Source organism: Rhodococcus sp. RS1C4 (assembly GCF_002258225.1).
In the GTDB taxonomy this organism is placed as follows: Bacteria; Actinomycetota; Actinomycetes; order Mycobacteriales; family Mycobacteriaceae; genus Rhodococcoides; species Rhodococcoides fascians_E.
In genome coordinates this window covers 1-54,613 of sequence record NZ_NOXZ01000033.1, presented here as the reverse complement: position 1 = coordinate 54,613, position 54,613 = coordinate 1, and the positions used below count along the sequence as shown (strand labels likewise).

General features: G+C 65.0%; 54 protein-coding genes. 29 read left to right on the top strand and 25 right to left on the bottom strand.

Features of this window, described 5'->3' with window-relative positions; all coding sequences use genetic code 11:
• Positions 1 to 80: 80 nt before the first annotated feature.
• Complete coding sequence (locus CH289_RS17290) at positions 81 to 1,364, top strand: YibE/F family protein (protein WP_033189133.1); 1,284 nt, start codon at positions 81 to 83, stop codon at positions 1,362 to 1,364.
• Between the two features lie 3 nt (positions 1,365 to 1,367).
• Here CH289_RS17290 and ald read toward each other — a convergent pair whose 3' ends face one another.
• Positions 1,368 to 2,450: an alanine dehydrogenase gene (ald, locus tag CH289_RS17285; RefSeq protein ID WP_037139384.1), complete on the bottom strand. Its 1,083-nt coding sequence runs from the start codon at positions 2,448 to 2,450 to the stop codon at positions 1,368 to 1,370.
• 100 nt (positions 2,451 to 2,550) lie between these two features.
• On the opposite strand from ald, the gene CH289_RS17280 reads away from it, so the two are divergent.
• Complete coding sequence (locus CH289_RS17280; RefSeq protein ID WP_027498627.1) at positions 2,551 to 3,072, top strand: Lrp/AsnC family transcriptional regulator; 522 nt, start codon at positions 2,551 to 2,553, stop codon at positions 3,070 to 3,072.
• Between the two features lies 1 nt (position 3,073).
• Here CH289_RS17280 and CH289_RS17275 read toward each other — a convergent pair whose 3' ends face one another.
• Positions 3,074 to 4,846 carry an Hsp70 family protein gene (locus CH289_RS17275; protein ID WP_094728223.1) on the bottom strand — a complete coding sequence of 591 codons (1,773 nt, stop codon included), beginning with the start codon at positions 4,844 to 4,846 and terminating at the stop codon, positions 3,074 to 3,076.
• Positions 4,847 to 4,955: 109 nt separating this feature from the next.
• Positions 4,956 to 6,398, bottom strand: a complete 1,443-nt coding sequence (locus tag CH289_RS17270) for an Hsp70 family protein (protein WP_094728222.1) — start codon at positions 6,396 to 6,398, stop codon at positions 4,956 to 4,958.
• A 324-nt stretch (positions 6,399 to 6,722) separates the two neighbouring features.
• On the opposite strand from CH289_RS17270, the gene CH289_RS28770 reads away from it, so the two are divergent.
• The 12 genes from CH289_RS28770 (at position 6,723) to CH289_RS17210 (ending at position 21,231) form a co-directional block, all read left to right on the top strand.
• Positions 6,723 to 6,980 carry an acyl carrier protein gene (locus tag CH289_RS28770; RefSeq protein ID WP_020110747.1) on the top strand — a complete coding sequence of 86 codons (258 nt, stop codon included), beginning with the start codon at positions 6,723 to 6,725 and terminating at the stop codon, positions 6,978 to 6,980.
• A gap of 6 nt (positions 6,981 to 6,986) precedes the next feature.
• Positions 6,987 to 8,138, top strand: coding sequence for an acyl-CoA dehydrogenase family protein (locus CH289_RS17260; RefSeq protein WP_020110746.1), 1,152 nt, complete (start codon positions 6,987 to 6,989; stop codon positions 8,136 to 8,138).
• Positions 8,139 to 9,068 (top strand): amino acid--[acyl-carrier-protein] ligase, encoded by a 930-nt coding sequence (locus CH289_RS17255; protein ID WP_094728220.1) that lies wholly within the window; start codon positions 8,139 to 8,141, stop codon positions 9,066 to 9,068.
• Between the two features lie 73 nt (positions 9,069 to 9,141).
• Entirely contained in the window at positions 9,142 to 10,938 is a 1,797-nt protein-coding gene (locus CH289_RS17250; protein WP_094728219.1) for an alpha/beta hydrolase family protein, read from the top strand.
• Positions 10,935 to 12,608: a lipopolysaccharide biosynthesis protein gene (locus CH289_RS17245; RefSeq protein WP_094728218.1), complete on the top strand. Its 1,674-nt coding sequence runs from the start codon at positions 10,935 to 10,937 to the stop codon at positions 12,606 to 12,608. Before CH289_RS17250 ends, CH289_RS17245 begins: the two co-directional genes overlap by 4 nt.
• Positions 12,605 to 13,876, top strand: a complete 1,272-nt coding sequence (locus CH289_RS17240) for a hypothetical protein (RefSeq protein ID WP_094728217.1) — start codon at positions 12,605 to 12,607, stop codon at positions 13,874 to 13,876. The genes CH289_RS17245 and CH289_RS17240 overlap by 4 nt, the downstream gene beginning before the upstream one ends.
• Positions 13,873 to 14,673 carry a DUF998 domain-containing protein gene (locus CH289_RS17235; protein ID WP_052060150.1) on the top strand — a complete coding sequence of 267 codons (801 nt, stop codon included), beginning with the start codon at positions 13,873 to 13,875 and terminating at the stop codon, positions 14,671 to 14,673. The genes CH289_RS17240 and CH289_RS17235 overlap by 4 nt, the downstream gene beginning before the upstream one ends.
• Positions 14,670 to 15,605 carry a glycoside hydrolase family 16 protein gene (locus CH289_RS17230; protein ID WP_143545093.1) on the top strand — a complete coding sequence of 312 codons (936 nt, stop codon included), beginning with the start codon at positions 14,670 to 14,672 and terminating at the stop codon, positions 15,603 to 15,605. The genes CH289_RS17235 and CH289_RS17230 overlap by 4 nt, the downstream gene beginning before the upstream one ends.
• A 55-nt stretch (positions 15,606 to 15,660) precedes the next feature.
• A complete protein-coding gene (locus tag CH289_RS17225; protein ID WP_020110739.1) occupies positions 15,661 to 16,959 on the top strand; it encodes a glycosyltransferase family 2 protein in 1,299 nt (432 codons plus the stop codon).
• Complete coding sequence (locus CH289_RS17220) at positions 16,940 to 19,135, top strand: hypothetical protein (protein WP_020110738.1); 2,196 nt, start codon at positions 16,940 to 16,942, stop codon at positions 19,133 to 19,135. The genes CH289_RS17225 and CH289_RS17220 overlap by 20 nt, the downstream gene beginning before the upstream one ends.
• A 225-nt stretch (positions 19,136 to 19,360) precedes the next feature.
• Positions 19,361 to 20,212 carry a glycosyltransferase family 2 protein gene (locus tag CH289_RS17215; protein ID WP_037139406.1) on the top strand — a complete coding sequence of 284 codons (852 nt, stop codon included), beginning with the start codon at positions 19,361 to 19,363 and terminating at the stop codon, positions 20,210 to 20,212.
• Positions 20,209 to 21,231 carry a glycosyltransferase family 2 protein gene (locus CH289_RS17210; RefSeq protein WP_052060148.1) on the top strand — a complete coding sequence of 341 codons (1,023 nt, stop codon included), beginning with the start codon at positions 20,209 to 20,211 and terminating at the stop codon, positions 21,229 to 21,231. The genes CH289_RS17215 and CH289_RS17210 overlap by 4 nt, the downstream gene beginning before the upstream one ends.
• Here CH289_RS17210 and CH289_RS17205 read toward each other — a convergent pair.
• Positions 21,224 to 23,644: a glycosyl hydrolase 2 galactose-binding domain-containing protein gene (locus CH289_RS17205; protein ID WP_256977276.1), complete on the bottom strand. Its 2,421-nt coding sequence runs from the start codon at positions 23,642 to 23,644 to the stop codon at positions 21,224 to 21,226. The two genes, CH289_RS17210 and CH289_RS17205, sit on opposite strands and share 8 nt — an antisense overlap.
• A gap of 29 nt (positions 23,645 to 23,673) precedes the next feature.
• Entirely contained in the window at positions 23,674 to 24,714 is a 1,041-nt protein-coding gene (locus CH289_RS17200) for a DUF1839 family protein (RefSeq protein ID WP_230595498.1), read from the bottom strand.
• A gap of 446 nt (positions 24,715 to 25,160) precedes the next feature.
• Between CH289_RS17200 and CH289_RS17195 the strand changes: the two genes are divergently transcribed.
• Positions 25,161 to 26,081, top strand: a complete 921-nt coding sequence (locus tag CH289_RS17195) for an endonuclease/exonuclease/phosphatase family protein (protein ID WP_230593848.1) — start codon at positions 25,161 to 25,163, stop codon at positions 26,079 to 26,081.
• Here CH289_RS17195 and CH289_RS17190 read toward each other — a convergent pair.
• Positions 26,039 to 27,511, bottom strand: coding sequence for an Hsp70 family protein (locus CH289_RS17190; protein ID WP_256977274.1), 1,473 nt, complete (start codon positions 27,509 to 27,511; stop codon positions 26,039 to 26,041). The genes CH289_RS17195 and CH289_RS17190 overlap by 43 nt on opposite strands.
• A 151-nt stretch (positions 27,512 to 27,662) precedes the next feature.
• Between CH289_RS17190 and CH289_RS17185 the strand changes: the two genes are divergently transcribed.
• From CH289_RS17185 to CH289_RS17175, 3 genes are all read left to right on the top strand, one after another.
• Complete coding sequence (locus CH289_RS17185) at positions 27,663 to 28,166, top strand: arsenate reductase/protein-tyrosine-phosphatase family protein (protein WP_080733846.1); 504 nt, start codon at positions 27,663 to 27,665, stop codon at positions 28,164 to 28,166.
• Positions 28,167 to 28,274: 108 nt separating this feature from the next.
• Positions 28,275 to 28,640 carry a hypothetical protein gene (locus CH289_RS28510; RefSeq protein WP_020110730.1) on the top strand — a complete coding sequence of 122 codons (366 nt, stop codon included), beginning with the start codon at positions 28,275 to 28,277 and terminating at the stop codon, positions 28,638 to 28,640.
• Positions 28,641 to 28,739: 99 nt separating this feature from the next.
• Positions 28,740 to 29,273 carry a hypothetical protein gene (locus CH289_RS17175; RefSeq protein ID WP_019663871.1) on the top strand — a complete coding sequence of 178 codons (534 nt, stop codon included), beginning with the start codon at positions 28,740 to 28,742 and terminating at the stop codon, positions 29,271 to 29,273.
• Positions 29,274 to 29,286: 13 nt separating this feature from the next.
• Here CH289_RS17175 and CH289_RS17170 read toward each other — a convergent pair whose 3' ends face one another.
• From CH289_RS17170 to CH289_RS17160, 3 genes are all read right to left on the bottom strand, one after another.
• Positions 29,287 to 30,231: a protein kinase family protein gene (locus CH289_RS17170; RefSeq protein WP_020110729.1), complete on the bottom strand. Its 945-nt coding sequence runs from the start codon at positions 30,229 to 30,231 to the stop codon at positions 29,287 to 29,289.
• Between the two features lie 140 nt (positions 30,232 to 30,371).
• Positions 30,372 to 30,755 (bottom strand): ATP-binding protein, encoded by a 384-nt coding sequence (locus CH289_RS17165; protein ID WP_020110728.1) that lies wholly within the window; start codon positions 30,753 to 30,755, stop codon positions 30,372 to 30,374.
• A 102-nt stretch (positions 30,756 to 30,857) separates the two neighbouring features.
• On the bottom strand, positions 30,858 to 31,238 hold the full coding sequence (locus tag CH289_RS17160) for an STAS domain-containing protein (RefSeq protein ID WP_230593845.1): 381 nt from the start codon (positions 31,236 to 31,238) through the stop codon (positions 30,858 to 30,860).
• A gap of 84 nt (positions 31,239 to 31,322) precedes the next feature.
• Between CH289_RS17160 and CH289_RS17155 the strand changes: the two genes are divergently transcribed.
• Positions 31,323 to 31,694 carry a fluoride efflux transporter FluC gene (locus tag CH289_RS17155; RefSeq protein WP_244165114.1) on the top strand — a complete coding sequence of 124 codons (372 nt, stop codon included), beginning with the start codon at positions 31,323 to 31,325 and terminating at the stop codon, positions 31,692 to 31,694.
• A complete protein-coding gene (locus tag CH289_RS17150; RefSeq protein WP_033189119.1) occupies positions 31,691 to 32,053 on the top strand; it encodes a CrcB family protein in 363 nt (120 codons plus the stop codon). Before CH289_RS17155 ends, CH289_RS17150 begins: the two co-directional genes overlap by 4 nt.
• Here CH289_RS17150 and CH289_RS17145 read toward each other — a convergent pair.
• The 5 genes from CH289_RS17145 to CH289_RS17125 all read right to left on the bottom strand — a co-directional run bounded on the left by CH289_RS17145 (position 32,038) and on the right by CH289_RS17125 (position 37,186).
• Positions 32,038 to 32,607: a YdcF family protein gene (locus CH289_RS17145; RefSeq protein ID WP_037184581.1), complete on the bottom strand. Its 570-nt coding sequence runs from the start codon at positions 32,605 to 32,607 to the stop codon at positions 32,038 to 32,040. The two genes, CH289_RS17150 and CH289_RS17145, sit on opposite strands and share 16 nt — an antisense overlap.
• A gap of 139 nt (positions 32,608 to 32,746) precedes the next feature.
• Entirely contained in the window at positions 32,747 to 32,947 is a 201-nt protein-coding gene (locus CH289_RS17140; RefSeq protein WP_019663878.1) for a hypothetical protein, read from the bottom strand.
• Positions 32,948 to 33,146: 199 nt separating this feature from the next.
• Positions 33,147 to 34,505, bottom strand: coding sequence for an LLM class flavin-dependent oxidoreductase (locus tag CH289_RS17135; RefSeq protein WP_020110724.1), 1,359 nt, complete (start codon positions 34,503 to 34,505; stop codon positions 33,147 to 33,149).
• Between the two features lie 13 nt (positions 34,506 to 34,518).
• Positions 34,519 to 35,748, bottom strand: a complete 1,230-nt coding sequence (locus tag CH289_RS17130; protein WP_033189116.1) for an acyl-CoA dehydrogenase family protein — start codon at positions 35,746 to 35,748, stop codon at positions 34,519 to 34,521.
• Between the two features lie 76 nt (positions 35,749 to 35,824).
• Entirely contained in the window at positions 35,825 to 37,186 is a 1,362-nt protein-coding gene (locus tag CH289_RS17125) for an MFS transporter (RefSeq protein WP_033189115.1), read from the bottom strand.
• A 41-nt stretch (positions 37,187 to 37,227) separates the two neighbouring features.
• Between CH289_RS17125 and CH289_RS17120 the strand changes: the two genes are divergently transcribed.
• The gene (locus tag CH289_RS17120) at positions 37,228 to 37,806 is read left to right on the top strand and encodes an AMIN-like domain-containing (lipo)protein (protein WP_230620961.1); all 579 of its coding nucleotides are present in this window, start codon (positions 37,228 to 37,230) and stop codon (positions 37,804 to 37,806) included.
• Here CH289_RS17120 and CH289_RS17115 read toward each other — a convergent pair.
• On the bottom strand, positions 37,790 to 38,113 hold the full coding sequence (locus CH289_RS17115; RefSeq protein WP_019663884.1) for a hypothetical protein: 324 nt from the start codon (positions 38,111 to 38,113) through the stop codon (positions 37,790 to 37,792). The genes CH289_RS17120 and CH289_RS17115 overlap by 17 nt on opposite strands.
• A 77-nt stretch (positions 38,114 to 38,190) precedes the next feature.
• Here CH289_RS17115 and CH289_RS17110 point away from each other — a divergent pair, with 77 nt between their 5' ends.
• From CH289_RS17110 to CH289_RS17100, 3 genes are all read left to right on the top strand, one after another.
• A complete protein-coding gene (locus CH289_RS17110; RefSeq protein ID WP_033189113.1) occupies positions 38,191 to 38,814 on the top strand; it encodes a DUF5701 family protein in 624 nt (207 codons plus the stop codon).
• 114 nt (positions 38,815 to 38,928) lie between these two features.
• Positions 38,929 to 39,465, top strand: a complete 537-nt coding sequence (locus CH289_RS17105; protein ID WP_033189112.1) for a hypothetical protein — start codon at positions 38,929 to 38,931, stop codon at positions 39,463 to 39,465.
• A gap of 88 nt (positions 39,466 to 39,553) precedes the next feature.
• Positions 39,554 to 40,843 carry a hypothetical protein gene (locus CH289_RS17100; RefSeq protein WP_143545092.1) on the top strand — a complete coding sequence of 430 codons (1,290 nt, stop codon included), beginning with the start codon at positions 39,554 to 39,556 and terminating at the stop codon, positions 40,841 to 40,843.
• A 56-nt stretch (positions 40,844 to 40,899) separates the two neighbouring features.
• Here the strand turns inward: CH289_RS17100 and CH289_RS17095 are convergent, their stop codons facing one another.
• Both CH289_RS17095 and CH289_RS17090 read right to left on the bottom strand, forming a co-directional pair.
• Entirely contained in the window at positions 40,900 to 42,234 is a 1,335-nt protein-coding gene (locus CH289_RS17095; RefSeq protein ID WP_094728213.1) for a hypothetical protein, read from the bottom strand.
• Positions 42,235 to 42,334: 100 nt separating this feature from the next.
• Positions 42,335 to 42,685: a VOC family protein gene (locus CH289_RS17090; RefSeq protein ID WP_033189109.1), complete on the bottom strand. Its 351-nt coding sequence runs from the start codon at positions 42,683 to 42,685 to the stop codon at positions 42,335 to 42,337.
• Between the two features lie 91 nt (positions 42,686 to 42,776).
• On the opposite strand from CH289_RS17090, the gene CH289_RS17085 reads away from it, so the two are divergent.
• Positions 42,777 to 43,889, top strand: a complete 1,113-nt coding sequence (locus CH289_RS17085) for a glycosyltransferase (RefSeq protein ID WP_094728212.1) — start codon at positions 42,777 to 42,779, stop codon at positions 43,887 to 43,889.
• Here the strand turns inward: CH289_RS17085 and CH289_RS17080 are convergent.
• From CH289_RS17080 to CH289_RS17065, 4 genes are read right to left on the bottom strand one after another with little or no spacing between them, the layout of a single operon-like run.
• On the bottom strand, positions 43,882 to 44,856 hold the full coding sequence (locus CH289_RS17080; protein ID WP_037139450.1) for a glycine betaine ABC transporter substrate-binding protein: 975 nt from the start codon (positions 44,854 to 44,856) through the stop codon (positions 43,882 to 43,884). The genes CH289_RS17085 and CH289_RS17080 overlap by 8 nt on opposite strands.
• The gene (locus CH289_RS17075; protein WP_026347574.1) at positions 44,853 to 45,590 is read right to left on the bottom strand and encodes an ABC transporter permease; all 738 of its coding nucleotides are present in this window, start codon (positions 45,588 to 45,590) and stop codon (positions 44,853 to 44,855) included. Before CH289_RS17075 ends, CH289_RS17080 begins: the two co-directional genes overlap by 4 nt.
• The gene (locus CH289_RS17070; RefSeq protein ID WP_019663895.1) at positions 45,587 to 46,786 is read right to left on the bottom strand and encodes an ATP-binding cassette domain-containing protein; all 1,200 of its coding nucleotides are present in this window, start codon (positions 46,784 to 46,786) and stop codon (positions 45,587 to 45,589) included. Before CH289_RS17070 ends, CH289_RS17075 begins: the two co-directional genes overlap by 4 nt.
• Positions 46,783 to 47,427 carry an ABC transporter permease gene (locus CH289_RS17065; protein ID WP_019663896.1) on the bottom strand — a complete coding sequence of 215 codons (645 nt, stop codon included), beginning with the start codon at positions 47,425 to 47,427 and terminating at the stop codon, positions 46,783 to 46,785. Before CH289_RS17065 ends, CH289_RS17070 begins: the two co-directional genes overlap by 4 nt.
• Before the next feature lie 457 nt (positions 47,428 to 47,884).
• On the opposite strand from CH289_RS17065, the gene CH289_RS28345 reads away from it, so the two are divergent.
• The 4 genes from CH289_RS28345 to CH289_RS17045 all read left to right on the top strand — a co-directional run bounded on the left by CH289_RS28345 (position 47,885) and on the right by CH289_RS17045 (position 50,990).
• Complete coding sequence (locus CH289_RS28345) at positions 47,885 to 48,511, top strand: hypothetical protein (RefSeq protein ID WP_179276822.1); 627 nt, start codon at positions 47,885 to 47,887, stop codon at positions 48,509 to 48,511.
• A 22-nt stretch (positions 48,512 to 48,533) separates the two neighbouring features.
• Positions 48,534 to 49,226 (top strand): SGNH/GDSL hydrolase family protein, encoded by a 693-nt coding sequence (locus CH289_RS17055; protein WP_094728210.1) that lies wholly within the window; start codon positions 48,534 to 48,536, stop codon positions 49,224 to 49,226.
• A 37-nt stretch (positions 49,227 to 49,263) separates the two neighbouring features.
• Positions 49,264 to 49,704 (top strand): hypothetical protein, encoded by a 441-nt coding sequence (locus CH289_RS17050; protein WP_020110710.1) that lies wholly within the window; start codon positions 49,264 to 49,266, stop codon positions 49,702 to 49,704.
• 71 nt (positions 49,705 to 49,775) lie between these two features.
• Entirely contained in the window at positions 49,776 to 50,990 is a 1,215-nt protein-coding gene (locus CH289_RS17045; protein WP_094728209.1) for an acyl-CoA dehydrogenase family protein, read from the top strand.
• A gap of 54 nt (positions 50,991 to 51,044) precedes the next feature.
• Here CH289_RS17045 and CH289_RS17040 read toward each other — a convergent pair whose 3' ends face one another.
• From CH289_RS17040 to CH289_RS28340, 4 genes are all read right to left on the bottom strand, one after another.
• Positions 51,045 to 52,127 carry a peptidase C39 family protein gene (locus CH289_RS17040; protein ID WP_094708815.1) on the bottom strand — a complete coding sequence of 361 codons (1,083 nt, stop codon included), beginning with the start codon at positions 52,125 to 52,127 and terminating at the stop codon, positions 51,045 to 51,047.
• A complete protein-coding gene (locus CH289_RS17035) occupies positions 52,124 to 52,744 on the bottom strand; it encodes an RraA family protein (protein WP_020110707.1) in 621 nt (206 codons plus the stop codon). Before CH289_RS17035 ends, CH289_RS17040 begins: the two co-directional genes overlap by 4 nt.
• Entirely contained in the window at positions 52,741 to 54,084 is a 1,344-nt protein-coding gene (locus tag CH289_RS17030) for a M20/M25/M40 family metallo-hydrolase (protein ID WP_094728208.1), read from the bottom strand. Before CH289_RS17030 ends, CH289_RS17035 begins: the two co-directional genes overlap by 4 nt.
• Positions 54,081 to 54,613 (bottom strand): type 2 periplasmic-binding domain-containing protein (locus CH289_RS28340; RefSeq protein WP_218828463.1); only part of this gene is annotated, 533 nt, incomplete at its 5' end. The genes CH289_RS17030 and CH289_RS28340, both read right to left, overlap by 4 nt.

Sequence of the window (54,613 nt, the reverse complement as noted above, 5' to 3'; positions counted from 1 at the left end):
AACGAATCCACGGTGCAAGGCTAGTGGGTGACGACGCGTCGCGCTGGGTCCGACGCGTCGTCACCCACTAGCCTTGCACCGTGGATTCACACGGGCATGGACACGGTCACGGTCACAGCAACGAGCCGGCTCCACTCGGACCCGTCGCCGCCCGGATCGTGATCGGCCTACTGCTGGCCATCGGTCTCGCTGTCGTTGCCGGAGCCGTGCTGCTCTGGCCGAGCAAACAGAGCGTCGAGATCCCGCTTCCGTTCCAGACCTCGGGCGGCGGGGCCGTGAACACCGAAGCCGGGACGGTCGTGTCCCAGGACATCGGCGCCTGCGGCAGCGGTTCCGCCGGACGCGTCTTCACCGGTAATCCGACGCCACCGATCGGCGCCGGATACGAATGCCAGCGCAGCATCGTGACCATCGATTCCGGGCCGAACGCGGGGACACGAACTCTCATCGAGATCGTGCCCGGTCCAGGCCAACCCGACATCCGTACCGGTGAGAGCGTGCGACTGGTCCGGCAGACCGATCCGAACGGAACGACGCAGTATTCGTTCAACGATTTCGCTCGCGGATTGCCGCTGTCGATCATCGTCGCCGTCTTCGCGGTCGTCATCTGCGTCGTGGCCAGGTGGCGCGGCTTCCGTGCGTTGATCGGTTTGATCATCGCCTTCGCCGTTCTCGTCGGCTTCATGTTGCCTGCGTTGCTCGACGGCGCCCCGGCGATACCCGTTGCGTTGGTGGCGGGGTCGATCATCCTGTACGCGGTGCTGTATCTGGCGCACGGAGTGAACCTACGCACGAGCTCCGCCTTGCTCGGGACATTGACCTCGATGGCGCTCGCTGCGGTGTTGTCCTACGTCGCGATCCGAATGACTCATCTGACGGGTCTGTCGGAAGAACAGAACACCGACGTCCAGGCCTACATCCAGCAGGTGAGCATCACCGGGCTGCTGCTCGCCGGCTTCATCATCGGATCGCTCGGCGTGCTGAACGACGTCACCATCACGCAGGCCTCGGCTGCGTTCGAGATCGCGTCCGCCGACGCCACCGCCACCCGACGGCAGATCTTCTCGTCGGCGATGCGCGTCGGCCGCGACCACATCGCGAGCACGGTGTACACCCTCGTGCTCGCGTACGCGGGTGGAGCGCTGCCGTTGCTGTTGTTGTTCAGCGTGGCGGGCAGGTCCATCCAGGACGTGCTGACGGGTGACGCCGTGGCGATCGAGATCGTGCGATCGTCGGTCGGAGGCGTCGCCCTTGCTCTGTCCGTTCCGTTGACAACGGGCATAGCCGCACTGCTCGCACGACCGGGCGGAGTTGCCGGACCGAAGCGGGCGGCACCGAAGAAGTCCGGTCGCCATTCACGCTGAGTGTCAGACGAACGCCGCGGCGACGGTCTCGGACAGCAGTTCGCCTGCGTGCGTGCTCAGCCCGGCCTTCAATCCGGAGTCCTGGGCGACTGCGGCTTCCCATCCCCTGTCCGCCAGTGAGATCACGTACGGCAGAGTCGCGTTCGTCAACGCGTAGGTGGAGGTGCGCGGCACGGCGCCCGGCATGTTCGCGACGCAGTAGAACACCGATTCGTGAACGCGGTACGTCGGATCGGCATGCGTCGTGGGACGCGAGTCCGCGAAGCAGCCGCCCTGATCGATTGCGATGTCGACGAGAACCGAGCCCGGCTTCATGCGCTGAACCAGACTGTTGGAGACGAGCTTCGGAGCCTTCGCGCCGGGAACCAGCACTGCGCCGATCACCATGTCCGCATCGAGAACTGCGTGTTCGAGCTCGAGCGCGTTGGACACCACCGTCTTGACGGCGCCCTTGTACTGGTCGTCGATTGCCCTGAGCGCCTTGACGTTCAGATCCATCACAGTGACGTCGGCGTGCATGCCGTGAGCGATGGCCACCGCGTTACGGCCGGACACACCGGCTCCGATCACGACAACGTTGGCGGGGCGCACTCCGGGGACTCCGCCCATCAGAACTCCGCGCCCACCTCCGCTGGCCATCATGTGGTAGGCCCCGGCCTGCGGCGCGAGTCGACCGGCGACCTCGCTCATCGGCGCGAGCAAGGGCAGCGTGCCGTCCGGAGCGGTGACCGTCTCGTAGGCGATCGACGTGGTTCCCGACGCCAGCAGTGCATCCGTGCACTCTTTCGATGCCGCGAGGTGAAGGTACGTGAACAGCACCTGGCCCGAGCGCAGTCGGTGATACTCCTCGGCAATCGGCTCCTTGACCTTCAGGAGTAGATCCGCAGCTTCCCAGACCGCATCCGCGGAGGTGAAGATCTGAGCGCCCGCCGCTTTGAAGTCGGTGTCGCTGAACGACGATCCGGTACCTGCTTCGGTTTCGATGATGACTTCGTGTCCGCGCGAGACCAATTCGTGAACACCGGCCGGGGTGATGGCAACCCGGTACTCGTGGTTCTTGATCTCGCGTGGAATTCCGATTTTCATGACGTGCTCCTAAGCCGAATCGATTGAGCTGGTACGCCAACTCTGAATTATCAGCGGTCAAGCCACAACTGATGTGAACATAATTCTGTACAGTCGCATCATGTCTTCGGAAAATTCATCGGGACGCCCCTCGAAGGGTCGCCCGTCGAACGATGTTCGGCACGTTCGGCTCGACGACATCGACCACATCCTGATCGACGAACTTCGCCGCGACGCGCGTATCCCCAACAACGCTCTGGCTGCGGCCGCAGGAATCGCCCCGTCGACAGCACTCAGCCGAGTCAGGTCACTCGTCGAACGCGGGGTCATCCGCGGGTTTCACGCCGAGATCGACCCCGAGGCACTGGGGCAGGGCATCCAGGCGATGATCTCGGTGCGCCTCCAGGCCGATGCGCGCAAGCGAATCAGCGAGTTCGGAAGCCAGATCGCGGCGTTGGAAGAGGTGCTCAACATCTACTTCATCGCAGGCGCCGACGACTTCCTCGTTCAGATCGCCACCGTGGACACCGCTGCGCTACGCGATTTCGTCGTCGACAATCTCAGCGCACACCCGGCCGTCGCCGCGACGGAGACGATTCTGATCTTCGAGCACGTCAGACCGCGAAACAGCCCGTCCCGTTGAGCTAGGGCGCAGGCGGGAACAGTGGAGGAATGGTCGGCAACGTGAAGTCCGGCAACCCTGGAATCAGCGGCGGCGGCGCGGGCGCAGGTTCGGGAACCTCCTGCGTCGGTGCAGGCGGTGGCGCTTGCTGAGTTTCCGTCACCTGAGTTTCCACGCTCTGCGGCTGCGGAGCGACGGTGGCCTCGGTCGGCGCGGGCGCTTCCGTGGTGGTCGTGACCGGCAGCGGTGGGGCGACCGGCGCGACGGGCGTGCTCGGAACCGTCGAGGGTGGTGTAGTCGCAGCAACACTGGGCGCAGGCGCCTGGGTCACTGCAGTGTCGACCACTGCCGGCTCGCTGCTCGGCCGGGTCAGCAGAAACCCGGATACCGCGATCACCGCGGCCGCGGCGACCCCGACGACGGACCAGGACCGAACGCGACGACGAGTCCGCTCGGACTCGTCCTCACCGTCGTCGTCCTCGTAAGCGGCATCGAGCCAGTAGACGTTCTTCAACGCGAAATGGGACACCGGCTTCTCGGACCCCGGCGACTCGGACCCCGGACGCGACGACTCGTCCGGTTCCGATCCCGTAGGCGATGCCGGTTCGGCAGGAGCTACCGGGGGCGGCGTGAACGGCGGAGGCGCGGACAGCGGAGGCGTCGCACGACTGGGAGCCGCGGCAGCGGACAGAGCCGATGCGCTCACCAGAGGCGGCAGGTCGGCGGGAAGGTCGTCACGTGAGATCGAGATCGTCGGTGTCGCATCGGTCGGGCGCGGCGCGACGGGTCCCGCGAACGCTGCAGGACGCGCGGGCACCGGGCGACCGTTCGGGGCGCCGGAGGGTGCCGGGGCCGCTCCCTGCGCCACTGCACTCTGAGCCACTGCACTCTGAGCCACTGCACCCCGAGCCACCCCAGCCTGACCCTCCGCAGGCCTGGCCGAGAGCGCCGCGCCGCGGGCGGCGACCGATTCCGGCTCGTTGGGGGTCAACGCCGGAAGGTCGAGCGACGGCCCTACCCTCTTCCGGACGAGCGGGATGCGCGAGCCGCCGCCGACGAGAACCACGGCGTCGATGGGTACGTGCGCGGCGATGAGCACGTCGCGTGCGAACTCGATGGACCGGTCGACCTCGTCGGTGATCAAGGTCTCGTAACTGTCCCGGGAGAGCAGGATCATTCCGCTCTCGTCCGGGAGGCACACGGCGTCGTTGCCGGACAGTCGTTCCTTGGCGACGCGGCAGCGCCTGGTGAACAGATCGATGTCCGGTGCGTCGAGGGGCTTGTGGAGCCGCTGCAGTTGATTGTCGCGCAGGATCTCGTCGAAGCGGTCGCCGCTGAACTCGGTGGTGCGACGGGTCGTGATGACACGGCGAGCGTCGAGATCGACGACGCTGACGTTCAATCCCGAGCTTCCGAGGTCGTAGAGCGCGACGGTGGAGTACCCGGCCGCCTCACCGCTGGCGACCAGATACTCGACGACGGCTTCCACCTCGTGCACCAGGCGGTAGTTGTGCAGGTGCTGGTTGTCGAGAGCCCGCACCAGCGTGTCGGCCTGGTGCTCGTCGCGGTAGGCGACGCCGGTGGACATCGACGGCTCGGACTCGGCTGCGACAGCGCTGATGGACTCGGCGGCGAGGTATTCGACGTCGTCGTCGACGGTGTCGATCACCTGGTTACGGAAGAAGAGTTGCTGCGGAGCTTCGAGAACGCGGGGCGGCAGGAGAGCTGTGCCGTTCCGTGGCAGGGCCATACGGACGGCATGGGCGCCCATGGACACCCCCAACAACACGGTCATCGACTGCCTCGTTTCGAAATGCACGGTCGGACGAGAAGGGATCGTCCTCGAAGCGCCACGCTACCGGGTGCACGGAGCCGATGCGGCTCTGGCCCGAGGAGCCGAGCGGTCAGTTTCCGACGTCGAGTCCGGTACCGGAGCCGAAACCGACTTCGGCATACTGCTCCTGCCCCGACTCCGGGTCGACGGTTTCGTTCTGGTCGACGATCCCCGTGTCGCCCGGGAGAGCGCCGGGCAGTTCGGGATCGGGCACCCCGGGTTCGGGCAACTCAGGATCGGGAGCAACCACGGTCGGAATTCCTTCGGCGACGGAGACCTGGCTCGTCGGGCTGTCGACGGGATCGATTCCGATTCCCGGCGGCGGGGGCGTGTCTCCACGAACGAAGACGACTGCCCACACCAGCACCACGACCGCCGCGACGGCCGCCATCCCGGCCGCGTCTCGAACGGACCACCGCAGACGCCGACGGGGTTTCGGGGCGGCGGCCTGCGTCGAGGATTCGTCGGTGTCGGCCGTCGTGCCGTGTCCAGGGCGAGAGGCGTCTTCTCGCTCGCGGACAGGCGCTGCCGGGCCGGGCGCGACGATACGAAGAGGCGTCGTGGCTGCTTCCGTGTCGTCGAGTGTCCGGACTTCCAGTACATCCGTGCCGTCGTCGTTCCGGTCGGCGTCGTTCCGGTCGTCGTCGTTCCGGTCACTGTCGGATTCCTCGAACAGCCCGGGGTACTGCTCTTCGAGAACGTCGTCGAGACCCACTTCCGGCGCGATCGGGAGAGCTTCGAGCGCAGCTCCCTCGACGAACACCGATGCGGGCGACGCCGGGACGACGAGCGGGCAATCCCACTCTTGCTCGACGAGGGCTCCGACCAGAGGAATCTGCGCCTGGCCGCCGACGAGCAGGATCGCGTCGGGATCTTCGGGCGACGCCCACGCGAGAGTCTGGAGAAGCGAGGACGTGATTGCTTCCTCGAACTCCTCGCGGGTGAGGAGCATGGGGCCGTTCCCGGGCGCGCGCACACCGGCCGACGCGGTGATCAGTTCCTTGAGCTCACGGAAGAACGCGCGGTATTCCTGTTCGGCGTCCGCTCCGTGGGCAGGCGGCAGGATGCCCTTGGCCATGACGAGACGTTCGACGACGTCGTCGAGTACCTCGCCGGAGAACGCGGCACGTCGCGAAGTCCGAGTGACTCGACCTCCGGCGACGTCGAGCGTGAACGCCGAGGTGCCGTACCGACCCAGATCGAGAACCAGGAGCGCACGCGCGTTCGCGAGCTGATCGACGGACCGTGCGTAGGCGAGCAGGGCTGCGGACTCGTCGACCATCCGGATCGTCGAGGTGTTCCCCGCGTCGATGGAGGCCAACAGCGTTTCGACTGCATCCGAGTCACGACCGGTGAGAACGACGTCGTCGAATGGTCCGCAGTCGGCCAGTTTGCCGTTCAGGAGCCACTTGGCTCCCTCGGCATCTATCGAGTCCTCGATGCGTTGTCCGTCTCGGAAATAAGAGATGCGGACGGCATCGGACTCCACGGCCACGCCGCAGACTCCACCCATCGGTACGTGTTTCCTTCGAATTTCTGTGGTCCCGACCCCATGACCACTGTACTTCGCGCACGCGGTCGCGGCCGTCGATCGAACTCCGGCAGATGCGACATACACCACAGCACGGGTGGGTTCCCGGCTGGTGGCACGGAGCCGACAAAAGGTTCTTGGAGCAAACTACCCCGACTCGGTAACGCTTCAAAACAATCTAAGATATTGTTTGGGTGGGTCTGGGGAGACTTCTGGGTTGGAACAGCAGTGCAACTTCCTACCCACGGTCGTGAGTCGAGGCCGTCCGGTCTCGGACATCAAACGAGATTCGGTGGAGGTACTCGGGTGGAAACGCTCAATTCTGGTGACGTTGCTCGTGTTCGGGACGTTCTGGACAAGTTCGGAAAGATGCCCGTGTCCGCGGCGGATATCGACACCGACGCAGATTTGTACGACAACGGCCTGACCTCCCATGCGAGCGTCAACGTGATGATCGCGCTCGAGGACGAGTTCGACGTGGAGTTCCCGGACACCATGCTGCAGAAGTCCACGTTCGGCAGCATCGATGCCATCGCTACCGCGCTCGCGCAGCTGACGGACTGATCGCCGATGTCCACCGTCTACCAAACCGACGCCCCGACGCTGTCCGACGTCCTTGCCGTGTTGCGTGAGCACGCGGACTCGGTCGACCGCGACGCACGCTTCCCGGCGGAATCCGTCGAGGCCATGCGCGGAGCTGGGCTGCTCGCTGCGGGCATTCCCACGGAGTTCGGCGGCGGTGGGAAGTCCCTGACCGACCTCGCGCACATCGCCCGTTCCCTGGGAGCGGAGTGCGCGTCCTCGGCGATGATCTTCGTGATGCACCAGTCGCAGGTGCTGTCCATCGTTCGCCACGGCAAGTCCGACGCCATGATCGCGCTGTTGCAGCGTCTCGCTGCCGAGCAACCCTTGGTCGCATCGGCCACCACCGAGATCAACATCGGTGGTGACGTCCGAACCAGTGGCTGCGCGGTGGAGTACAACGGGGAGCACATCACACTCTCCAAGACAGCCCCGGTCATCTCCTACGGCGAGTACGCCCAGTTCGTTCTCGCCACCGCACGCCGTTCGCTGGACAGCCCTCCGAGCGATCAGGTGCTGGTCGTCTGCGAGAAGCCGGACGTGGTCCTCACCAGGACGGGCGAGTGGAACACGTTGGGATTCCGTGGAACGTGCAGCCCAGGATTCCAGCTGGAGGCGTCGACGACGTCGTCGAACATTCTGGGTGACAACTACGGAGACATCTCGGCGCAGACGATGCTTCCCGCGGCCCACGTTCTCTGGGGTGCGGCATGGCTCGGCATTGCGGATGCGGCAGTTACCAAGGCACGCAAGTCGGTTCGCAAAGCGGCCAGCCGTACGCCCGGTGTGACACCGCCCGCGGCACTGCGCCTCGCCGAGCTCTACGTGGTGCACGAGCAGTTGGTGGACACGGTGTTCGGAGCCGCGGGGAAGTTCGAAGCGATCTCCGATTCACCCGCAGAACTGGGAGCGATCGGGTTCGCCGTCAGGATCAACAACGTCAAGGTCACTGCGTCGACGCTCGTCATCGACATCGTCGGGAAAGCGATGCAGATCTGCGGCATCTCCGGTTACCGGCAGGACGGCGAGCTCAGCATCGGTCGCCACCTTCGCGATGCGCACGGCTCGGCCATCATGGTCAGCAACGAGCGCATCCTCGGCCACAATTCGCAGCTCGCACTCGTGTACAAGGGGAAATAGATGACTGTCACCCACGAAGCAACCGAACTGGACACCGCGCGCGCACAATTCCGCAACGAACTCGTCGAGGCCGGCCTGCTGGTCCCCAGCTCCGTCGAAGGCCTGTACGGCCGATCCGGCGAGTTCGAGGACATCATCGAGACCATCGACGAGCGAGTGAAAGCTGCGGGTGCATCCGAGCACGGTTACGCCGCACCGAGATTCCGTTTCCCTCCGGTCTTCCCGCGGGAGGCCTTCGAGCGCACCGACTACATCGCATCGTTCCCCAATCTCACCGGCGCGATCAACACGTTCGACGGCGACAACAAGGCGCACGCCGCACTCCTCGCCGACCGTTCGGAAGGCAAGGACTGGGATCACCACCTGGAGTCCGCCGGCACCATGCTGGTGTCGGCCGCATGCCATCCCTCGTACTCGATGATGACCGGAACGTTGCCGGAGGACGGTCGTCTGCTCGACATCTACGGCTACTGCTTCCGCCACGAACCTGCTGTCGATCCCGCACGGATGCAGGCCTTCCGGATGCACGAATACGTTCGTGTCGGTACGCCCGACGACGCCATCGCGCACCGCGAGCGTTGGGTCACCCGGGGACTGGAGGTCCTCGCGGATCTCGGGTTGGAGGCAGAAGCAGTCATCGCCAACGATCCGTTCTTCGGACGCGCCGGCCGAATGCTGGCCGCGAACCAGAGAAACGAGAACCTCAAGACCGAACTCGTCGTGAAGCTCTACGGAGACCTCGACGACGGCACCGCGGTCGTCTCGTGCAACTGCCACCGTGACCACTTCGGGCACACCTTCGGGATTCACACCGTCGACGGCGAGCCCGCTCACAGTGCGTGTGTCGGATTCGGCATGGAGCGTATCGCGTTGGCGATGTTGCGCACCCATGGTCTCGACCGCAGCAAGTGGCCCGCCGCCCTGTCCTGACCCTCACGGCAGGCATCTCTCAGCACGTCTCCCCCCTCGACCCGTCTCTCGACCTGATTGGAAGGACGCCGAAGTGAACAGTCGAAGTACTGCACTGCACAATGCCGACGTGCCCAGCGCGGCCGATCCGACCGCCGAGGGGAAGTTTTCGACGTGGTTCGGGCCCGAGGACGCCGGACTCTTCGGAACGGTGCACGTTCCCGCCGGTGGTCTCGCGCGAGGCGCAGTCGTCCTCTGCCCGCCGCTCGGCAAGGAACAGGTCGATTCCTACCGCGGCCTGACGCTTCTCGCGCAGAAACTGTGCGCGCGCGGGCTTCTCGTTCTTCGATTCGACTACGCAGGTACCGGTGACTCGTACGGAGCGCAGGATGCGGCGGACAATGTCGCACTGTGGCAGAACAGCATCGCGACGGCCGTCGACTACGTACGCGGATGTGGCGTCACCGACGTCGCCTTGGTGGGACTGCGGGCGGGTGCACTGCTCGCCGCGTCCGTCGCTTCGGAGGTCGGACCTCTCGCCGCGGTCACTCTGTGGGATCCGGTGGTGCGCGGCCGGTCCTATGTCCACGAGCAGAAGGCCCTGTACTCGGTCAGCGTGACCCAGGACTCGGACGTCGACCCCAGGGTCTCGATCATCGGTGCTGTACTGCACCCGGACGCCGCGAAAGCTTTCGGTCGACTGGACACCACCGCCGTGCCGTCGCTCATGGCTCCCGTGTTGGTCGCGACCCGTTCCGAGCGGGGCGATTCCAAGCCGATTCGCACCGTCGTCGCGAACCAGAACGCCGACGAGCACACCCTGTCCCGCCACGACGCGTTTCTCGAACCGAGCGATTTCGAGGTCGAGCTTCCGACGTCGGACATCGCGCACATCGCAGAGTGGGTGGCGGACAAGTTCGGCGACGTCACCTCCGAGGTGTCCGTGCCGCTGCGCACCGTCTCGAACCTCGGCGCGGTCCGCGAGGAGATCGAATCCGTCGGTCCCGATGCGCTGTTCGGTATTCGCACGTACTCGTCGGAGTGCATACCCGGAGGCCCGGCTGTCGTGTTCTATCCGACAGCGAACGAGCACCGCGTCGGTCCCGTCCGCAGCTGGGTCGAACTGTCGAGAGTGCTTGCTGCTCAGGGCGTATCGACATTGCGTTTCGATCGGCGGGGCACCGGCGAAAGCGGTGAGGTCCTCGACGACGAGATCACTCGCCTCTACAGCGACGCGGGGAACGAGGACGCGCTCGCTGCCGTCCGAGCAGCGGGAACTGCGCCGCGGAACGTCATGGTGGCGGGAATGTGCTCCGGCTCGTGGTACTCCAGCTACGCCGCCCGCGAGTTGGGCGTCGGCTCGGCGGTTCTGCTCAACACACTCGACTGGACGACGAAGCGCCTGGAATTCGTCAAACGATCCTCGATGCGCACCGAGGACACCGGCATCGTCGGCAAAGCTCTCGACGCACTCCACGACATCGGGGTCACGGTGAAGAACCGCGCCCAGTCGGCCATGCCGTACCCCCTGTGGTTCTGGCTCGGCAACCGCGGCCTGATTCAGGTGCCGGAGATCTCCCTGCGTCTGCTCGAGGCCGGAAACGTACGTACCACCGTGCTTCTGTCCCCCACCGACACCGAGTGGTTCGTCGACAACCGCGGTCCCGAAGGGATGGAGCGACTGCGCGGCAAGCGTGCGGCGAGGCGTCGACACGGCGGGTCGGTACGGCCGGCCGTCGTGAAGTCCTTCGACAGTGGTGATCACTCGCTGTACGGTCGAGACCTGCGAGAGACCGTGCGCGCCGAGTTGCTCCAGGCCGCGGCCGAGTCGTTCGACGTCGACATCGTCGCGCCGTCGCCGCCTGTACCGGTCGGGTGGAATCGACTGTGAAGCACCGCGCTCCGAAAATTGCTCCACCCCGGCACGACAATCTGCAACGGCTCGAGTGGTATCCGCTCGAACCGGTTCGCTGGGACATGGGCCTCATGGCTCACACCATGCCGATCCAGAAAGTGCAGGCACCCGAGCCTCACCTTCACGGCACCCCGCTGCTGCAATCCACGAACCTGGACACGTCCGAACAGAACGCGTCGGGCACCGACACCAAGAGCTCCGACCGCAATCTTGCGCTGAACTCGCTGGCCATGATGCTGTCCACCGTCGTGACCGGCGGTCTCGGTCTGCTGTTCTGGGCCGCGGCCGGACGCCTCTATCCGGTTGCGGAGGTCGGCAGCGCATCGGCCGTGATCACGTCCGCGGTGATGCTCTCGACGCTGTCCAATCTGAGCCTCGGGTCGATGTACGAACGCTTTCTACCTGTCTCCGGCAGGCTCGCCAAGTCGTTCGTCGTGCGGGGGTACATCACGGTCACCGCGTTCGCGTTCGTGTTGGGCTGCGGATTTCTCCTCGTCGCACCGGTGGACAAGATGTTCACCTCCACCGCCGAGATCGTCTCGTTCCCACCCTTCGTCGCTGTTCTCGCGGTGTTCGCTCTGCAGGACCAGACGTCCTCCGGGCTGGGAGTCGCGCGGTGGGCGGCCGGAAAGAACGTCTTTCACGCTGTCGTGAAATTCGTTCTCCTGCTTGCTCTGTTCTCGACCGCGCGCAGCACCTCGATCATCGCGGCGTGGGCAGTCCCCGCGATCATCGCGTCGGTCGTCGTCTTCCGAGCAATGTTGAAGAACCTCAGGAACGAGCCGCGCTACCAGTCGGAACCGGATCTTCCGCCGAGGCGCGAGCTGTGGTCCTACTTCGGATCCGCCTACGGCATCACGGCGCTGGGCTCGCTCGCTCCGTTGCTCGTTCCGATGATCGTGGTCGCCACCCTGGGCGCCGAGGACAACGCGTACTTCTCGTTGACCTGGTCGATCGTCAGCGCACTGTACATTCTCATCAGCGTGCTCGTCGGCCCGTTCGTCGCCGAAGTGGCGGCCAACCCCGAGCAGTTCAACCGCCTCACCAAACGCTTCATGACGATGGTGTGCATCGTGGCCGTCGGCGGTTCCTTCTTCCTCGCCGTCATCGCGCCGTTCGGTCTGGGGATCGTCGGCGAGCAGTACCGCGAGAACGGCACCATCATCGTGCAGTTGGCGGCAGTGACCATTCCGCTGTCGGTCATCGGCTCGTTGTACGACGGTTTGGCCCGTGTGCAGCGCCGCATGCGGCTCGCCGTCGTCGTTCAGGTCGTTGCCACCACGATCATCATCGTCGGTTCTCTGACCCTGTCGTCCAGGCTCGGAATCGCTGCTGTCGGGTGGGCGTACCTCGCCGCGGAAGCGTTCGGCGCGCTCGTGTTGATAGTTCCGTTGATCAAGTGGATCCGCGAATTGTCCTCACGTGGCGAAGAGCCGCCCGAGGATCCGTTCCCGCCCAGCGGCCCGTACCCACCGCCACCTGCACGCGACAACTCGTCTCGTGAATTCGGTCCATCGACGCACCGCACCCAGGATCGCGAGTTCAGTTCGGCAGGTGCGCATCACCTCCGAACCGCGCACCTCGAAACCACGGACCCGTTACGCGCCCCCTATCGAAAACCTGCACCTGGAAGAAGCGCACCGTGAGCCGAGCACACTACAAAGCCAGCGCGATGGACATGCTGCGCTCCGAGGGCCGCATCGTCTGCGCTCTCGGACCGGCGGACTTCGGCGGCATCGACAGGGTCAAGGAGCGACTCCACCGGCTCGCGTCGTCCGGCCGAGAGACGCGCCTCGGTTTGCGGGTGGATCCGAACTCGAGGAAGTGGTCCTACCGTCCGGAGTCGGTCTGTGACCACGTCACGACTTCTGCTCCGATCGGTCGCGCCGACGTGGTCGAGCAGTTGGAGCAGCTGTCCGATTCGGTGTCGATCGATGTTCCGATCCGGATGGTACTCGCCGGTGAATACTTGCTGCTGGATCTGTCGCACGGGTTCAGCGATGCGGTTCTGCCGATCGAATTGTTTGCGTTTCTCGCGGATCCTGTTGCCGTTCCTGCTCTTCCGGGGTGGGCCGAGGCACGTACGCTTCGCAACCCGCTCCCCCGTGCACTGGCGGGCTGGATGGCGCGCAACCCCGGCAAAGTCGTCGACGTTCTCTACGGCAAGTTCGGACAGCCCCCGGCCGAACTCGTGACTCCCGCGCTCGCGCCGATGGAGCAGGCACGGGTGCCGTGGGGCCGCTCGCCTGCGGTGGCAGCAGCGACGTCGGCTGCCGGTGCACCCGCGGCGATCCGTGCGTGGCGACGGGACAATCTCCCCGAGGTGTCCGTCACGTCCATTCTGTGCGCTGCCATCGCGACGGCGCTGTCCACGCGCGGCATCTCGACGTCGTACTCGGCCGGATTCCTGTTCGATTGCAGGCGTTACCTACGTACCGACGGCGTCGCACTCGGCAACTTCGCCGTCGGGATCGACTTCGAGGGGGTCGACCCGACGAATGCGACCGCGTTGCACGAGTCCGTTGCGCACGCCATCGACAAGGGCCGCCCGCTCGCCGCCGGGGCGCTCAGCACGATGACGTACCTGCGCACCCGTTCCGCTCTCCCGGCCATCTCGACGGCGACGGCTCCCGCGACGGCCGATGCGCGGCTCACGTTCTCCGACGTCGGGCGTATTCCGCAATTCGACGGCATCGCGTGGACTGCGGACCCGGAACAGAGCGTCTTCGTGCCGCTCAGCGAACCGAGTGTGCCGGAGTCCATCGTCGTCACCTCCATGCACATTCGCGACGTGTTCCATGTGACCGCGTCGTTCCACGACAATTTCTTCGACCGTGACGCAGTACAGTCCGCGTTGAACCTGGCGATGTCCGATCCCGTTGCTCTACTCAGTGCGCAGGAAGTGTCCCGATGAGCATTCACATGCAGCAGGCCCGCCGGGCGCTGCGCGGCAACCCGACCACCGGACCGGACGCGTCCCTGTGGGCACGCATCGGCTACTGGGCAGGTCTGTCGGTGGTGCAACTGTTCGTGTTCGAGTTCGTCGTCGCGGCGACGTGGCGGGGTCTGTACAGCTACCGGACCAACTTCATCAGCGAACTGGGCGTTCCGTTCTGCGGCCCGACCGGTTCGTGGCCGTGCAGCAAGCTCTACGTGTTGGCCGACGTGTCGATCGCGCTCGTCGGCGTTGCCCTCGTGGTCGCGGCTGTGGCGTGGATGGTCACGGGTGTACTCGACGTCCGCGGCGGTGTCCTCCTTGCTGTCGCCGGGCTGGGTGCCGTCGTCGCCGGGTCGATCAACCAGGGTCTGAACTACAGCGTGCACTCGTTCGGCGCGACGCTGATGTTCGTCGTCGGATCGCTCGGGCTCATCGTGGCGGGTGGGCATCGCTCGCTGCACGGCTCGGTCCGGATCACGGTCACGACGCTCGGGTGGATCGGACTGGCCGCGTCGCTGTGCTTCATCGGCGGACACAACTTCGGGTTGGGAATCGGCACCATCGAGCGCGTCGTCGTGTACGCGATTCTGGTCGCGACGGTGGTGCTCGCCGTGGCACATCGCAGGACTGCGCGCCGGCTGAGAATTCTGGACACCGCAGCGGGCAGTGAGGCGGACGCGTCCGCCGATACGTACAGCCCCGACGAGCGTCCGGTCTACGGCAGCACGAACGCCGACCGGCACCGTGGACCGATCGGCACGAACGATCGATGACCCATCGCTATGATCCGCCGACGGTCGAGGTATCACGACTTCCGTCCTCCGGGACTCCGCCGCGTCCTCCGCATCGGCGGACACGACGGTGGCCGTCGTTCGCAGTCCTTGCTGTGGTTCTGCTTCTGGCTGTCGGGGTGGGTGTCGTTGCGTACCGCGAGTTGTGGCCGCAGTCCGATGCGACGGGTTCACAGGCAGCGGACGCCGAAGCGGTGAACGGTTTCACGGTGTACGACCAGTTCGACGGACCGTCCGGATCCAGGATCGACTCCAGCAACTGGAGTTACGACACCGGCCGGACCGGGTGGGGTAACAACGAGAAACAGAACTACACCGATTCGGTCGACAATGCGTACCAGGACGGGTCCGGCAACATGTCCATCTCCGCGTTGCGCACGCCGGACGGCTACACCTCCGCGCGGGTGACGACGAAGGACAAGTTCGAGTTCACCTACGGCCGCGTGGAAGCGCGTATCAAGATGCCTGCCGGCGCTGGGTTGCATCCTGCTTTCTGGATGCTCGGGACCGACATCGACGACGTCGGCTGGCCGATTTCCGGTGAGATCGATGCGATCGAGACGTTGAACGAGGCGGACAACTTCCACATCGGTGTGCACGCTCCACAGGCGGACAGTCTGAACAGCCAGAAGGTTCAGCTCGCCGGGTACCCGGCCAACAACCTGGCCGACGAGTATCACGTCTATTGGGTCGAGAAAGCGCCCCGGAAGATCGTGATCGGCATGGACGATCAGGTGCTGCAGACGGTCACCCCGGCGCAACTCGACGGCGGCGACGAATACTGGGTGTTCGACAAGCCGTTCTACCTGCTGTTCAACGTCGCGGTCGCCGGCGATTGGCCAGGTCCTACCGACGCCGACACCGAATTCCCGGCGACGATGTCGGTCGACTGGGTCCGATACCGAACCGACTGACTCAGCCTGCTCCAGAACACGTATTTCCCCGTGCAGTATCGAAAGGATCCACCCCGTGTCGACATCATCCGTTCTCCAGCCTGCACTCGTCAGCGCGCAGCCGCCCGAGTGGTCCGGCGCGGTGTGGATCGGAGACGTCGACATCGAAGCCGCGTTGCCCGATCGTCTCGCCCTCGACGGGGCTGAGGGATATTCGCGCGCGCGGCTCCTCGTCCGACGTTCCGCCGACCCGCTCGGATTCGTCGATCTCCCGATCGTCTCGGAGGGTATCGACACCAATGAGCTCGTCGAGGCCGTTCGCAAGCTCGACGTTCACGGCGCCGAATCACTTCCGGAGGGTGACGGCGCGGAGCCGGACATCACGGTCGTGATCTGCACCAGGGACCGGATCGATCACCTGCGCGGTGCGCTGGCCTCGGTGTTGGAGGTGGATTACCCGAGCTTCGAGGTCGTCGTCGTGGACAACGCTTCCGCGACGGACGCGACCACCCGCTACGTCACCGAACTCGGTGATCCTCGCGTGCGCGTCGTGTCGGAACCGGTTGCCGGACTGTCTCGCGCGCGCAACACGGGCCTGCGTGCTGCGCGGCATTCGATCGTCGCGTTCACCGACGACGACGTCGCGGTCGACGCGCGGTGGTTGTCCTCGATCGCTCGCGGCTTCGCCCGGGATGCCCGCGTCGCGTGTGTCTCGGGGATCGTCCCCAGCGGCGAGATCCGCACTCAGGCCCAGGCCTACTTCGACCGGCGTGTCGGGTGGGCGAGCTCGGTGACGCCTCGTATCTTCTCGCTCGCCGAGCCTCCCGCCGACGTTCCGCTGTTTCCGTTCCAGGTCGGCATCTACGGGACGGGCGCCAACTTCGCGGTGCGCCGCGACCGAATGTTCGACCTCGGTGGTTTCGACGAGGCTCTCGGTGTCGGTTCTCCCACGAACGGTGGTGAGGATCTGGACATGTTCTTCCGCGTCCTGATGGCCGGAGACAAGTTGGTGTACGAGCCTGCCGCGATCGTGTGGCACCGGCACCGTGCGGATTCCGACGCCTTGGCCGTGCAGGCCAGAGGCTACGGACTGGGCTTGGGTGCGTGGCTGACGACGGTGGCGACGAACAGGCGTTCGGCATTGCTCGCGGCGCGAGTTGCGTTCCGCCGGCTCGGCAGCACGGTCGTGTTGTCCGCACGGATGTCCAAGGTTGCCTCTCCTCCCGAGGATCTCGCGGACGATCTTCCCGAGGGCATCGGCAGAATGGAACTACTGTCCATCGCGAAGGGCCCGGGTGCGCTGCGTCGCAGCCGCAAGGAAGGCCGCAAGCGTCAGCCGTTGTTGGAGGTGAACCGTGCCCCGGTCCTCGGTTGATCGTCGGTTCTCGCTCGATCGGCAACCGTCGATCGCGGTGACGCCTCTGCCTGCACCTCGGCCCGAAATTCGATTCGCCGACGTAGCCGTCGTCGCGTCGGTGTGCGCCGCGGCGGCGATGCTCCCTCTTCCCGGTGTCGTGCGCGCGGTTTTCCTCGCGGTGCTGATCTTCGTCGGACCCGGCGCGACGATTCTGACGTGGGTCTACGTTCCTCCTCGTGCCCGTTTCGCAGCGGTTCCGGTGCTGAGCTTGGCACTGATGACTCTGGTGACGACCGGTGCCATGTGGGGTTATCAGTGGAACCCCCGGTGGATCACCGCGCTCGTGGCTCTCCTGCAGATCGGCTCGTCGCTGTTGTGGTATCGCAAGTACAGGGCGTGGCCCGATGCCTCGGGGTGGTCGACGTGGCTGCGACGGCTGGTCGATCGACGCCAACTCGGTGAACACGCGACGACGCTCGTCGGCAGGGTATGGGATCGAGAGTACTTGCGCCGCAACGTCGCCGGGCTGATGCTCGCGCTCGCCCTCGTACTGTGGCTCCCGTCGTTGCCCGGCCTGGAGAAGGCCGGTTACTCCCAGTTCGGGTTGCTGACTGCCGGTACCGGGCCGGTGCTGGTGGTGTGCATGGCGTTGGTCGTCGGGGCATTTCTGTTGGCGGTCAAGCGTCATCAGTTTCGTTCGGCGGTCGCCGCTGTAGCCGTGGCCATCATCGTGCAGCGTCTGACGGTCACACTCGTCACCGATGCTCCCGTCTACGAGTGGACGTACAAGCACGTCGCTGTCACCGAGTACATCCTGTCGTTCGGCTCGCTGCCGCCGAACGGCATCGACATCTACGCTCAGTGGCCCAGTTTCTTCGTGGTCACTGCATGGTTCAGCGACGTGACCGGGTACGGCATCATGTCGTTGGCGCATGTGTTCGCGCCGCTGGTGCACGTGTTGATCGCATTCTTCGTCTACGCCTTGGCGCGCGTGTTGAAGCTGAAGCCTCGAACAGCCGTGACCGCCGCGATGCTCGCGGAACTGGTCAACTGGGTGGGGCAGGACTATTACGCGCCGCAGTCGCTCGGCTTCGTTCTCGCCATCGGTTTCCTCGTTCTGCTGATGGCCTCGACGCAGCTTCGTGTCGCGGGATTTCTTGCGCTCGTTCCTTTCGCGGCGTTGGTACCGACCCACCAGTTGACGCCGTACTGGCTGTTCGCTGTGGCCGGGGTCCTGCTGGTCACTCGCCGCGCGAAGCCGTGGTGGCTGATGTTCCCGCTGGCCTTGATCCTGATCGGGTACCTGATTCCACGGCTGGACATCGTCGCCCCGTACGGCCTGTTGTCCGGGTTCGATCCGGTCGAGAACGCGGCGAGCAACGTGCAGACGCCCGGCATCCTGGGCAAACAGGTGACCTCGCTCATCTGCCGGGCTCTCTCGGCGGGTGTGTTCGGCTTGGCCATGATCTCGATCGTCTATGCCTGGCGGACGAAGAAGCCGTTCTGGGCTCCGATGGTGATGGCATTCGGTTCCATCGGGCTTCTCGCGGGCCAGAGCTACGGCGGCGAGGCCATCTTCCGTGTCTATCTGTACGCGATTCCCGGATGTGTCCTGCTCATCGCGCCGATGCTGATCGCTGCACTCGACGCGGATGTCGCGGGTGCACGCAGCACGGTACGGATGGTGTCGACGCGAGTGGCGGTCGCCTGCGCGTTCGCCGGAACCGTCGGCGCGGCGACGTTCGGACTTCAGGGGTACTTCGGCCTGTGGCCGTTGGTCGTGGAGAACAAGTCCCAGGTCGACAACACACAGGCGTTGGTGGCGAATTCGCCTGCGGGATCGAAGTTCACGATGCTGTATCCGGCCGGCTATCCGATTCGGTCCACGGCCAAGTACGTGGAGCAGGCGGAAGCCAACGAGATGTTCGACGCGCCGCTGAACTACTACGGTCCCGAGTACATGTTGGAGTTCCCGACTCCGGATCAGCTCGAGGCGTTCGAATGGGAAGCGTCACAGCAGGGGGCGCCGTCCTACGTCATTCTCACGCGGCAATCGCTCGAAGCCATGAACTACTACGGTTTCATGAAGAACGGTGCTCCGGAGGCCTTCGAGCGCTGGTTGCGGTCCAATCCTGCGTGGTCGTTGCACTACCAGGACGCCGACACGATCGTGTTCGAGAGACGGAACATCTAAACCACCCGCAGGTATGAGCAATGTCTCTCGAAACCGCCATACGGTTTGTTTATTCGTAGCTTGACAAACTCGTAGCTTCTTTTAAGGTTGTACACAGTCGATGAAAACGAGATCCTGACCCTTAGCGGGGCGCAGGTAACGTCTCTGTGGATCCGCCGGGGGTCGCGTCACAGATCTTCTGAGATCAGTCGGAAACACTGCACTCAACCCGTCTGGAAAAAGGATATGTCGAACTCCCAGAACCCTCGCATCAGCGTTGTCATCCCAACCCTCAACGAGGCCGCCAACCTGCGCCACGTACTGCCGTTGCTGTCCCACGACTACGAACTGGTCTTGGTCGACGGCGGCAGTGTCGACGGCACCATCGACGCTGCGCGTGAAATACGCGGAGACATCCGCATCATCAAGCAGACCCGCAAGGGCAAGGGCAACGCTCTCGCGTGCGGATTCGAAGCTGCGACCGGCGACATCATCGTGATGTTCGACGCGGACGGCTCGGCCGATGCGGACGAGATCCCGCGCTTCGTCGACGCCCTGCTCGCGGGCGCGGACTTCGCCAAGGGCAGCCGCTTCACCGCGGGCGGCGGCAGCCACGACATCACTCCGCTTCGCCGCGCAGGCAACGGCGGGCTCCACCTCGTCGCCAACACACTGTTCGGAACCAAGTTCTCGGACCTGTGCTACGGCTACAACGCTTTCTGGCGCGACCTGGTGCCGGTTCTCGACCTTCCCGTGGTCGATCAGGAGGACGTGGCGCCGGGCGAGATGCTCTGGGGCGACGGCTTCGAGATCGAGACCATCATCAATTGCCGGTTCGCCGAGGCGGACGTCCGGATCCAGGAAGTACCGAGCGTCGAGCTGGCTCGTATCTACGGGCAGAGCAACCTTCGCACGTTCTCCGACGGCTTCCGCGTCCTGCGCACTCTTTTCACCGAGCGTCTGCGCGCACGCAAACTGGCGAAGAACTCCATCCCGCGTCCCGACCGTCGTACCAACGTTGCACGGACGGACATGGACTTGGAGTTCGAGGCCTTCGAGGTGTTCGACGAGCTTCCGTACCAAGAAAAGTCGGCGTGATCGACAGGTCGTCGGGGACTGACACAGCAGGCGAATCCAGGGCATCTCAGCTGGCGAGGCCCACGTGCTCGGTAGTCATCTGCGCGTACACGCTCGATCGCTGGGACGATCTGAGCGCAGCGGTCGATGCTGTGCTCGGCCAGTCGAACCCCGCGTCCGAGCTTCTGGTCGTCATCGACCACAACGATCGTCTGTTGTCTCGCGCGCGTGAGCAGTTCCTTCCCCGCGGGGAAACCGTCGTCGTCACCCCGAACACGCATCCCCGTGGATTGTCCGGAGCTCGAAACACGTCGTTGGACATCGCTACCGGTGATGTCGTCGTATTCCTCGACGACGATGCGACGCCGCGGTCGACGGAGTGGTTGGCGTCGATTCTGGGCCACTACTCCGATCCGTCGGTGTACGCGGTCGGCGGATCTGCCTATCCCGTGTGGCCGACGTCGCGTCCCCCTTTTCTCCCCACCGCTGTAGCGGGTCAACCGGGCGAGCTGGATTGGATCGTGGGCTGTACGTACAGGGGGCAGCCCACGACCACTTCGGCAGTGCGCAATCTGATGGGCGCCAACATGTCCTTCCGACGTGAGCCCGTCGTGGCTCTCGGTGGGTTCGTGTCCGGAATCGGCCGTATCGGTCGAATTCCTCTCGGCTGCGAGGAAACCGAGCTGTGCATCCGGCTCCGACAGACGCATCCGGACGCGGAGATCGTCTTCGACCCGTCCATCGTCGTGGATCACACGGTCAGCGCGGACAGGACCCGCCCGAGATACTTGCTGTCCCGCAGCTACGCCGAGGGCGTGTCCAAGGCAGCGATCGCGCGGCTGATCGGATCGGAGGACGCGTTGTCGTCCGAGCGCGCATATACCGCGAAGATCCTGCCACGTGCCGTCGGGCGTGAAGCCTCTGCCGCGGCCCGTGGAAACCCTGTTCGTGCCTGGGGAGCCATGGCTGTGGTTGCCAGTGTCGGCGCTGCCGGATTCGGTTACGTCCGAGGCCGACTCAGCCGTATCGCGGCTAGCTGATCTGCGCGCGCTTGATCGAATTGAGCGCGCGCACGTGGCCGGACACCTTCGCCTTCGATCCGGTCAGGGTCAGCACCCGCTCCGCCCCAGGTGCAAGGTGGAACCACGAGTCACTGACCTCCATGCCGTCGGTGTCGACGCAGACGTAGTGCGCCGCCCATCGACTCGACACGGTCAGTGACCACTCACCGGGGCCGACGTTGTGTGCCGAGGCGCTCAGACCGACGTCGTTCTGACGAGGGTGCCGCTCGCCGATCAGGTGAGTTGCCTGATCGAGAACCGCTCCGTCTGCGCCGACGAGTTCGACGACCACGGCGGAGTACGTCTGCGCCCCGAACCTGTAGGCATGGTTGGCGTCGGTGAACGATCCCAGAACGCGGTCCAGCGACACACTGTCGGTCGTGTGCGGTCCGAGGTCGATGTGCACCTCGGCGGGCTCCCCCACCGGGCCCGTTGTCCCGTAGAGCACAGCTCTGAGATCTCCCGACACCGATTCACCCGTGTCGTTGGCGACCTGGATCGTCAATCCGTCCAGACCGTCGTCCACGACGAAGACGCAGATCGGGCTACTGAGTCGAGCCAGGCTGTACCACGGGGCTTTCGGTGTGCCCGTGGAGTCTCGCAGGCCCCAGCCCGCACCGGGCACGAGGTCGCGCAGTGTCAACACCAGTGCGCCTGCACACTCGGAATCCGCCCGACGCCAGTGCGAATACGCGGACTGTACTGCCTCGCACACGGCCGCTCGCCCGTAGTCCAGATACAACTCGGAGTCGTCGCGGCGTATAAGGTGTGGATCGACGCCGAATATGTCTCGCACGTAGTGATCGCGGACATCCTCGAAGTCCCACGACGATCCCCGGTCCCTCGGTATCGCCGACTTCCAATCGGGGTGGTGGCCTGCAACATTCGCGCTTCCGAACATCGCGTCGACGGCTCGGCGCTCCGGCGGGACGGCGAAGGCAAGGCACTCGGCAGCAAATCGAACGCGAGCAGTACGGACGTCGGACAACGGCCGCAGATAGCCGCCGACACCGAAGTAGTGAGCGATACCGTCGCCGACGTGAGTGTGGAGCTCACCGGAGGTGGACGACGGGCTGGATGTCACGTACGGCGTTCCAGGAAGTCGACGTTCGAGATGATCGGAAATGACGTTCTCCAACAGCTCCATCCGCTGGTTGTCCGATGGAACACCGAGCATGGTCGGCTGCTGCTGGGTTTCGCTACCGCCACTGACGACGGCCAAGGCGGGATTGCCGCCGACGATCGCGAAGAATGCGTCGAGCTCGCGGCGGACTGCATCGAGGAACTCCGGATCGGCGGGCGGGTCGGTGGTTGCGAACATCACGTCCTGCCACACCAGGATCCCGAGTTCTGCACACAGTGACCAGAATTCAGGTTGCTCGTACACCATGGTGCCGACTACTCGAACCATGTTGAATCCTGCATCGCGGACATCGGTCAATTCCGCTCGGAGAGTGTCGGAATCGACCCACATCCGCACCGGATCGAGCGGTACCCAACACCCACCACGGGCGAACACACGAGTTCCGTTGACCGAGAATGTCACCGACGCACCGGACTGCTCCAGCTCCACCTGCCGAAATCCCAGACTGCCCCGTCCCTCGACACGGCCGTCGACGTCGAGCTCCCATGGATACAGGGCCGGCCGGCCGTGCGTGTGGGGCCACCAGGGTGCCACGTCGGCGACGGTCACGGTGACGTCCAGGTCGCCCTCACCGCCGGGAAGGTCGAAGTCGTGTTCACCGACGCGCAGGGACACCGAGTCCGCCGGCGACGTCAAACGTGCGCGGACCCGGACGGTACCGTCGTCGCCGGACAGCGTCGCGTGCACCCGAATGTCCTCGGCGACACCCCGTTCACGGAGACGGACGGATCGCCACAGACCGACCACAGGGGGCACCTGCCCGTACACCGGCGCCCGCCCGAGGAGACTCGTGCGTTCGTGTCGTAGACCTTGCCGATCGATCAGAGACGACCGCCAGCGTCCGCGCGGCGTGCGCTTCTTCAGGCGAGCGTCCATCGAGTCGACGCGGACAGTGACCTGCACGCGCCCGTGCCCGGTAGGGATGTCGACGGACACCGGGACGAACATCGACGTCGTCGTTGCCGATTCGATCCCGTCGACCCAGACGGTGGCGTGGGTCGCGATACCGTCGAACGTCAGGACGAACGCGCTGTCACCGGATGCGGGGACGGTCGTGGTGAACCACCAGTCGACGGAATCGGGTGGCGATGCCACCGTCGACGCCGCCACACCGCCGGGCACCAGAGCAGGGGTCCACACGACATCGTCGTCGAGCTCGTCGGGATGATCCACCGAGCCCGGCGATACCGACGTGACGCTCCACTGCAGTTCAACGGCATGCGCGTCGGACACGCGATTGGGTCTCACAGGCGATGAATACTTCCTTGTCGGCTGGGTCAGAGTACAGCCGAGACGATGTCCATCGCCGCCGACCAGTTCGACGCCATCTCGGCGAGGGGTTCACCGAGTGTCACGGCACGACCGCGTGACGCCCGCGCCATCCGGAATTGCACCGCTTTTGCGCCCTGGGCGACCTGGAGGAAGTGCGGGACGGCGTCGGCGATTCCGGCGACGCCACGGCCGTCGAGGTAACCGACGAGGTCGGCTGCCAGTTCCGCGGTGGCTCCACATTGACGAAGCAGCCCGAAGGACCACAGATGGAACGCATCCGGGCCTGCCGTCTGCACGAGTGGGATGTCGGCGGTGATTCTTTCGGCGAGACGTTCGACCGGATTGCCGTCGGCGCGCCGAGCCAGGTGCGCGCGTGCCACAGCGAGGTCGCGGTCACCGACTCCGTCGGCGATCGTGTTCTTCCGCAGACGAACCTGCTCCACGTAGGGCAGAAGGACCTCGGGGTGCGGCGCGGGAGCCAGATTGAAGACGCCGTCGAAGTCCGCGCCGGACAGCTCGAAGTATCCGCGATTGTGGAAGTAACCGAGCACCTTCTCCGTCTCGTCCAGCATGTTCGGAACGATCGTGGTCTTGGTGTGCTGATTGCGGTAACTCGTTCCGGCAGTGTCCGGGAGGTAGAAGCCGTCGACCTCCACGGTGAGCAGAACGCCGTCCTCCAGTCCTTCGCGGACGTGCTCGACGACGGATCGCCACACGTTCATCTCGCCGACCTCGAGGCCGTAGAGGGTGCGCAGATCTTCCGACTGCATCTTGACGAAATCCCACTGGCGACCGTCGCAATCGGCACTCAGCACGAACGCCAACGCGGGAACTGGATCTGCACCGAGCGAGTGGAGAAGTTCGATCCACAAGTCCACGTAGCAGTTCGTTTCCGTCCAGACGCGGTCGTGTGCGTGGATCGAGTGAGTGAGATAGGACTGTGGCCGAAGGTGCAGCACTCGGTGCGCCGTCGTGGGGACCGCTTCGGCGGACAGAACATCGTCCGCGTCGATGGATACGCTGGTCGGAAGTGTGTAGTTCGACATGCCTGGTGCCTCCTGCCGGATCACAAGCTCACGGTCCCCACGCCGAAATGCCCGTATTGCCTGATTCAAACGCTCATTCTAACCAATCGGTTTGTTTGACGCTTCTTTTTGGTCCGTATGATCGGAAATACGGTGCCGAGCTAACGATTTACCGTTCCGGTGAGGAATGCGAGAATCGGCCGCCTGAAACGGTCGCATTCACAGAGGGAACAGTCGCTTCCGCGCCTGTAATGCTGATGCGCGGTACGCGCATGGCCACACTTGCATACGGGGTCTGAGCTGGGCACATACGGAGTCTAGTCACCGTAGGATCGACCGATTGCCGCTTGCGGCCTGGAAGAAATGGAGGCGTGCGGATGCGCCGCGTCCTACGCACATCAGCCGTCGTCGTCGCCAGCGGAATACTTGCCTTTTCCACGGGAATGCTGGTCGCGCGCGAAGTAGGTGTGACTCAAATCACACTGGTTGCATTTCTGGTCGGTATGCCATTCGCGGCCATTCCGGCAGCGGTCTCCGGCGGCCTGTTCGCGCTGGCCAAGTCGAGGGTGGGCGTCGCAGTGTCGTTGACCGCGGCCGCTGTATTCGTAGCGATCCAGGTGCCGAGTTTCGTCACCGCCGACCACGTTGCCGACGGCACCGAATTGACCGTTCTCACGATCAACGTGGCCCACGGCGAAGCGGACGCAGCGGCCATCGTCGCCCAGGTCCGGTCGTCGGGCGCTGATGTCCTCGCCGTGCAGGAGCTGACCGACGAGGAAGTGAACGATCTCGTGGCGGCCGGTCTCGAAGAGGTCCTTCCCTACAGTGTCACCGCCCCCCGACCCGTGGCCGACGGAACCGGCCTGTGGAGCAGGACGCCGCTCACCGACGGGGAGGAATTGGCGGACTTCGGGTTCGTGCCCGTTCGCGCTCGCACCGTCGTCGACGGCGTCGGACTCACGCTCGTGTCGTTCCACGCGATGTCGCCCGCGACTCCCCGCCACACCGAACAGTGGGACCGAGATCTCGCTCGCATGCGCGACCTCATGAACAGCTACCCGGGTGTCGTCGTCGTGGCGGGCGACTTCAACGCCACCGGGGACCACCGCCAGTTCCGCACGCTGGCCTCGGACGGCTTCCAGGATGCGGCGGACGCGGCCGGGGCCGGCCTGTTCCGCACCTTCCCTGCGTCGCGGCCGCTCGCGCGGTTGGACCACGTCGTCACCAGCGACGGCGTCGACGCGCTCGAGGTGAACCCGGTGAACATCCCCGATTCGGACCATCTCGGTGTGGTGGCCCATCTACGACTGCCCGCAGCGGAGGATCTATCGCCGACGAGCGCGGATCAGAATCGAGGCAGTTCGATGACCGGCGGCGGCGGAAGCTGAATCTGCGGTAGCTGGAACTCCGGGAGTCCGGGGATCAGCGGCGGAGGCGGCGGGGGCGCTGGAGCCGGTGCGGGCGCCTGGTATTCGGGCTCCTGGTATTCGGGCTCCTGGTACGTCTCGACCGGCGCCGGTGCGGGCGGTGGCGCTTCGACGGTGGTCGTCGGTGGGATTGTCGTCGTCATGGGCGCGGCGGTGGTGCTCGGAGCCGACGACGGAGCCGAGGTCAGCGGCTTCTCGTTGTCGGCAGGTGCGCTGGTGGAGTCCTCGGAGCCGCCGTAACCGAGTGTCAGGCCCAGGGCTGCGACGACGGCGAGGCCACCTGCCACGAGGGCTGCTCCGCGAATCTTGCGCTTGGAGGTCGCGGACCGATCCGCCGGATCGGGACTGAGCCAATCCGGCGCGCCGCTCAGCTCCGTGGCACCGTGCTGCGTTCCCGTGCCGTGCTGCGTTCCCGTGCCATGCTGCGGTCCCGTGCCGTGCTGGTTGCCGGCATCGGTCTGGCCGCTGTACGCGGCGGGTGCCGAGTCGTGGGGAGGCATCGGGGACGCACCGCCGGCGGGGGCAGCTCCGACGGGAGTGGCGAGCAGTGCCGCACCTTTGGCGGCAACCGATTCCGGTTCGACAGGCGTGACGACGTGGAGTCCGGTCCAGGACCGGAGGATTGCCTCGACCAACGGGATCCGTGCACCGCCGCCGACGAGGAACAGTGCGTCGACGTGTTGGGGGGATCGCGAGATGACGTCACGCACCAGTCGCGCGGAGTATTCGATCGGGACGGTCACGAGCGCCTCGAACGATTCGCGGGAAATGAGGATCACGCCGCTCTCTCCCGGCAGGCACACGGCGCCGGAGGTGGAGAGTTGCTCTTTGGCGATGCGGCATCGCGTGATGAACTCGTCGAGACCGACCGAGTCGTTCAGGTCGACGCCTTGCTTGGCGAGCTGGTTGTCGCAGATGAGTCGGTCGAAGTCCGAACCGCTGATGTCGGTGGTGCGCTCGGCGAGAAGCACCTCGCCGGAGGCACGATCGACGACGCTGATGGTCAGGCCGGAACTGCCCAGGTCGTACAGCGCGATGGTGCCGAAGTCGCCGATCTCGCCGGAGGCTTCCAGGTAGGCCAGCGCGGCGCGGGCCTCGGGTACGAGCCGATAGTTGTAGAGCTGCTGGTCCGACATTGCCTGCTGGATGTCGCCGAACTGCTGCTGGTCGCGGTAGGCGACGCCCGTTGCTTCGACGTAGCGGTCACCGTGGTTCTGCGCGAGCATCACTCCGATGGTTTCGGCAGCGACTTCCTCGGCTCTGTCCCAGTGCGCGTCGACCGTGTCGTTCCGGAAGTCGAGTTCGCGGGCACCGGAGCCACGCAGGCGAAGGTCGGGCCGGGCCATGCGAACAGCACTAGCCCCCACCGACACACCGAGAACCTCAGTCATGACCTGCCTCACTTGGACTGCAGGGGACTCGCCGACAAGATTTGTAACGATCCAGTCTCGAACCCCCGCTCGGCCATCACTGTAGCGCGAGACCTTCAGGATTGCGATTACTGGGGAGCCCGCGGAACGGCCGGGGTCTAAGGTGACCGACGTGCATGTCCTTTTCGTTTGTACCGGCAATATCTGTCGATCTCCTACGGCGGAGAGGCTGGCTGCGGCGTATGCGCAGGAGAGTGGCCAGGAGTTGACGACGTCGAGTGCGGGGACGCACGGACTGTCGGGGCATGCGATGGACGAGACGGCGGCGACGGTGTTGCGTCAGCTGGGCGGTGAGTCGGAGGGCTTCGTGGCTCGTCGGATTTCACCACGGATCGCCGACGAGGCGGATGTGATCCTGACGATGACGACGCGGCATCGGGACGAGGTGTTGGCGATTGCTCCGCGGAAGCTTCGGAGGACGTTCACACTTCTCGAAGCGGCTGCGCTGGCGGAGGCGTCGGGGGCGCAGACGATCGACGGTATCGCCGAGGCACGGGCGCGGCACCGGGTGGACGCCACGGACATCGACGATCCGTATCGCCGTGAACACGAGGTGTACGAGTCGGTCGGTCAGCAGATCGCCGATGTTCTGCCTGCGGTCCTGCGCCTGCTCTGACCGCGCGCGAATTCCTACGCCGAGCGCACCTGCGATGCCCTGCGGTAGCGTTCTCGCAGCACCGCCACAGGTCGATGTGGCGGTCCGAGCGGACAAGGCTTATCGAACATGCGCGACAAAGTCATCGCGATCTCGGCGGTGGCGATCGCCGGAGTTGCCGTCGTCGTCGGTCTGTCGATCGGTGCACTGGGTGGGGCGTTCGACGACACCAGCGACAGGGTCCAACCGCCTGCACTTCGTTCGGATCTGAGCACGGTGGTCAGCGCGACGACTTCGTCGGTGATCACGGTCCCGCCGTCGCCGACATGGCAGGTCGCTGTTCCCACGACACCGAAGCCGACAACGACCGCGCCGACGACGACCGCGCCGTCGCGAACTCCGGGGTCCGAGACGACGAGCAGGTCTCCGCGTAATCGTGGTACGACCACGACCGAGACCGAGTCGGATTCGGAAGACACCACGACGACGCGGTAGGTCGTACTTTCGGAGGACGTGAATTTCGCTCCGACAGCCGACGCGGCGACGTGCTGTTCTGCGCGACGCTGTCTTCATGACATTCATGGGCTTCGAACGATGATCGCCGCCGTCATCGTCGTCTGCGAGATCGGGTTCTGGGCGTTGATTCTGAGCGGCCTTCTGGTCCGTTACGTGCTGGGGAAGCGTCGAATCGCGACGTGGTTACTTGCGTCGGTTCCGGTGCTGGATGTCGTCTTGATCGTCGCGGTCGCGTTCGACCTCGGTCGCGGCACGCCGGTCGGTTCGGTGCACCACCTTGCTGCCTACTATCTGGGGTTCAGCGTCGGGTTCGGGCCTGCGATGATCGCGTGGCTGGATGTGCGCGTAGCTCATCGCTTTGCCGGTGGCCCGCCGCCGGTGAAGTTGGACAAGGATTCGGAGGCGTACCGCCGTTACCTGTGGGAGGACTGGTTCCGCGCGGTCAAGGCCTGTGCGATCGCGGCGGCAGTGCTGGTGGGCCTGGCGTACACGGTTGCATCGGACGAGCAGGCGGCGACGTTGTTGTCCAGCATTCGTCCGCTCGGATTGATCCTGGGCATCTGGTTTCTCGCCGGTCCGGCGTTCTCGCGGGTCAAGCAATCGGTCCAGTGATCCGCTGGCGTCGTCACCGTCCGGTGAACCCGATCTCGGCCAGATCGGCCACGAACTGCGTGCCCGACGGTGCCAGCTCGGCCACCCAGATCAGAACCGCACGTAACCCGGTGGGTGCGTCGACGACGATGTCGGTGGCGCCTGCGCCGAGGGTCCCGGCCCCGAGGAGTTGCGTCGACGCGAGGGTTCCGTCCGGTTCCGGTGGGGTTCGGATTTCCACGACGGCTCCGGGCTGCGGCGTCGCGACCCATACTGTCGTCAGGTCGACAGCGTCGGCGAACGCCACGACGACTCCTATCCCGTTGTCGGTGTCTCCGAAGGGCGCGCGATAGAGGTCGGTGGACCACGAGGTCGTCGGGTCGGCGTCGACGGCGCGGGTGGCGTCGGCTGCGTTGTCGGGCGCTCGGACGGCCGACCATATTTCGGCACCGGACGGCAGGATCGGAGTGTCGACGGGTGCCGCGGCCACTGGTTGGACCTGCGCGGTGGGCAGCGTGGGGACGGCTACGGCGCCGCGCACGTCGCCGTAGTCTCCGCCCGCGATGCTCGTCGACACCAGCCATCCTCCGCCGCCGAGGACGGCCAGGAACGCCGCTGCCACGGCTGTGAGACCCAATACCTTTGCTGCGCTTGGCTTTTCCCGGCCTGTTTCGTCGCGGTGCGTCGACGGGGCCGCGTAGTCACCGACCACGGCGACGTAGGGCGCCGTGGTCGATGGGTCGACCACGCGGACTCGTCCGACACCGCTCGTTCGTGCCGATTCACAGAACCTGCGGACCGCATCAGGTGAGGGATCCCTCGCGTGGATCGAGTCGACATGGACCAGCGTCAGGGTGGTGTGCCTGCCGGTCGACAGGTCGTCGGCCGTCCAGCGCGTCAGCCACGGTGCGGAATCCTGCCTGGCCAGAAGCCGATAGCGTCGCGCTATTACTTCCCCGGGAACGGGTGACGGAACCATGAGCGCCTCCGTGTGCGGCGCTCCTGCCCGGGTCGTTCCCCAGGCTCCACTCTCGGGCCGACGCCGGAATGGACGAGCCGCTCTCGACGGTTATTGTGCTCCGTCACAAACAGCGCTGTCCGCGCTTTGACCACGCGAAGTTATGTGGCGGGATCCCAGACCATGTGAACGGTTGTCCCGTCGTGATCGGAGGTGACGGCCGTCGAGTCGGCCAAGGCGTGCATCAACGGCACTCCACGTCCACGGGTGGCGTCGGGGGCGTGTACCGCCCAGGCACCGTGATCGCGCACCGTCACTTCGATACGCCCGGAGTCGGGCGTCCACAGAGCGTACAAATCGAGCGTGCCCGAACTGCCTGAATACGCGTGCTCCACCGAGTTGGCCAACGCCTCGTACGTCGCCAGAACCACGTCGTACACGCGTTCCGGCGCGATCTGCAAGCCCGTCAGCCACTCGCCGAGCGCAATGCGCAGCGCGGACGCGCGCTCCGCGACCGCCGACTCTCCGTCGAATTCAAGGCGCATGACGTCCCCTGGAACTTGTGCGGAAGGCGGCTTGGTAGCAGCGGCCACGGCGTCTTCTCCACCGAATGCAATTGCCATCATGATCCCGTCATACCCAGAAGTTCAGGAATTACCCGTCTGTAGCGCAGCCAGCGCTTCGTCGACGGTCGCGTAGATACCGAACACCTCGTGCAGACCGACCAGGGTCAGTGGACGACCGGTGGATGGACCGTCGGCGACGACGGCGAAGCCCGCCGCACCACCCAACTTCTGGTGGGTGGATGCCAGGAGGGACATGCCTGCCGACGCAAGGAACGACACGTCGGACAGATCGATCACCACCGACGAAGGGCCCTTCTCCAGGACCAACTCCACCGACTCGGACAATTGTGGGGAAGTCACCAGGTCGAGTTCCCCCGACACGGTCACGATCACGGCGCCGTCGCGCCACTCCACAGCCACATCGAAATGCTGGGGGCCTGGCCCTGCCTCGTCTAGCGTCACAGCCGCCAACATACCCGAGTCCGTCCTGTGATCTCCCTCCGCGGACAGTGCCGACCGACTCGGTGGCCGATAAGGTCTCGTTGTGTGATCCCCACCCGCCCCGCAGTGAGCGCGACGGTGGCATTCGGCGGAGCGGTCGGTGCGGTGGTTCGGTACGAGATCTGGCACTGGCGGGATTCGCCGAAGTGGCTGTTGATCAATACTTTCGGCATCAACGTGGTCGGGTGTCTGTTGCTCGGCGCGACGTTGGGCTACCTGTCGGGACGGAATGCGCCGCTGGCGCGTGCTGCGGCCACGGGCCTCGCCTGCGGATTCACGACGTTCAGTTTCTACGCGCTGCAGGGCATCACTCACGACGGGGCGTGGAAGTCGGTTCTGTACATAGTCGCGACCCCGGTCGCCGCGGTGCTCGCTCTTGCTGCTGGAGCTCTCGTGACAAGGCCTGCGCCGCGATGACTCTGTTGCTGCTCATCGCGGTGGGTGGGGCGTTGGGTGCCCTGGTGCACTATCACGTCACTGCTGCTGTGTCCGATCCGGAACGCGTCGTGATGCTCACGCTGATCACCTGCGGGGTTCTGGGGTTCTTCACGGCCGCTGCACCGCCCGATCGGCTGGTCGGCGTCGCGAGTTTCGGATTTCTTGCTGCACTCGCGCCGATGAGTTCCGTGGCGCTGGTCTTCGTCACGCAGGTCAGGGCGCGGCGGTACAGGCGCGCGGTCGTGGTGCTCGCCGCGACGGTGATCGGCGGTATCGCGTGCGCGATGTTGGGGTTCCTGCTGTACAGCTCGGGGCTGACGCTCTACCGCAAGTTCTGACAGTCGCCCTGCACGGCGGCCTTCGCGAAGCCTGCCAGCTGGTAGAGGTACGTGTACTCCCAGTAGACGAGGGAGAAGTTGTACGTCCGCGGGACGGCCTGCATGGTGACGTCGCCGTCGAAGCACTGTCCGAAGATGTGCTTGGCCCTGGGCAGGTGATAGCGCCAGCTGACCACGATGACGTGGTCCCACCCACGTTCCTCCGCCAGGCGCTGCGTGAAGATCGCCTCGCCCCGAGTCGTGCTGGGGATCGGCTCTTCGCACAGAACGGAGTACTTCTCGGTCGTCACGCCGCAGTACTTCTTCATGTAGGGGTCCGACGGCCCGTAGGGGTCGGAGAGTACGACGGTGTCCGCCACCCCTTGCTCCGCCAGCGACACTCCGTACGCCTCACGGCCGTCGTGCTCGCCACCGAGAACGATGATGGCGTCGGCTTTCGTGATCGGGTCTATCCGGGCTTTGGTGAACGTCAGATAGCCACCGACACCGACGACGGACACCACGAGTACCGGCAGCACCACGGCCAGCACCACGAAGAGATTCCGACGATTCACTCGTCAAGGGTATGCAGGGTGATCCCCAGCGCGCCCGGTCGGCGATGGACATCACGTTCTCGCCGGTATGTGTGCGCGATCTGCACCAACCCGAACAACGGCGCAGGCTGACCCGCGCCGTTGGTTCGGTGAGCCCGGTCTACTGACTCGGCTCGGGGAGGTTGCAGTCGGTGACCTTGGGGTTGACGCCTGCGTAGTTGAGTGGGCCTGCGACCACGGTCAGTGCGATGGTTCCTACGCCTGCGCAGTTCTCGGGTGCACTGTCGAAGTACCCACGTTGGAAAACGGCGAAGGCGCCGATGACGAGCCAGACTACGACGATCAGAGTGACGAAGCGCATGATTTTCCCCTACCCGTAGCCGTGTCTCGGCTACCGCGAATCGGGCGAGTACCCGAATTCCGGCATGCTAACCGTCGACTACACGGTCACGGGCCGGAACCTGCCACCCTTTGTGCAGAGTCGACACGCCTTGTCACGTCAACGCAGGCGTGCCAGGTCCGCACAAAGGGTGGTAGGTCCATCACCCGAGGTATCACCGTCAGGCCCGCACCTCTTGCGCTCTCGGAGCCGGGGTGAGTGAGGCGTCGGCCAGGCCGAGGTGATCGCGCAGTGTCGTGCCGGTGTAGTCGGTGCGGAACAGTCCGCGTCGCTGCAGCTCGGGCACCACGTATTCGACGAAGTCGACGAAGGTGCCCGGCGCCTGGGCTGCGGACAGGATGTAACCGTCGGCCTCCCCGCCGTGGAAGCCTTCTTCTATCTGGTCGGCGATCTGAGTGGCGGTGCCGACGAACTGTGGCAGCAGAACGCCCTGGGCGTAGAGCTTGCCGATGTCGCGCAGGGTCAGTGCGTCCTTGTCGCTGAGCCGTCGGGCCAGGTCGAACAGGCCTTGACTGCCAGGAACGGCGACTTCGGTGATGGGTGAGTCCAGGTCGTACTGCGAGAAGTCGTGGTCGGTGTGGACCGACAGTGTGATCAGCCCGGAGATCGGGTCGGCCAGTTCGTTGTGGAATGCCTGCTTCTCGCGTGCGATGGCTTCCGTCTCGCCGACGAACGGGACGAACGAGGGGAAGATCTTGATGTCGTCGGGGTTGCGGCCGAAGTTCGACGCCCTCGACTTCACGTCGTCGTAGTAGGCCTTGCGACCTTCTTTCGTGGGGTCGATCTCGAAGATCGCGTCGGCCCAGCGGGCGGCGAAATCGCGACCGGTCGGCGACGAGCCTGCTTGGAAGATGACGGGTCGGCTCTGCGGCGAGTGCGGTGCGGTCAGCGGTCCGCGGGATTTGAAGTAGGTCCCGTCGTGGTCGATGGTGCGTACCTTGTCCGGGTCGGCGAACACTCCGGAGACCTTGTCCTGCACCAGAGCGTCGCGATCCCAGCTGCCCCACAGGTCGTAGGCGACCTCGAGGAATTCGTGGGCGCGGTCGTATCGCTCGTCGTGCGGCAGGTGGTTGTCGATCCCGAAGTTCTGGGCCTCGGCTTGGTTGAGGGAGGTGACCACGTTCCAGCCCGAGCGGCCACGGCTGAGGTGATCGAGCGTGCTGAAGATGCGTGCGACCTCGTACGGGTGGAAGTACGTGGTGGACTTCGTGATTGCCAGACCGATCTTCTCTGTGACGCCGGCGAGTGTTGCGGCGACGAGGGAGGGATCGATCGTCGCCGACGCCTGGGTTCCGCTGCTGAGCGGCACTTTGATGTCGTTGCCGTAGCGCACGGGTGTCGCCAGGAGGTCGGCGAAGAACAGGAAGTCGAACTTGCCGCGTTCGAGGATCTTCGCGACTCGCTCGTAGTAGTCGGGGCCGAGGTAATCGGTTTCCGACGCCGGGTGCCGCCAGGCGGCGTGCGAGTGGGTGACGTGGGATGCGATGAGAAATCCAGCGAGGTGAAGTTCACGAGACATGTGAAAGCCCTTCTCAGAAGTAACCGTTGAACGGCAACGGTTCGCCGTTGAGTACGTAGTTCCCGATCGCCGACGCTTTGTAGGCGGCTGGGTTGTGCAGTGTGATGGTGCGAATGTTTCGCCAGTGTCGGTCGAGGTTCTTGGCGCGTGATGCGGCGGATGCGCCACCGACTTCGAAGAGCACTGTTGCTGCGCGGGTGGCGATCTCGTCGATGTGGACTTTGGCTTCGGAGGCGCGAAGGGAGGCGTTCGCCGCGAGGGCCGCGTCGGGCACCCCGTTGTTCAGTGAGGCGTGGGCGGTGTCGATGGCGTCGGCCGCGGCGAGGGTGGTGGCTTCGGCGGCGAATGCCGTGCTGGCGAGGGTTCCCAATGCGTTCAGCAGGAGTGGGTCTCGGTGGAGTTCTTCGGTGGGTCCGTGTGCGAATCCGCGGGTACGGCTCTGGATCAGGGTCTTGGCGTCGCTGACGACGTTACGGAGAATTCCGCTGACCAGGCCGTGCAGGTAGAGCTGCAGGAAGGCGAATTGGTACGACGGGTCCGGTGCTGCGTCGAGTGGGATGCGCGAGACGATGTCGTCGTCGGTGACGTGCACCTTCTGGAATCGTGTCGTTCCGGTTCCGGTGCGGCGCTGGCCGATACCGTCCCAGTCGTCGACGATCGTGACGCCGTCGCGGTCGGTGGGGACGATGACGGAGGCCACGGCGACACCGTCGACGTCGGCCCAGATGCTGACGTAATCGGAGAACAGTGTGCCGGTGGAGTAGAACTTCTCGCCGTCGAGGAGGTATCCATCCGTGTGTGGGGTGAGGTGGGTTCCGTACTTGAAGTTTCCGACGGCCTGCGCGCCTCGTTCGCTGCTGGCGTTGCCGAAGATCTTGCCCTGCAGGATCAGTTGGATCCATCGGTCACTGTCGTACCCGGCGTAGTCGACGGCGGTTGCTTCGCGCAGTCGCTCTTCGACGAACCAGTAGTGCGTGCGGAGGATGTGCGCGACGATGGGGTCCGCTTCGGCGAGATCGATGATGACGCCGAATGTTTCGCGGACGGTCAGTCCTGCCCCGCCGATCTCCTTGGGCAGCCGCAGGGCACCGAATCCGGCGCGTCGGAGGGCGTCGATCTGCTGGTGTGGGTTCTCGTCGGCGAGGTCGCGGGCGCTCGCGCCTTCGGCGATGGAGGCGAGCAGTTCTCGGTATCGGGGCGAGCCCGGCTCGACGACCCCGACGGACTCGACTGTGGATGTCATGCAAAAGCCCTTTCGATCGTGTGCAGTCCGACCGATCAAACTTTCAATATCGAGGGCTCGGTGTCACCAGTTGCGATCACGGTGAGCCTGAGAGTTGACTGTGACCGGGCGTCACTGTCAACGTGTCGAGCTCCTTCCCCTTGGTTTCCGGCGCGGCGTAGGCCATCCACAGCACCGCGAACACGACGAACGCGGTGACGATGGCGAAGGTCAGTGGCAGTCCGAGGATCGGCCACATCACCGACCCGAACAGCAGGGGCGCGAAGCCGGTCGCGATACGGCTGACCGAGGAGGCGTACCCGAATCCCGACGCACGGAGCTCCGTCGGGTAGAGCTCGGAGACGTAGCAGTACAGGACCGGGATGGCGATCTGGATCACGAACCCGAACACTGCGAGACACACCAGCACGCCGGATCCGACGTCGAGCATCACCGCGAACAGCACCAGCGCGGCGCCTGCCAGTGGCCCGGAGATTCCGATGACCCATTTCCTGCCGACGACCTCGACGAGGTACGCGGACACGGCGACGCCGACGATGCCGACGGCGGTCATCAGCGTCGTTCCGGCGAAGGCCGCGAAATCGTCGTAGCCCTCTCGGCGCAGGATCGACGGCATCCAGCTGAGTGCGGCGTAGTAGAGCAGCATGATCGACACGAACAGCAGCCACGACGCCGAGGTGATCCGTGGGCTGTAGCGCCAGACTGCGGCGAGGCCTCGTTTCGGCGAGGCCTGGGCGACGATCGAATAATCTTGCGACGCAGCGCCTGTACGGGTGACCATGTCGTCGATGATCGCTCGCGCTTCTGCCTCACGGCCCACCTTGGCGAGGTAGATCGGAGATTCGGGGATCCCGCGCCTGACCCAGAACAGAAGCAGTGCAGGAAGAATCATGAACAGCAGCATGATTCGCCAGCGCACGTCTCCGTCGATCGGCACCAGCAGGGTGGCGACGACGCCGCAGATGGTGGCTCCGATGGGCCACCAACCGTCCATGGCGGACAGTACTTTTCCGCGAATCCGCCGCGGCGAGAATTCACTGACGAGTGCGTAGTCGACGGGGATGCAGCCGCCGAGGCCGAAGCCCGCGAGGAACCGCAGCAGTACGAAGGTCTCGAAGTTGGGCGACAGCGCCCCGAGCACCGAGAACAACGCGAAGATCAGCAGGGTGAGCGCGAAGGCCTTCTTGCGTCCGAGACGGTCCGCAATGGTGCCCCACACGACGGCGCCGACGGCCATTCCGATGAGGTTGCCGGTGGCGACCAGGCCTCGCTCGGCCTGCGACAGGTCCCAGTAGGACCCGAGGAGTGGCGTCAGGAAGCCGTTGAGGGCCACGTCCCAAGCGTCGAACATGAAGCCGAGACCACCGATGACGAAGATGCGGCCTTGCACGCCCCACTTCCACGGAAGTTCCTGGACGATCTGTTCACCGGTTTTCACCGATGCATCCTCTCACTGCTCGGCCGTATAGTGTCATCTCCATGCGAGCTGGGGTGGCGCTGCTGGCGGCGGCGAGCCTGTTTCTTGCCTCGTGCAGCAGTAACGAAGTGCAGTCCGAGACCGAGTCGACCACGGAAGCGACTGCCGTGGATCTGCGGTTGGTGTCGGGTTCCTTCACCGTCGGCAGCCCTGTTCTGGAAACTCCCCCGCCGTTCCACGGGGTGCCGTCGGACTCGACTCCCACCGCTCCCGGTGACGAGTACGGAGATTTCGGGATCGCGGACGTGCAGGTCGACGATGCCCGGGCGGTGTTCACGTTCACCGGCGAGGGCGTGATCAATTACGTGGGCCGGTACGTCGACTCTGCCACCACCTACGCGGGAGGCGACCTCGATGTGCCGGGGACGTCGATTCTGCAGGTCGAACTGATCTCGTCGCCGTCGGCGGATCCGCGGAACGACGTCGAGGTAGCGGCCGACGGCGGCATTCGGTCGCTGCTGACGTCGAGCGCGACGCCCGGGGTCACCCAGGCCTTCGTCGGGACGGGGTCCGAGCGTCCGGATTTCACCGTCACCACCGAATCCGATCCACCGGCACTGATCGTCACTCTCCTCGGTTAGTTCCCCTCGTCAACGGTTTGAGCACTCGGCTGGGCACCCAGTGCGTCACCGTCTCGCATCGATCCTTGGACATGAGTTGGTAGGTGACGCGGCCGATCCAGTCACCGTCGACGGTCATCGACCACTCGGTCAGGTCCCCCGGCACGACTCGTCGGACGTCGAAGCCGTCGGCGGTGAAGGTTCCACTGTGGTGCGGAGGTTGCGGGTACAGGACGGACAGGTCGATCAGGACCTTGACTGCAGGCGTCAGAACCTTGAACGGCCGACGATGCGGATCCACTCCGCCGCTGGAACCGTTCACTCGCATCGTTCGATCATATGTTCGAAGCAAGATCGACTCAATCCAGCGTTGACGTACACTGTACGGCGAGGAAAGGGCGCGCCATGATCTTCACTCTCCCGCCGCTGGAGCAGCAGGCAGCCACGCTGATCGAACTCGGTGTCCACACCTTCGCAGGTTTGACCGAGAACGATGTTGCCAACGCCGTCGCGGACAACACCGACGACGCCCTCCTGGTCCTGAGCCGTGCGCAGCCGTCGCAACTCGCTCCCCTGCTGCGGCGCAGCGGCCGGGCCGGGTTCGTGGTGACCGACATGGTCGACGTCGACCGTTTCGAACCGATCGAGTCGCTGTCCATGCCGCCGGGACCGGCCTATGTCGTCGACAGCCCCGAGCGTGGGGACGAGATGAAGAACTGGAGCCCGGACGAGGCGCTGCCGTCGATCACGGCGGCCGGCCGCAGCCCTCTTACCCTTCTCGAGGGTATTCACTGGCTACTGCAGGTACCCGAGGTACTGGAACGGGGGCACTGCTTCATGACGATCGGCTCGCGGCTGCGTAAGCCCGACGGCGCTCTGGACACCCGTACGCCCGCGGTGTGGATCAGCAACGGCACCGGCCGCGACGGGGTGGACAACCGCAACGCCCCCAAGGTCGGGTGGTGCTGGGCGGGCAACAGGCACACCTGGCTGGGTTTCGCCTCGACTGCAGGCAGGCGTCCGCTGTGACCCAGCCTGTTGTCGTTCGTCACAACGGCCCGTATTGCGAGATTCGACATCGCAGCGCGGAACTGTGACTGTGGAGGACGCAGAATCCGCCGAGAAGTTTGGAGAAGTACCCGCATGAAGGCCTCGTGTCGCTCGATCGCAGTCCTCGCAGCCACCCTGAGCTTGGGCCTCGCCGGTTGCAGCTCCGACGAAGGGACCGACAACGGCGCCGAGGCGTCGGGCGGCGACCTCTGCACGCACCTCGAGGACATCTCGACGTTCGAGATGAACTCACAGACTTCGGCGCAGATCGATCCGGCCGACTGGCCGGGTATGCAGGCGGTACTCCAGGAGTACGGCGACGGACTGTCGGAGCACTACGACCCGGCCATCGCCGCTGCCGATCCGGACATCGCGGCCGATCTGACGACGGTCCGGGACGCGAGCGCCCAGGTGACGAATCTGGTCACCGAGGCATCGACGTTCGAGGAGTACCAGCAGAAGACCGAAGCGACCATCGACGTGGACAGCTTCACCGCGGCCCGCGATGCGAGCGCTCGTATCGATACCTACGCGCAGTCCAACTGCGAGTTCGCGAAGCAGATGCAAGAGCAGCAGCAACAACCGCAGCAGCCTCAGCTCGAGGAAGTCCCCGCTCAGCCCGGCGGCTAACCCCTACGTGAGTGGAAAATGTAGGCCAGGGCCTACATTTCCACTCACGTACGAGTACCCTTGCCGTCATGACACAGCAGAAAGGCGCATGAGCGCCCCGCATTCGCTGGACGGGCAAACTCGCCGTAGGTTGTTGCGGCCCCGCCACATTCATGTCGCTGCCGGGTACGTATGGGTCATCGATGAAACCCAGCCCGTAGCAGCCCTCTTGGATCCCGCGACCGGCACTCTCGAGCGCTTTGTCTCGTGGCCGGAACTTCCCGCGACTTCCAGAACCCTTGACATCTCGAGCGACGAAGGCGGTCTTTGGCTCCACTACCGAGGCGCCGACGCCTTGGCCCGCGTCACTCCCGACGGTCTCCGTCATGCCGAATACATCGGAGGAGCAGCACTTCTCACTTCGGGCAGCATCGGAGCATGGTGTTATCGACCGGGGCGGACCCGGCGGGACGTCGCGCGGAATCCGGATACTCCGCCGCTGCGGCGTTCGTACGCAGGCCCGCAGCTGCTGCTGGCGAAACCGGACGGCGGCACGGCGGTTGTCACCCTCCGCGGCCATCTGATCACGGCCGACTTCGATGAGAAGTCACTTCATCTAGGCGTCGAGCACGAACCGTGGTCACGCACCCACTCCGGGCCCGACGGATACGCGGTGGCCTGGACGCAATCCTGGGTCGAGCTTCCTCTCGACACTGTGGCCACGAGCATCGATCCGACCGACTACCCGCGTCGCCCCCTCGACGGAGACTGGCACACCGGTGAGTACACCGACGTCACCTACAACGAGTCCCATCGACGCAAGCGAGCCGTCGGTAACGGAATCAGATGGCATTGGGGTCAGGACACGTCGTGGAAGACGATGATTGTTCAAGCTGTTCGCGGCGACCGAGTGGTGCATCGCCGGACTTTCGCCGGCACGCGAGGGGTCGAAGGCGCGGCCATCGGGGAGGACCTGTATCTGATCACCTCTCAGCGGAGCCTCCTACACTTCTCTACGCATTCCGAGACCCGAACGATAACCAGCACTGAAGAACTCGACATTTCCGAGCACTGCCGTCCTGTCGCACCGTGTCCACCGGATCATGAGTCCTACGTCGCATACTGCATTCGTCGGCTTCACGGCAGGCAGTTCTCCTCGCGCATGCGAGATGTCGACGTCCGCTTCGTCGGCGAGTGGCCTGACGGCAAGCTGCAGGTCAGCTTCACTCATGACAACTACGAGGGCATCACCCTTGTGTCCACTCTGAATCTCTACGACGAGGAAGGCAAGCGACTCGACGACGTGACCCGTTATGCCCCCGTCGAATTGATGGAACAGGCAGACACCCAGGCCTACCCGGATCCCTCCCTCGCCGTCGACGGGGTGCTCCATGTATGACTGTTCCTGTTCACCCAGGCTGCGGAGACAAGAGTGTCACCAACCTCGGTCGGCCATCAGGAGACCTCCAGGCCCGGCGTCAGGGCGATCGATTCCAGGAGTTCGATCGAAAGCGATTGAGATCCTGCAGAACTGGCCGAGATCTGCACGCGGGTTCCGCCCGGCCGCGTCACGGTGACAGTGTTGGAGGAGCGCTGCTGGTAGTCACCGTCGCCTTCGCCCGTGACACCGTAGTAACCGGCCGACGTCTGCACGACGGTCCCGTCGGCGAGGGAACGGAACGTGTCCTGTGTGCCCGAGTACGGGTCCGGCCGGATCTCGTCCTCGACGGGTACGGCCTGGCCCCCGGCGATGCTCAGCTGCAGTGTCTCGTCGGCGCCGACGACGTTCGACGCCATGCACAGCGTGTCCAAACCCATGTCCGACGGTTGGAGCGTGTCGAGCTTTCGATCGAGGGCCACCGCTCCCAGGTCGACCGATGCGAGTGCGGAGTTCAGTCGTTGCTGGTCTTCGCGCGTGAGATCGGGTCCCCCGTTCTCGGTGTAGCCGCTGCATCCTTCGCTCGGCGGGGGTGTGCCGGGCGGAACCGGCGTGCTCACTCGTAGTGCGGGTTCTGTTGCGATCAGTTCCAATTCGGGGAGCGTCAACGGGATTTCTCCGCTGTTCGCCGGCTCCGGTGTATTGGTTCTGTCGTCGGCGCTCACGTGAATCCAGGTTCCGTCGGTTGTGTACGCCTGCACGCTGCGACTGATGGTGCGGACGCCGTTGATCTCGGCCCAGGTGTCGAGCAGATCGACGACCGTGCCGTCGGGCAAGGTCTTGCGTTCGTCGAGCGAACCTGCGACGCAGTCCGGCACCGTGTGTGGCCCTTGTTGCACACTGACCTGGACCGAGCCCGACGCGTCGCCGCGGTCGACGACGCCCCAGGCGTCGGTCGATCCGCTGTAGGGGGGTTCGTCGCCGTCGCCGAAGTCGAAGATCGGGCCGAACAGCAGCGATTGTTGCGGCGCGGCGAAGGCGAGTTCGACGTCGTCGGGAAGCGCCGAGGCGACTGCATCGGACATGGCGGTTGCTTTGGGTCCGTTGAACCATGGGAACCTGGGGTTGTCGTAGGACCGCTCCCCGACGACGCTCATGCTGAATCTCTCCTCGTCCGCTTCGACGACGGTGTCGCATCCGGGGATGGGCGCGGAGGTATCGACCGGCTCACTCACCCGCACGTATTCTTCGGGTGCGGTCGGCTCGGGTTCGACGGTGGGAGATGTTGCTGCCGTTGTCAATTCGGGCTCGGCAGGGGCCTGCAGGGCTCCGGCCACGACGATTCCGACCGCGACGATACTGACGACGACGAGACCGTCGGTCCACCGTGCTCTGGCCGATCTTTCGCTCATGATGCTCGCCGCCTACTCGATGTCAGTACGACGGCATTGTCGTTCGTACCGACAGGTTCGTTACGAGAGGCAACGATAGGCCATTGCGAGTCCCGACCGCCTAGCCCTGCGTCAGTTCCTGTACGAAAGTGACGGTGTTGCCTGCTGGGTCCGGGGCTGCGACGGTTTTGACGACGCCGGGGTATTCCTGAATTTCGCCGACGGTGATGCCCGCGGCCGTCAGTGCCGTCGCGTGGGCGTCGATGTCGCCCACACCGATGACGACCGAGGTCTTGCCCGCCGAGGCGGTGTCGATGCAGACCTGAACCCAGGCGTTCTCGGCGATCTGCCATTCGGCGGTGTCTTCCATGGGTTCGACGTCTGGCTCGCGGCCGAAGAGGGTGGTGTACCAGGCACGCGCTTCGGCGAAGTTCTCCACCGGAAGAATTGCAACCACACTGTCGAGCGTCATCTGGCCTCCTGGTATGCGGGTGATCTGGACAATACCGACAGACCACGACACCTACAACCGATGTGCTTGCCGAGGCGGTAGCGTCCGACCGATGCGAATTCTTGTTGCTGCCAGTGGCGGTGAAGGCCATCTCGGTCCGCTGCTTCCCTTCGTCGACGCTGCGGCCGAGGCCGGTGACGACGTCACCCTCGTCGTGCCGCCGGGGCAGGTGGCCACTGCGCGGTCGACGGGTGCCGATGTACGCGTCGTCGATGCACCGCCTGCCGACGAGGTGGCCCGGGTGCGGCGGGCGTTGGCGTCGAGCGACCGGGAGGTGCGGGTACGTGCTGCCGAGGTCGAGTTGTTCGGCCGCATCAACACTGCGGCGGCACTGGAGAAGACCGTCGCTGCGGTCGCTGATGTCGAGCCTGAGTTGATTCTGCGGGAACCCTGCGATTACGCGAGTGCCATCGCCGCGGTGCGGAGCGCAGTACCTGTGGCCACGGTGGGCATTTCGCCTGGACTTGCCGATATTTCCGGCTTGCGCATGGCGAGCCGAGTCATCGAGGACTACGCACCGGGTGTCACGACGACACTGGAGGCCGCGCCGTATCTGACGCGATTCCCGGGCGACGATCCGACGGGGTATCCGGATACACGCCGTTACGGATTCACGATCGATCTCGATGCGCGTACCGAACAGAACCCGCCGTTGGTGTGGCTGACGATGGGCACGGTCAACACGCAGCTCGAGAACATTCGCGGCACATGGGATGCTGCGGTGACCGCGCTGGCCGACCTCGATGTGAGCGTCCTGGCCAGTACCGGCCGCGGTGGATCGACTGTGCGCGGCACCGATCGCATGGAGGTCGTCGACTGGATCGAGCTGCAGGACATACTGTCTCGTGCAAGTGTCGTCGTATGTCACGGGGGTTCGGGCACGACACTGGCATCGCTGGCTGCGGGAGTTCCGTTGGTGACCGTTCCGATGATCGCGGATCAGCCGACCAACGCAGCGATGGTCGAGAGCCTGGGCGCGGGGATCACCGTCGCGCCCAGCTCGCCCGCCGCCGGTCTGACCGTCGAGGATGCACCGCGGTTGCGTCGCGCGATCCACGATGTCCTGACCGATCCCTCCTACCGTTCCTCGGCACGCCGAGCAGCGACCCGCTTTTCCGAAGTCCCTTCGGTGAGCGAACGCTTGGCCCAACTCCGGCTCACGTGACGAGGCCCTCGCTCCGCAGCCATTCGTAGGCGACGTCGGCGGGATCTTCGCCTTCGATGTCGACCTTGCCGTTGAGTTCCTGCATCAGGTCGTCGGTGAGGCGCTCGGAGATCACCCCGACGAGGTCGGCGATTTCCGGGTGCGCTTCGAGGACGGGTGCGCGGACGACGGCGGTGCCGCTGTAGGGCAGGAAGAACTTTCGGTCGTCCTCGAGCACGGTCAGGTCGAGGTTCTTGATGCGACCGTCGGTGGTGTAGACCATGCCGAAGTTGCAGGGCGAGCTCTGCGCGGTGGAGGTGTACACGACGCCCGCGTCCATACGGGTGACGTTCTTGCCCTCTACGCCGTTCGGTCCGTCGAGGGGAATGTCGTAGGTGTCGAGCATCGGACCGAATCCATCTGCGCGGGAGAAGAATTCGTCGTCGACGCAGAAGGTGCGGTCGTTCGGGGGCAGCGCGGCGACGTCGGACAGGGTTTTCACACCGAGCCGCTCCGCGGTGGCCGAGGAGGCCGCGAAGGCGTAGGTGTCGTTGAAGTTCGCCGGCGGCAACCATTCCAGGTTGTTGGAGCTGAGTTCGAGGTCGTGTACTCGCTGCCACAGCTCGTCGGGATCGGCGATCGTCTCGGTTTCACCGTGGTAGTTGACCCAGCCGGTGCCCGTGTACTCCCAGAGGATGTCCGCGTCTCCGTTCAGCTGGGCCTGGCGTGACGACGCCGATCCTGGTGCCCCGGTGAGGTCGCTGACGTTGGCGCCGGCTGCCGCGAGGTACGTCGCGGTGATCTTGCCGAGCAGTACGCCCTCGGTGAAGCTCTTCGAGGTGACGACGAGAGATGCGCCGTCCAAGGGTTTTTCGCCGTCGGTCAGGCTGGTGGACTGGAAGGTGCCGGACGAGCTGACGAGTCCGCAGCCGGCGGCGACGCTCGCGATGAGCGCGAGGGCTCCGACCCGTAGAGAATGCCGAATCATGCCACTCCTCGTGGGGTTGCGAACAGTTCGACGAGGCGTCCCAGCCAGTCGATCGTCAGCGCCAGCAGCGCGACGAGGATGGCGCCGGAGATGAGCAGCTTCGGGAGGAACAGCGTCACGCCGGTCGTGATGAGGGTGCCGAGGCTGGTGGCGCCGATGAACGTGCTCAGCGTCGCGGTGCCGACCAGGATGACCAGCGCGGTCCGCACTCCGTTGAGAATGACGGGAACGGCCAACGGCAGCTCCACCTGGACGAGTGTGCGGATACCGGAGTACCCGATGCCTCGGGCGGCTTCGATGGTTCGCTTGTCCACCTGGTCGATGCCGACGATGGTGTTCTGGAGGATCGGCAGGATGGCGTACACGACCAGGCCGACGACGGCCGTCCGGAAGCCGGTGCCGAGCCACATCGTCAGCAACACGATCAGTCCGACGGCGGGTGCGGCCTGGCCGATGTTGGCGAAGTTGATCGCGAACGGTTTGAACGGCTTGACCTTCTCGCGGGTCAGCAGGATGCCGAGCGGGATCGCGATGACGACGACGAACACGGTTGCCGTCAAGGTCAATTGGATGTGGTCGAGGATCGTGGTCTTCAGGGTCGACCAGCCGAGCGATGCTTCTTCGGTCGGAGTGAGCGTCGTCGATCGGTACCAGAGGAAGTAGCCGACGCCCAGAACGATGATGAGCAGCGGCTCGAACCACACGTCTATCGGTGTGCGGCGCAGTCGATTCATGTGGCCGACCCCTCCGCGTGCTGGGTGTAGGAGACGTGCCCGTCGCCCTCGCGGGCTTCGTCGAGTTGTCCACGGACGACCGACATGACGGTCTTGATGGTCAGCGACCCTGTGACGACGCCGCGGCCGTCGGTGACGACGACTCCGCCCTGGCTGGCGGCGAGCATGACGTCGAGTGCGTCGTTGAGCGTCGACGACGGTGCGACGACGGGTAGGCGCGGGTCGATGTAGTCGGAGACCGTGTCCTTGGTGGCGACTTCGTCGAGCGATGGCCAGGACCGTGGTTTGCCGTGCTCGTCGACGACGACGATCCAGGTCACGCCTGCGGCGCGTGCGCGGCCGATGACTTCCTGCGAGGAGTCGCCGACGCGTGCGGTGACGACGGGCTCGTGTTCGACGTCCTTGACCCTCGAGAGCGTCAGGTGGGCAAGCGTCGCGCCGGAGCCGATGAACTCTTCGACGAAGGCGTTGGCGGGCTTGGCGAGAATTTCCTCGGGGGTGGCGTACTGCTCGATCTTTCCGCCTTCGGAGAGGATGAGCACCTTGTCACCGAGTTTGGTGGCTTCCTCGAAGTCGTGGGTGACGATCACGATGGTCTTGGCGACTTCGTGCTGGATCGCGATGAGGCTGTCCTGCAGGCGGACTCGGGTGATGGGGTCGACGGCACTGAAGGGCTCGTCCATCAGCAGAACCGGTGGGTCCGCCGCGAGTGCACGTGCGACGCCGACGCGCTGTTGCTGTCCGCCGGACATGTCCTTGGGGAGTCGGTCTCGGAAGGTGTCCGCGTCGAGGCCGACGAGGTCGAGGAGGTATTCGGTGCGCTCGGCGATGCGTTTCTTGTCCCAGCCCAGCACTCGGGGGATGGCACCGATGTTCTTCTGCACCGACCAGTGGGGGAAGAGTCCGCCTGCCTGGATGACGTATCCGATGGACTGACGCAGCTTGTCGGGATCTTCGCCGGTGACGTCGCGGTCGCCGATGAAGAGCCTGCCCTCGGTGGGCTCGATCAGCCGGTTGATCATCTTGAGGGTCGTCGTCTTGCCGCAGCCGGACGGCCCGACGAAGGCGACGATGTGTCCGGCTTCGATCTCGAGGTCGATCTTCTGGACGGCGGGCTTGGTCTGGCCACGATACTGCTTGACGACGCCGTCGAGCCGAATCGAAGCACCCGAGACGGTGCGGTCGGTGTCGGTCATGACAATCCCTTCGAGATGGTGAGGCGCCCGAGAAGGACGAGCAGGGCGTCGAACACCAATGCGATGACGACGATGAGAACGGTTCCGGTGACTGCCATTTCGACGGAGTTGGTTCCGCCCAGCCTGGACAGTCCGTTGAAGATGAGCGATCCGAGGCCGGGTCCGAGGACGTAGGCGACGATCGCGGCGACGCCGACGACCATCTGGGTGGACACGCGGATGCCGGTGAGAATCACGGGCCACGCGATCGGCAGCGATACGGAGACGAGAATTCGCCAGCGGGACAGTCCGATTCCGCGGGCGGATTCGATGGTCGCGTCGGGTACCGATCGCAGTCCGACGATCGCGTTTCCGATAACGGGCATCGCGGCGAAGAACGCGAGCATGATGAACGACGGCACCACGCCGAGCCCGAACGGGACGATGAGCAGTGCCAGCAACGCGAGCGACGGGATGGTCAGTGCCACTCGACTGCTCGTCAATGTCAGAGCCGAGAACAACGGGAGTCGGTGTACCGCGACCGCGACGACTATCGCGACGAGACTGCCGACGAGAACAGTTTGAAATGCCAGTGACGCATGCTGATACGTCAGAAAGGAGAGGAACTGCCCCCGCCCCTGAAGATAGTTCCACAAATCCACGCGTATCTCCCTTTTGCAGCCGCGTATTTCACCGAACACAGTGCTGCCGGTTTCAGTTCGGGGACGTTACCGGCATTTCCCCGCCTTCGCGGGGTTTTACCCCTCCGGCGGGTGTAGGGTCGGTGCGCGCGAAAACGGGATCGTGGCCCGTTCACCTGCAGGGATTCCGACCTCGGGGACGCTTCGCGGAACGCCGGTCGCACTTAAAATCAGCTCGAGCAGAATTGCCCGCTCCCGTGGTCGCCGGACCGTCGAGCGGTCGGGTTCATCGAAGAAAATGAGCGACTCGACGGGATCGAGCGCGGCTCGCGGGCGGGCCGACGGTTTACGGACACGCGCGGTCGACAGGGGCCCCACGCTGGGGCGATGCCTCGGGTACCGTTATCGGACCGGGAAGTTCGGTAATGAATTGTCGCCTACTCCCGATGAACCAGACACATTCCGAGCCAGGAGGGACATGCCGAACCGCAGCCGAGCACCCAGGCACGCTGCTGCCCTGGTGAGCGCGGCTGTCTCGGTGGGGGCTGCGGCCCTGCTGCTCGCCGGATGTACCGCCGACGCCGAGGCTCCGACGCCGGTGAGTTCCGCGGCACCCACCACGACCACTGCCGCGGACAGCACGTCCACCAGTTCGGTACCGCCGCCTGCACCTGCCGCCGAGGCGACGACGCCCCTGTTGGTGCCACCGAGTGTCATTGCCTCGGCGTCCGAGCCGCCGCCGTACGAGCCACCGTCGTACGAGCCACCGTCGTACGAGCCACCGTCGTACGACCCGGCGACGCAACCGCAGGACGTCACCTACGATCCGCCGCCGGTCGCCTCTTTCGATCCGCCCGCGCCCGTGACGCCGCCTCCGAACCCGATCGACTCGCGAGGATTCCCGCTGGGGACGACGTGTGGGCCGGTGTCCTGCACCTCTCCCGACGGTCTGATCTTCGTCAATCCCGAAGCGGTCCCCAATTTGAGCGACCGGGGCTTCGACCTGTGTGATCACACGTACTGTCCGCCTCCGGGACTGCAGATCGTTCCGGATCAGCTGCCGTCGACGGGCAGCTCGGGCGGGACTCCGACGTCACCTCGCTGAGTGCGTACGGCACAATTCGGGCGTGCTGAAGACGCGGCGGTATCGCATTCTCCTCGCCGGCGGAGTTCTGCTGGTGATCGTCGCGGGGTTGCTCCTCGGCCCACTCAGGAAGCCTGCGCTGTACGTATGGAATGCCGAGTGCTTCGGCTGGAGTACCTCCGACAGTGGAGTTCGTATCGCCGCTCTCGGCGATTCCATCGCGGAGGGAAACTCGGCCGTCGGGTGGGGAATCCACGGTGACACCTCGTGGTATTCCCATCTGGTGTGCGGGGCGGACGCACGCGGCGCCGATGCAATCAATGCAGGTCGACGAGGGCAGACGACGGCTCAGATCCGGGCCCGTATCGACGAAGTCCTGGACGCGGAACCCCAGGTACTGGTCGTGGGCGGTGGCACGAACGATCAGGCCCGCGGGGTGCCGCTCGAGCAGACCATGGACAATCTTCGTTTCATCCTGGACAAGGCGCGCGATATCGAGACGGTTGTACTGACGACGGTGCCGCGGTCGAGATCTGCGACGGACGATCGTCTCGACACGGCGATCAGAATCCTTGCGGCTCAGCGCGGAATCCCCCTCGTCGATTTCGCGTCGACGCTGACACGACCGGGCGCGACGTTCGACGGAATCCATCCGACGGCCGATTCGGCCAGGATCATGGCAGATCAGGTGGCCGATGCCGCCGGTCTGCGCGTAAGAATCGCGTCGAGCGAATAGCTCACCCGAATCGTCTCGATAGTCCACTATTGACGCCATGAACTCGGACCACGGCATGTCGACTCTCCCTGATGTGGAGAGCGCGCAGTCGATCACGGCCGTCCTGTTGTCCGCCGGCGGGGAGTCCGACGGGTGGTCCGGGGAGGTGCTCGAGGCACTGTGCCGCACCCATGCGCGTGCGCATCTGCATTTCATCCTTCCTCCACCGTCGAACATCTCCATTCAGTTGTGCAATTCGATGTCGGCGGCGTTCGGCGCGTTCACCGGTCCGTTGCCGGATTACTCGTCTGCGGAGACCGTGATCGAGAACCTTGCCGAGCAGTTGGCACCGACGGGGCGCGGATGGTCGTGGGCCCCGAGTCCGTCGGTGATCGGTAAGTCGGCGACTGCTCGCTCGAAGCCTCGTACGGTGCTCGGAGCTCGTCGTCGGCCGCTGTACGCACTGTGGTTCCGGGCGTTGAATTATCGGCCCATCTGACCGTTCACGGCTTTCGTTCACACTGATCCAATACGTGGTCGATCCGGCTGTGGTGCGCCACCATAGCGGTCATGACGACGGTAATCACACGTAGCGCTCCACCCGCTCTCGATTCCGACGAGTTGCGTTCCATCATCGAGGAAATCGCAGCCGACGCGAAACGTCGACGCGACGGCGAGGACGGACCGCCGTTCGTGGCCATCGACCTGATCCGTGAGCACCGATTGGGTGCGGTGCGCCTTCCGGTGGAGGAGGGTGGAGCCGGATACACGCTCCGAGAACTGTTCACACTGTTGATTCGTCTGGCGGAGGCCGACCCCGATGTTCCGCACATCATCCGGATTCATCTCGGTTTCGTCGAGGAACGTCGACGCACACCCGATCGTGTGTCCGGGGAGTTCTGGCTCGACAAGATGCGTGACGGACTGCTCATCGGCGGCGCGAACAGTGAACTGACCTCTCGCGCAGTCGGTGTCTACACCTACGACACCACGCTGACGCCGGACGGAGACGGTTATCGCCTGGACGGCACCAAGTTCTACAGCACCGGAAGCCTCTTCTCCGACTACCTGCGTGTGTCCGCGAACGATTCGGAAGGAAAACAGGTTTCGGCTGTGGTCCCTGCCCACCGCGAGGGCATCGAGCACGTGAACGACTGGGACGGAATCGGTCAGCGCCACACCGGTAGCGGCACGACGCGGTTCGTCAACGTGAGAGTCGAGAAGTCGGAGTTGTTGCCGTTCCAGTGGTCCGAGCACTCGGTGCGTCCGCGGCAGGCGTTCCCTCAGTTGCTGCTGCATGCCGTCGGTGCGGGAATTCTGCGCTCCGTGGTGTCCGACGCGTCGGAACTGGTGCGTGGACGCGCTCGCTCCTACACCTTCGCGGCAGCGGAGGAGCCGCGCCACGACCCGCAACTGTTGCAGATCATCGGATCGCTTTCGGCCGCAGCGTATGCCGCGGAGGCGATCGTGTTGACGGCGTCGGATGCACAGGACATCGCGTCGGCGGCGTTCCTGGCGTCCGGAGAACCGGACGAGAAGCTCGAGCACGACGCAGCCCTCGCCGCAGCGAAAGCCAAGATTTCCGTCGAGGGTCTGGCATTGAACGCCGCAACCGAGCTGTTCGGCGTCGGCGGCGCGTCCGCGACCCGGCAGAGCGCGCACCTGGATCGGCACTGGCGCAATCTCCGTACCTTGTTCTCGCACAACCCAACCGTGTACAAGGCACGGACCGTCGGGGACTTCGTGGTCAACGACGCCGCACTACCGTCGGTCGGTTTCTTCTGATCGCTCGACAGGGTGGAGATGCATGGGCTGTGCATCTCCACCCGATCGACGGGGTTACCGATCGAAGGCGAGGATGGCGCGGTAACGAGGCGATCCCCACCACGCGAGCTCGTCGAGTGTCTCGACCGGAACCGGGTGGTTGTGCAGGTCCACCCAGGTTTCGCCGACCTCGACGGCGGTCGAGGAATCCTGCACCAGGAAAGCCCCATCGTGGAAGCCGTGGACGACGATCCAGTGCGGTCCATGCCTGCCGCGCTGGTAGTAAGAGTCGATCAGCGGTATCAGAATCTTGCCCGACTCGGCCAGCTCACGGATGAAGTCCGCAGAGATGTCCTGCACGACGGTCTCGACTCCGAGCTCGGCTGCTTCGTCGGCGAACTGACCGGAGACGAAACGTCGCAGCTCGCGGTCCTCCTTCGAGCGAGAGGTGTCGGTCCGCTCGGGGTCTTCGTCGGTCAGGTACAGCGTCGGGACGTACCCTCGCCTCGCCGCAGCAACCGCAAGCCCGTAGGGCATGGTGCCGCCGCTCGCGGTCCCTTCGCGCCACAGGCCCAGCTCACGGGTGCGATCGAGGCCCTCCCCCGCACCGAGCAAGTCGAACGTCACCATCAACGAGACAGGCCCACAGGTGAATCCTGTGGTCTGACGGTAGTACGGCGGCTCGACGGGATCGGCCAAGGCGACACGCCACTTCACCAATCCGACCGGAACGGCACCGTAATCTGTTATGTCATCGGCGAGTTCGTCGACCACGGGCCGTACCGGGTTGATCGGCTCCCGCAAGGACTCGTAGCCGAGTGCCTTCACCTGCGCGACCAGCGGACTTTCCTGTGGTAGTTGCCATTTGACAGCCACCGCAGTACGCGCGAATGCGTACTCCTCCAAGGCTGCCACCAGTTCGGCGAGCACCGGCTCACCCAGCCAGGCGCCCACCACCTTCACGTACGCTGCGTGCGGACGGTTGACGACGAGCAACAAACCCTGAAGTGCGCCGTCGGCGATCGCGGTGACGGTGTGCGCTTCCTGAACACCGCCGTAGATCTCGGCCTCGGCCACGAACTCGGCAGGCAATCCGTCGATTTTCGCCAGGGCTTCGACCGGCCGTGTGTCGAGCAAGGTCACCTCGATCTGCGTCATCGGACCACCGCCGTGAACTCCTCGGTGATACGTGCTTTGACAGCGGGCTCACGTGCTTCGCGCTCGGCGAGATCGGCGACGACGGCAGGTGCCTCGTCCTGGGTCAGGACGGCGATACCGTCACTGTCACCGAAGACGATGTCGCCGGTGGCGATCACTGCGCCGCCCGCGTCTACGGGCTGTCCGACCGATCCTTCGCCGCCGATTCGGCGCGTGGTGCGCGGACTGACCGACCGGTAGTAGACCGGCAGTCCCGACGCTGCGATCTCGTCGAAGTCGGTGATCGCGCCGTTGATGACGATGCCGTTCGCTCCCGACACGGCGATGCGGTGCGCGACGATGCCGCCGATCGAAGCACGACTTCCCGAACCCGGTTGCGAGACGACGAGAACGGTACCCGGGGTGAGCTGATCGAGCGCCTCCTTCAGGGCCGAGGCGTCGTATTCGCCGATCTGGACCGTCAGCGCGACACCCGTGAGCCTGATCGGACGCGAGATGGGATGGAGCTCGGTGACGAACCCGTGGTCACGGTGATGCCCGAGGGTGGATGTTCCCACCGTCGTGAGGTGCCGGAAGGTTGTCTCGTCGATCTCCGGTCGTCGTGTCTGGGTGCTCATTCCCTCTCTCCTTCAGTTGATTCCACCACTAGAAACTTCTTCAGCGACTGTTCGAGGGCTGCGGTGGTGAGTCGGATCGATTCGACGTCGACGCGTTCGTCGTCACCGTGGAATCGGCTACGGAACGACGCCATGTCGACCTCCCGGGAGTACAGACCGAATCCGTAGACGATCGAGCCGGCGGCCCGTAGGTGGCGTCCGTCGGTACCACCGGGCATGATCATCGGAACAAGATGCGCGCCTGGGTAGAACTGCCTCATTGCGTCCTCGATGACGGAGTAGAACTCCGTTCGAGGGGGCGAGCTGCTCGCGGCACCGGTGAACTCCTCGATCACGTCGATGGACGACAAGAGTTCGTCCAGAACAGTTTTCAGGTGACGTTCGACGTCGTTCTCGTCCTGGCCTGGCAACAGGCGGATGTCGAGTCCGACGGTGGCGCGACCTGGTATGACGTTGCGCTTGTCCCCAGCATCGACGATGTTCGGCGAGACGGTCATATGCGTCATCGCGTGGCCGTAGCCCTTCAGATCCCCGAGTTCGCCCAGCGCGTCGTTCAGAGTCGTCGGATCGAGCAGTCGTGCGCGCAGTTGCGGAGAGAAGTCGGAGGCCTCGACGAAGGACTGCCAGTGCTCGAGAACCACAGCTTGGCCCGGTTCGTTCAGTAATCTGGTGACGGCCTCCGCGGCAATACCCGCCGCGTTGCGCGCTCCCCATGGCGTCGATCCGTGGCCGGGTCTCCCGTGGATCTCCAACCGACGCGGCGCTCCGCCTTTCTCTCCTACTGTCAGCGTGACGCCGGGCGAATCCTGCTCACTCAACACGATTCCGCCGTTCTCGGTGAGCGAGTACGTCGCCGCGATGAGTTCGGGCCGGTTCTTGGTGATCCAACCGGCTCCCCACGTACCGCCGGCTTCCTCGTCGGCCGTCGCCGCGAAGACCAGATCGCCGCGTAGCCGAATCTTGCTCTGCGCGAACGATTTGAACACCACCGCCATCGAGGCGACGAGTCCGAGCATGTCGATTGCGCCTCTGCCCCAGACGGTCCCGTCGATCAACTCACCGCCGAAGGGATCGTGGGTCCACCCCGACGGGTCGGCCGGAACCACGTCGAGGTGGCCGACCAGCGCCACCGACGGAGCTCGAGGATCGGTTCCTCGTAGCCTGCCGATCAGGTTCGCACGACCTGGCGCAGGTTCGACCACCTCGAAGTCGACGCCGATGTCCCCGAAGAACTGCTGCAGCACCGCGACGTTGCGGGTCTCCTGACCCGACTCCACGGTGCCGTCGTTGACGCAGGCACTGCGAATCAGCGCCTGCAGCAGTTCGACTGTCTCGCTCACGACGCCACCACCGCGTCGATATCGGTCGGAAACAGTGCGTCGACGTCAGCGGGCGTGTCCAGCAGGCCCTGCTCGTACTGCTCGGTGAGAAAGTCGGAGATCATGGTTCTGTTCTGCTCCAATCCGTAGGGCATCCAATCGCGGCCGAACACCCGCTCGGTGGTGCGGAGTTCGTCGACCAACCACGGGGTGACGTCGGCGAGTTTGTTGTGACGCAGGATGCTGAGACGCTTCGAGTCCTCGATGGCGCGTACGACGGCCAGGACGGTGTCCGGCGATTCGTCGAGCAGCGCCGTCCGCGCGGCCAGAACGTGAATGCCGGGCACGTACCCGACCCGCAGGTAGTACGCGGTTTCGGCCGCTCGGACATCCGGGAGCAGCGGGCGCAGCAGCGAGTCCGCAGCATCGAAACCCGGCGGCATGAACGGGGTCATCACAGCGTCCAGGCTCTTGTCCGACAAGCCGCCGACCAGCGTGTCACCGTGGTCGAGGTGCTGCACGTGCGGGCCGGGGCGTATGGGCCCGATCC

Coding starts and splice junctions, on each gene's coding strand:
- CH289_RS17175 (WP_019663871.1), top strand. CDS start 28,740: ATGATCGCCGCCGTCATCGTCGTCTGCGAGATCGGGTTCTGGGCGTTG.
- CH289_RS17040 (WP_094708815.1), bottom strand. CDS start 52,127: ATGACGCAGATCGAGGTGACCTTGCTCGACACACGGCCGGTCGAAGCC.
- CH289_RS17270 (WP_094728222.1), bottom strand. CDS start 6,398: ATGGGTGGAGTCTGCGGCGTGGCCGTGGAGTCCGATGCCGTCCGCATC.
- CH289_RS17255 (WP_094728220.1), top strand. CDS start 8,139: ATGACTGTCACCCACGAAGCAACCGAACTGGACACCGCGCGCGCACAA.
- CH289_RS17105 (WP_033189112.1), top strand. CDS start 38,929: ATGAAGGCCTCGTGTCGCTCGATCGCAGTCCTCGCAGCCACCCTGAGC.
- CH289_RS17115 (WP_019663884.1), bottom strand. CDS start 38,113: ATGCGAGTGAACGGTTCCAGCGGCGGAGTGGATCCGCATCGTCGGCCG.
- CH289_RS17075 (WP_026347574.1), bottom strand. CDS start 45,590: ATGAATCGACTGCGCCGCACACCGATAGACGTGTGGTTCGAGCCGCTG.
- CH289_RS17135 (WP_020110724.1), bottom strand. CDS start 34,505: ATGTCTCGTGAACTTCACCTCGCTGGATTTCTCATCGCATCCCACGTC.
- CH289_RS17200 (WP_230595498.1), bottom strand. CDS start 24,714: ATGTCGAACTACACACTTCCGACCAGCGTATCCATCGACGCGGACGAT.
- CH289_RS17070 (WP_019663895.1), bottom strand. CDS start 46,786: ATGACCGACACCGACCGCACCGTCTCGGGTGCTTCGATTCGGCTCGAC.
- CH289_RS17110 (WP_033189113.1), top strand. CDS start 38,191: ATGATCTTCACTCTCCCGCCGCTGGAGCAGCAGGCAGCCACGCTGATC.
- CH289_RS17275 (WP_094728223.1), bottom strand. CDS start 4,846: ATGACCGTGTTGTTGGGGGTGTCCATGGGCGCCCATGCCGTCCGTATG.
- CH289_RS17130 (WP_033189116.1), bottom strand. CDS start 35,748: ATGACATCCACAGTCGAGTCCGTCGGGGTCGTCGAGCCGGGCTCGCCC.
- CH289_RS17280 (WP_027498627.1), top strand. CDS start 2,551: ATGTCTTCGGAAAATTCATCGGGACGCCCCTCGAAGGGTCGCCCGTCG.
- CH289_RS17095 (WP_094728213.1), bottom strand. CDS start 42,234: ATGAGCGAAAGATCGGCCAGAGCACGGTGGACCGACGGTCTCGTCGTC.
- CH289_RS17235 (WP_052060150.1), top strand. CDS start 13,873: ATGAGCATTCACATGCAGCAGGCCCGCCGGGCGCTGCGCGGCAACCCG.
- CH289_RS17045 (WP_094728209.1), top strand. CDS start 49,776: ATGACGACGGTAATCACACGTAGCGCTCCACCCGCTCTCGATTCCGAC.
- CH289_RS28345 (WP_179276822.1), top strand. CDS start 47,885: ATGCCGAACCGCAGCCGAGCACCCAGGCACGCTGCTGCCCTGGTGAGC.
- CH289_RS17215 (WP_037139406.1), top strand. CDS start 19,361: ATGTCGAACTCCCAGAACCCTCGCATCAGCGTTGTCATCCCAACCCTC.
- CH289_RS17190 (WP_256977274.1), bottom strand. CDS start 27,511: ATGACTGAGGTTCTCGGTGTGTCGGTGGGGGCTAGTGCTGTTCGCATG.
- CH289_RS17150 (WP_033189119.1), top strand. CDS start 31,691: ATGACTCTGTTGCTGCTCATCGCGGTGGGTGGGGCGTTGGGTGCCCTG.
- CH289_RS28510 (WP_020110730.1), top strand. CDS start 28,275: ATGCGCGACAAAGTCATCGCGATCTCGGCGGTGGCGATCGCCGGAGTT.
- CH289_RS17035 (WP_020110707.1), bottom strand. CDS start 52,744: ATGAGCACCCAGACACGACGACCGGAGATCGACGAGACAACCTTCCGG.
- CH289_RS17230 (WP_143545093.1), top strand. CDS start 14,670: ATGACCCATCGCTATGATCCGCCGACGGTCGAGGTATCACGACTTCCG.
- CH289_RS17170 (WP_020110729.1), bottom strand. CDS start 30,231: ATGGTTCCGTCACCCGTTCCCGGGGAAGTAATAGCGCGACGCTATCGG.
- CH289_RS17165 (WP_020110728.1), bottom strand. CDS start 30,755: ATGCGCCTTGAATTCGACGGAGAGTCGGCGGTCGCGGAGCGCGCGTCC.
- CH289_RS17085 (WP_094728212.1), top strand. CDS start 42,777: ATGCGAATTCTTGTTGCTGCCAGTGGCGGTGAAGGCCATCTCGGTCCG.
- CH289_RS17080 (WP_037139450.1), bottom strand. CDS start 44,856: ATGATTCGGCATTCTCTACGGGTCGGAGCCCTCGCGCTCATCGCGAGC.
- CH289_RS17090 (WP_033189109.1), bottom strand. CDS start 42,685: ATGACGCTCGACAGTGTGGTTGCAATTCTTCCGGTGGAGAACTTCGCC.
- CH289_RS17260 (WP_020110746.1), top strand. CDS start 6,987: ATGTCCACCGTCTACCAAACCGACGCCCCGACGCTGTCCGACGTCCTT.
- CH289_RS17100 (WP_143545092.1), top strand. CDS start 39,554: ATGAGCGCCCCGCATTCGCTGGACGGGCAAACTCGCCGTAGGTTGTTG.
- CH289_RS17050 (WP_020110710.1), top strand. CDS start 49,264: ATGAACTCGGACCACGGCATGTCGACTCTCCCTGATGTGGAGAGCGCG.
- ald (WP_037139384.1), bottom strand. CDS start 2,450: ATGAAAATCGGAATTCCACGCGAGATCAAGAACCACGAGTACCGGGTT.
- CH289_RS17120 (WP_230620961.1), top strand. CDS start 37,228: ATGCGAGCTGGGGTGGCGCTGCTGGCGGCGGCGAGCCTGTTTCTTGCC.
- CH289_RS17140 (WP_019663878.1), bottom strand. CDS start 32,947: ATGCGCTTCGTCACTCTGATCGTCGTAGTCTGGCTCGTCATCGGCGCC.